We start from the raw sequence: 57,671 nt of genomic DNA on the forward strand, positions 1-57,671 counted from the left end.
CGAACGCGGAGGAACGCAAAGAGCGCACGGCCGGAGCGAACGCGGAGGAACGCAAAGAGCGCACGGCCGGAGCGAACGCGGAGGAACGCATACTCCACATATAGTTCGTCCCTCGCTCCCGTTACGGGAGGCGAGGGACGAACTGGGAGGTGGACTCGCTCAGCTGAGCGCGCGAACTCCGGTGGCCTGGGGGCCCTTGGTGCCCTGGCCAACCTCGAACTCGACCTTCTGATTTTCTTCGAGGGTACGGAAGCCCGAACCCTGGATCTCGGAATAGTGGACGAAGACGTCCGCAGAGCCGTCTTCGGGCGCGATGAAGCCGAAGCCCTTCTCCGCGTTGAACCACTTCACAGTTCCCTGTGCCATTCTGTTCCTTCTCTTTTCTTACTGGGAACGGCGGACAACTGGGTTTCGTCCACCGGGCCTGTTGCGGTCGGCGTTACTCTGGACTCCTATGGGGGGCCAACGTATGCCGTTCGCAACATCGATCCTGCCAGGGTTAGGACTTTGCATCCGTCCCTCGAACACAGAAGCTTGCGACCGAGAACCAGTGAACCATGTCTTTGGGAAATTCAACAGCGGAGTTACCGACAATTTGCAAAAAAAATGATCTCGCGAATGCGGGGGTAAGGGTTAGTCCGTCCGAATCTGAACCTCCGGTATGTTTGCCTTCCGATAACCAGCGCCCGGACCGCGTACCCGGTTGTGACCCAGATCGCTATTGGGTATCGAACTCGCAGGTGACACGAGGCGGACGGCGGTGTTTCACATTGTTCGAAGACCCGGAAGGCGCCCAGGCATGACCCGAGAGATCCGGCGCGATCCGTCCTATGGGCGATCGTTGCTGAATCGTGTCCTCGACGGCGTTCCGGCCACTGATTCGCGTCTGACCCATATCGCCGAGATACCCGGCCGGGCCGCCACACCGGCCGATTGGCCGGCCTGGTCGGCACCGGAAGTTGTGAACGCGCTGCGTGCGGAAGGTATCGAAGCACCGTGGAGCCACCAGGCGACCACCGCCGACCAGGCCGCCGGTGGACAGCACGTAGTGGTGGCGACCGGGACGGCGTCCGGAAAATCGCTCGGATACCAGCTCCCCGTTCTCACCGCACTGCACGAGGACCAGCGGGCGACCGCGCTGTATCTGGCCCCGACCAAGGCGCTGGGCGCCGATCAGCTCCGAATGGTCGGCGAACTCACCCGGCACGGATCCCTGCGCCGGATCCCCGTCGCCGCCTACGACGGCGACACCCCCACCGAGATCCGGCAGTGGGTGCGCGCCGAGGCCCGCTGGCTCTTCACCAACCCGGACATGCTGCACCTGAGCCTGCTGCGCTCGCATCGCAGCTGGTCACGCTTTTTCCGCCGGCTGCGCTACGTAGTGGTCGACGAGTGCCACGCCTACCGGGGACTGTTCGGTTCCCATGTGGCGCTGGTCCTGCGCCGCCTGCGCCGGCTGGCGGCCCACTACGGCGCCGATCCGGTATTCGTCCTCTGCTCCGCGACGGCGGCCGATCCGGCCGCGGCAGCGTCCAGGCTGGTCGGCGCCGACTGCGTGGCGGTGACCGAGGACGGGTCGCCGCGCGGGCCGCGCACCGTCGCGTTCTGGGAACCGCCGCTGCTCACCGCGGTGACCGGGGAGAACGGTGCGCCCGTGCGGCTCGGCGCCACCACGGAGGCGGCACGTATCACCGCCGACCTGGTCCTGGAGGGAGCGCGGACGCTGACCTTCGCGCGGTCGCGCCGGGCGGCCGAGCTGATCGCCGTCCACACCCGGCAGCGCCTCACCGAAATCGACCCCGAACTGGCAGAACGTGTCGCCGCCTACCGCGGTGGATATCTGCCCGAGGACCGGCGCGCCCTGGAGGCCGGGCTTTCGAACGGGTCCCTGCTGGCCGCGGCGACCACGAATGCCCTGGAACTCGGGGTGGACATCGCCGGCCTGGACGCCGTGGTCCTGGCCGGATTTCCCGGCACGGTCGCCTCGTTCCGCCAGCAGATCGGCCGGGCCGGGCGCCGGACGCAGGGCGCACTGGCCCTGCTGGTGGCCCGCGACGACCCCCTGGACACCTATCTCGTGCACCATCCCGAAGCCCTGCTGGACCGCCCGGTCGAAGCGAGCATCATCGATCCCTCGAACCCGTATGTACTCGGTCCGCAACTGCTCTGCGCGGCCATGGAACTGCCCATCGCCGACGAGGAGGCCCGAGCGTTCGGCGCCCCTGGAGTACTTACAGAATTAGCAGGTCAGGGGCTTGTCCGGCGACGAGAAGCCGCAGGCGGCAGCCGGTGGTTCTATACGGGCGCCGAACCGCCGCACGCTGAGGTCGACGTCCGCGGTGGCATCGGTACCCAGGTCGCGATCGTGGTGGCCGAGACGGGACGCCTCCTCGGCACGGCGGACGCCGGAAGGGCCCCGGCCACCCTGCACGAAGGTGCCGTCCACCTGCACCAGGGCGAAAGTTATGTGGTCGAGGAACTGGACCTCGAAGGCGGTGTCGCCCTGGTCCGCGCCGATACCCCGGGCTGGACCACCAGTGCCCGCCGGATCACCTCGCTCACGCTGGACGCGATGCGCGAGAGCACGACCTTCGGCGAGGTCACCGCGGCTTTCGCGGACGTGACGGTACGCAGCCAGGTGGTGGGCTACCTGCGCACCCTGGTCACCGGGGAGGTCCTCGACCTGGTGGAACTCGACCTGCCCGAGCAGACACTGCCCACCACCGCCGTGCTATACACCGTGACGCCGGAACTGCTGGGCCGAGCCGGGATCGATGCCGCGGCGGTACCGGGCGCCCTGCATGCCGCCGAACACGCGGCGATCGGCTTGTTGCCGCTGGTGGCGACCTGTGACCGATGGGATATCGGCGGGGTTTCCACAGCTCAGCACGCCGATACCGGTCTGCCCACAGTTTTCGTGTACGACGGGCAGCCCGGCGGGGCGGGGTTCGCCGAGCGCGGCTACACGATGCTGCGGCACTGGCTCTCCGCCACCCTGGCGGCGGTCGAGGCGTGCTCCTGCCGTAGCGGGTGCCCATCCTGCGTACAGTCGCCCAAATGCGGGAACGGCAATGATCCCCTCGAAAAAGCGGGGGCGATCCGGTTGTTGACCGCGATTCTCGCTGAGCTGACGGGCGGAGAGCGTCGATGCACCGCGACTATGGGGCAACCTGGTGGTCAGGGCGTTGCCGGGTGAGCCGGAGCGTGCACAGTACGCCCGCCGGGCCATCGAATTAAGAGGATAAGCATCATATTAACTGCATTGTTGCTAAAGAACCGGTCGGTAGCTACACAGGCCCCTTTCGTATCAATTCCGGAACAAATGATGAATGCGGATAACGGGCCATTAATTGCCGTCGCTAAGTGAATAGAGTATTCGCCGTTAACAAAATTCGGCATAGCGCGATCACGTCGCTTCTCCGACCGGCCCGGCTCTCGCAACCGCTCGTATACTCCGCGTCCCGAACGGACCCAACGGTACTTTTTCTTCGACCGTGATCACAGCATCCCAGCCGTCTATCTCGCACCGTGCGAGATGAGCCGCCATACGCCGGCCGAGTGATTCCGCCGCCGCACATCCGGCTTCCGCGCCGTTCCACAGTTCCGCCGCGGCGGCCAAGGCGGCGAGATCCGCCGCGGCCTGCGCCCGGTGCCGCGCCACGACCACCCCGCCGAACTGGACGACGAGCACGGTCACCACGATCAAGCCCGCGAGCGCCAGACATGCCGTGACCGTCGCCGAGCCTTCCTCTCCTTCCGGATGCCGTGTCCGATACCCGATCGGACCGGGGGGCCGAGCCGCCCGGACCGCACGCACGCAGCGCGCACCCCGATCCGGCGGCATTCGGCTTCGTTGGCTCACGGGCCCGGATCCGGCTCGGTCGCGGCCACCGACTCGGCGCGCAGCCGGAGAACCGGTAACAGCGGAGTATCGGACGCTACGACAGCGATCACCCGACCGCCCTCGTAGCGCACCGAGATATCCGCCCCCTCCGGTGCCACCCCGCGCGCGGCGACCTCCGCGGCACCGCGATCGCCACGGGCGGCCAGCCGGGCCGCCTCACGCGCGGCATCCACGCACCGCACCTGGGTCACCGCCGCGAGCACCGCTCCCACACACAACGTGGCGGTAGCGGCGATCGCGGCGAGTGCGATCGCCGCTTCGACGGTCACCGACCCGGTCTCGCCGGTGACCGGGCGCCGGAACGCACCGCCGGCCCCTTTGCCGTCGACGGCGCCGGCGTCCGGTGGGCCGACCGGATACCTCAGACGCTGGTGTTCAGCGCCTTCTCGATAATTCCGGTCAGCGCGTCGGGGATGCTCTCGCCGGTCACCACGGTGTACAACACCGCGCCGAAAGCGGCCGCGGCGATGGTCCCGATCGCGTACTCGACGGTGCTCATCCCCTCCTCCTCCGACAGCACGCGCAGCAGCCGAGCGTTCGCCCTTCGCCATGCTCCCCGCATCACATCCCGTGCGTTCCACATCGTCGTTCGGCTCATCAGCACCCCGACCCCCTCTCTCCTCGGCTCGCACAGCCGTTCCGTACGAGCACATCTCGATATCCGCCGTCGGCCGCGGAGTCACAGCAGGCCCCCGCCGAGCACCCCACCCGCCAGGCCGATGATCACCGGCACGATGCCGAGGCAGATGAACGCCGGTAGGAAGCACAGGCCCAAGGGTCCGCCGATCAGGACGCCGGCCCGTTCGGCCCGCGCGGTCGCCGCTTCCTCCACCTGGGTGCGGCGCTCCTCGGCGAGTTCGCCGATGGCCGCGGCCAGTGACGAGCCCGAGCGGGCCGAACGTCGCGCCAGCCGGGCGAGCGCGTCGAATTCGGGAGCGCTGGGGCCGCCGGTCTCGGTGGGAGCCCACGCCACGGCCGGGTCGGCACCGAGGGCGAGCAGATCGGCCACCCGCTGCAGCCGATCCGCCAGCGAATCGGCTGCGGCCGGCGCGACCGCGCGCAGCGCGGCGGCGGTCGGCAAACCGGCCCGTAGACAGGCGGCCAGCAGATCGAACAGCGTCGCGATCGCGACCGGGTCGGCGGCCGCGACGGGTTTCCGGGACCGCACCCACCGGGGAGCCGTGCCGGGGCTCAACCGGGCGACCGCGGGCGCCGGGGCCGGTATCAACAGTATTGCTGCCGACAGCAGGATGAACGGCCAGCCGTGAATCGGCATCGCATTCCTTTCGGTGTCGTTCGATGAGGCCGACCGGGCGGACATCGATCCGGCGCAGTCCGCATCCGCCGAATCGGATTCGGTGGATCTGCCCGAGGCGCCGCTTCGCATACCGGGTGTCCCCCGCCGGAAGAAGGTCCACGTGGCGGCGCGTCGGATGGAGTCGGCATGTCCGGGTTCACCGCGGGGCCACCCTCCAGGTGATTTCGTCCGCCCAGAGCACCCCGGCACAGGCCAGGCCGACGCCGAGCGGCAGGAGGAAGCGGCCCGCCGGAGAGATGAACAGCACCTGGAGCGGATGGGCCCCCATCAACTGCCCCAGACCGACACCCAGCACCGGTAGCGCCGCCAGAATCGCCGCGGTGGCGCGAGCCCCGGCCAGCGAAGCGTCGGTCCGGCTCCGGAATCCGATCCGGGCGGCGAGGTCGGCGCGGGCCGACGCCAGGAGTTCGGCCAGAGCCAGACCGTGCCGCTCGGCGACCTGCCAGGCATCGGCCACACGTCCCAGCTCGGCGGCGATCACCGAGTCGGGACGGAGCAATCCCTCCGCACCGGACCCGCCCAGCCTGCTGCGCGCCGAACCGACCGCGAAGGCCGCCGCCGCGATACCGCCGCTCTCCCGGGCGGCGACCGCGGCCGCGGCACTCGGGTGCGCGCCCACGCGAAGTTCGGAGACCACGGCCTCGAGCCCGTCGAGAAGGTGTCCGCACTCGATGCGGTGCAGACGAACTCGGCGGGAGCGGCGCAGCCGCACCGCGACAGTGCCCGCGACGAGCAGCGCGGCCATCAGGCTGCCGCTCCCCAGTGCGAACGCCAGCGCACATCCGATACCGCTCGCTCCGCGTATCACCCACCGCGTCGGAAAAGCGTGTGCTGTGCGGACTCCGAACACGCTGCCGAATCGCCGCCTGCCCACGGGACCCGGTGCGAGCAACAGCGCCAGAGCGGTACATCCCAAAGCCGCCGCGACCGGGCCGACCGCTATCACGACCGGGAACATCACCCGGTCCGTTCCGCGAGCACAGCCTGCAGCACCCCGGCGGCAGGTGCCGGGCCGGCCGCGCGCCATGCCGGGCGGATCTCCACCCAGCCGGCGTTGTCCCGCTGCACCACACCGATTTCCGCGAGATACCGGAACCCGTCGGCGCGCCGCCGGACATGCAGCACCACGTGCACGGCGGCGGCCAATTGACTGTGGAGCGCCGGCCGGTCCATTCCGCCCAGCCCGGCCAGCGCCTCGAGCCGCGCGGTCACCTCCCGGATCGAATTGGCGTGAACCGTCCCCGCGCCGCCGTCGTGCCCGGTGTTCAACGCGGTGAGCAGGTCGACAACCTCCGCACCGCGCACTTCGCCGACCACTATGCGATCGGGACGCATACGCAACGCCTGCCGAACCAGATCACGCAAAGTGATCTCCCCCGCCCCTTCGATATTGGGCGGCCGGGCCACCAGCCGGACCACATGCGGGTGCGGCGGTGCGAGTTCGGCCGCGTCCTCGACGCAGATGATGCGCTCCCCCCGGTCCACCTCGGCGAGCAGCGCGGAGAGCAAGGTGGTCTTCCCCGCACCGGTGCCCCCGACCACGAGGAAGGCCAGGCGAGCGCGCACAATCTGTTGCAGCAGAACTTTCGCGCCGGACGGCACTGCGCCGGATCGGAAAAGTGCGTCCAGACCCTGGGTCGCCGGACGCAGGATCCGGAGCGACAGGCAGGTGCCACCGCGCGCGATGGGGGCGAGCACGGCGTGCAGCCGTACACCGAAGCTCTGCCCCAGTACCAGTTCCCGGCCGGACAACTGCCCGTCGACCCATGGCTGGGCATCGTCGAGGCGACGGCCCGCCGAGAGGGCCAGGCGCTGTGCCAGCCGGCGCACGGCGGCTTCGTCGGGGAAGGTCGTCGAGGTCCGCTCGACCCCGCGGCCTCGATCGATCCACACCGCGTCCGGAGCGGTGACCAGCACATCGGCGACCGCGGGATCGTGCAGCAGCGGTTCGAGCACACCTGCTCCGGTGAGTTCGGTCTGCAGCAGCCGGAGGGCGCGCAGCAGGTCGGTATCCCCGAGCATGCCCCCGGCTTCGGCGCGGATGGCCGCCGCGACCCGTGCGGGTTCGGGTTCCGCGCGGTCTCCGGCCAGTCGTTCCCGAACCCGTTCCAGCAGTTCGGTCGTCACCACCCCGGGGTGTTCGGCGCCGGCGCTCATCCGGCCCGCCGCGTATCGGGTGGGCTCAGCACCGCCAGTACCGCATCGCAGGCGTCCCGCAGGGGCCCGCGGCGTAGCCGCAGACCCCGGCGTTCGAGCCGGGCGGCCAGGCCCGGTTGCGCCCGGACCGCCGCCAGCAGCGGCAGTTCCAGGACGGCGGCGATATCGTGGCCGCGCAGGTTGCCGGGCGCCGGACCGCGCACCACGAGGCCGCGGTTGGGGTTGCGCTGCGCGATCCATTCCGCCGCGGCACCGGCTGCCGCCACCGCGCGCAGCTGCGCGGGCACGACGAGCACCACGAGATCGGCGGCATCGAGTATCCGGTCCGTATGCGGACCGCGCTCGCTGGAGATATCGCACACCACGAGATCGCCCGCGCCCCGCGCGGCTTCGACCACCGCGTGCACGGCGGCCGCGCCGATGGGGCCGGTCCGGCCCCGGCCCCGGCCGCTGGACAGCACCGACAGCCCGCCGCCCGCGGCCGGGAGCGCATTGTGCAGTTCCGCCGCGGCAACCCGGCCGTCGTCCACGACCAGATCCGGCCAGCGCAGGCCCGGCGCGCCTTCGATGCCGAGCAGCAGATCGAGGCCTCCGCCGCGGGGCGCGCCGTCGACCAGCACCGTATGCGGCCGGAACCCGGCGGTGGCCGAGCGCAGCGCGGTCGCGGCGGCGAGGACTGATGCCCCGGCGCCGCCGCCCGCACCGGCCAGGGCGATCACGACTCCGCCGTCGGTGCGCTGTTCTCCGTATTCGGCGAATTTCTCGATGAGCCCGACCGCGGCGGCCGGGAGAGCGAGCACCTGTTCTGCTCCGATCACCGCGGCCGCCTGCCAATCGGCCAGCCCGGGTTCACCGTCGGTGACGGTCACCACGCCACTGCGCCGTGGGGGCGCCGTACCCGCGGACACCACGGCGGCCTCGGTGTCGAGCACCACGAGTGGTGCCGCCGACCAGGGATGCCTGCCGACCGGCGCCTCGGCTTCGTCGATTCGCCGGCCGGCCGCGGCGGCGACCCGGCGAACTTCCTCGCGTAACCGGTCGTCCCGGATGAGCACCAGCACAGCGGGTGGCTCCCCGGTGGTGGGCGTCGCGTCGTGATCCATGGGCCCAGCTTCGCCCGTTCGGACCTGCTGGAACCGGTGGCCGCGGCGATTGTGGACAACTCGCGGGCTGTGGAGAACTTTTCGGAACCGGCGCCCGTCCCCTGAATAGAGGACGGCCCCAGCCGGGGGGGGAGGAGGCTGGGGCCGTCGGGGTTCAGCCCCGGGGGGTCGGGCTGAACACGCCTGGAACATGTCCAGGTGCCAGCAATACTACACCCAAGAACGGGCGGGAACGCAAGCCCGACAACAAAGAAGTTCCACAGGTCACCCTCACTCCCCTATGGATGGGAAAACCACTGGTCAGCACACGTGTGGGCGCATAGCGGGCACGACACGCGACACGCTGATGCCTATCCTGGAGCGGTGACGGGCTCCGGTAAAACGACACCATCTCCCGGCGATCGGCACCACCAGAACGGCCGCATCGCCGCCTTCTTCGATCTGGACAAGACGGTGATAGCCAGATCGAGTACCTACGTGTTCAGCAAACCGTTCTTCGATCAGGGTCTGATCAATCGACGGGCCGTCCTGGAGAGCAGTTACGCCCACTTCATGTTCCTGCTCTCCGGCGCCGACCACGATCAGATGGAGCGGATGCGGGCACACCTCACCGATATGGTCGCCGGCTGGGATGTCGCCCAGATCCGGTCGATCGTGGCGGAGACCCTGCACGAGCTGGTGGACCCGCTGATCTACGCGGAGGCCGTCGACCTCATCGCCGACCACCGCATTCGCGGACACGATGTGGTGATCGTCTCCGCCTCGGGCGAGGAAGTGGTGGCCCCGATCGCCGAAGCACTGGGCGCCACCCATACCGCCGCGACCCGGATGGAGGTCGTGGACGGCAAGTACACCGGCGCGGTCGACTTCTATTGCTACGGCGAAGGAAAGGTCACCGCGATCGAGAAGCTCGCCGCGGCAGAGGGTTACGACCTCGCGCGCTGCTATGCGTATTCCGATTCGATCACCGATCTGCCGATGCTGACCGCGGTCGGCCACCCCACCGCGGTCAACCCCGACCGCGGTCTGCGCCGCGAGGCAACGAACCGGGGTTGGCCCGTGCTCGGCTTCTCCAACCCGGTCTCACTGTGGTCACGCTTTCAGGCGCCGTCGAAGACAGTGACCACGGGACTCGCCGTCGCGGTCAGTGCGCTTGTCGCGGGAGCAGTGACCTACCGACTGCTGCGACGGCGATGAACACCCATGCGACCTGGACTTATAGCATAATGCTCCGACCGATGTGTCCGATTTCCATTTGTTCCACGAAGTTGCGTCAGCCCTTGATGTGAGTGCAATCACAGTGTAGAAATGGAGGTACGGAAGGAAGGAAGGCCAAGGCGGAGCCGGAAGAGAAGGCTCAGTCTCCCGACCTCTCCTTCCCAGCACGGACACCGGCACCCACGCGGAGCTCGCCGCGACAAGGGCAGAAGCGTTGTGGGCCTGCGAAATCTGGTCCGTTGCCGGCGATGGCCTCGCATAGCTGCGGGGATGAGCTGCTGCGGAGCCCGGAGGAACGCCGAGGCCGGAGAACACAACCCATACCAGCACGCATGGTAACCAGGTAGTCCGTGCTCGCGGGCGGTGAGGTCTGACGACCACACCGCCCGCTTTGACGTTCCGGGGGAGATCTGCCCGCGGGTACGCGCCCTGATCAGCCGGCAGCGGCGTCCGCTATCGATGTCGCTTCCCGCGCGCCGTCCTCGAGCGCACCGCAGCAGAACAGCACCCAGCCGCCGACACCCTCGGCGGTCCCCGACCCGAAGCCGGCCGCCGCGTCCAGGTAGGCCTGCCGCCGACGCAGCCAGAAAACCTCGGGCACGCCGAGCGAGCGAGGGTCGAGCCCGCTGGCCACTGTCACCAGCCGGGAGGCGGCCCGCGCGACCAGTCCGTCGGCGGAACCGAACGGTTTCAGGGTCAGCAGCTCACCGTGTACCACGGCCGCGGTGACCGGTGCGGGCGCAGAGGTGGTGAGCAGCGTCTGCGCCAGCACATCCAGGCGTTCCGCGACGCCGCCGTCGGCGCGCGGACGACCCAATTCGTTCTCCTCGGCGACCAGATCGGCGGCCGCCAGCAGGTGTAACCGGGCCAGTGCCTGCAGCGGCGCGCGCTCCCAGATGCCGACCAGGTTGCGCAGCGCGTCGCCGTCGAGTGCCTGCCCCACCCGCAACGCACCGGCCAGGATCGGGTCGCTGATCGCGCCGTCGGCCGGCAACTCCGTACTACCGCCCGCCAGCGCCGCCGACGAGCGGGCGGCGCGCACGGAGGCTTCGGCGGCGGTGGTGGCCCAGCCGCGGCGGTTCGCGCGGTGCCGGTGGACCTCGGCCAGCGCATCGCGGGCCTTGTCGGCGGCGGCCCGGACCCCGGGCAGTTCGATGAGCGGCGCGAGCGGATCGGTCACGGATGAGCACGCTACCGCCGCCGGATCCCGGCCCGAGCGCCAGCCCCGCAGGCGAGAACCGCCTCGCCGCCGGCGACGGTAGCGGCCGGGTTCAGCCGGTGAGCAGTTCGCGGCCGGGGATGGCCTCGAGCAGGCGGCGGGTGTACTCCTCGCGTGGGGATTCGAAGATTTCCCCGACCGGCGCCGCTTCGACGATCCGGCCCTGGTGCATCACCAGGACCTCGTCGGCGAGCTGACGGACCACCGCCAGATCGTGGGTGATGAACAGATAGGTCAGGCCCAGTTCGTCCTGGAGCCGGGTGAGCAGATCCAGGATGTTCTGCTGGACCAGGACGTCGAGCGCCGAGACCGCTTCGTCGCAGACCAGCAGTTCGGGTTCCAGGGCCAGGGCGCGCGCGATGGCGACGCGCTGCCGCTGGCCGCCGGAGAGCTCGTCGGGATAGCGGTCCAGCACGCTACTGGGCAGCGCGACGTGTTCCAGCAGTTCGCGGACCCGGCTCTCCCGTTCGGCGCGGGTGCCGATCCCATGGGTTCGCAACGGTTCGTCGATACAACGATGGATCGAGTACAGGGGGTCCAGCGAGGCGTACGGGTTCTGGAAGATCGGTTGCACCCGGCGGCGGAACCGGGTCTGCTCGCGCCCCTTCAGGCGACCGATATCCCCGCCGTCGAAGACGACCGATCCGGAACTGGGTTCCAGCAGACCGAGCACCAGTTGCGCGACCGTGGACTTGCCGGACCCCGACTCCCCGACCAGCGCGGTGGTACGCCCACGGTGCAGGGTGAACGAAACATCCTCCACGGCAACGGATTCTCCGGATCGCCACGGCACCGAACCGCGGGTCCGATATCTCTTGGTGAGCCGGTCGGCCACCAGGACGGCATCCCGGGTGGTGAGTTCGCGAAATCGCTCCGACCGCCGGGCGGCCGCCAGGGACGGCGCCGATTCGACCAGTTTGCGGGTGTACTCGTGCCGCGGATCGCGCAACAGTTCCAGCGCGGGCCCCGATTCCACCACCCGGCCGCGATACATCACCACCAGGTGTTCGGCGCGTTCGGCGGCCAGGCCGAGATCATGGGTGATGAGCAGCATCGCCGTCCCGAATTGACCGGTGAGGCTGTCGATATGGTCGAGGATCCGGCGCTGCACGGTGACATCGAGAGCGGAGGTCGGTTCGTCGGCGATCAGGAGCCCGGGACGTCCCGACAACGCCATCGCGATCAACGCGCGCTGCCGTAGGCCGCCGGACAACTCGTGCGGGTGCTGGTCGACCCGCTGCTCCGGATCCGGTATCCCCGCGGAGCGCAGCAGCTCCACCGCCCGATCCCGAGCGGCGCGGCCGTGGGCGATACCGTTGGCCGCGAGGGTTTCCCGGATCTGGAATCCGATCTTGTGCACCGGATCGAGGTTCGACATCGGGTCCTGCGGAACGAAACCGATTCTCGTGCCCCGCAGCTCCACCAGGCGTGATTCGGCCGCGCCGGTCAGTTCCGTGCCGTCGAATTCGATACTGCCCCCGAGGATCCGACCGGCGCGCGGGAGCAGGCCGATGATCGCGTGCGCGGTGGTCGATTTTCCGGAACCGCTCTCGCCGACGATGGCCACCGTCTCCCCGGGGTACACCGTGAGGTCGACACCGCGTACCGCGTCCACCCGGTTGTCCCCGGCTCCGAACGCGATCCGCAGATCCCGGATCCGCAGCAGCGGACGCTCTGCCCGGGCATCGTCGGTCATATCTGCTCCCCGCCTCGAATCCGCTCGCCCACAGTGATCACCTCGACGCCCGGCCCTTCGGATCCAGGGCGTCGCCGAGTGCGTCACCGAGCATGATGAAACCGAGAACCGTCAGCGCCAGCGCGGTGGCCGGATAGAACAGGATCAGCGAACCGCCGCGCAACTGCTGCTGACCGGTGGCGATATCGGCGCCCCAGGAGACCTCGGTGGGCGGCAGGCCGACACCCAGAAACGACAGTGTGGCCTCGGTGACGATGAAGACCCCGAGCCAGATCGCGGTCACCACGATCACCGGGCCCAGCGAGTTCGGCAGCACGTGCCGGACCAGGATGCCGAAGCGGGAGACGCCGAGCGCCCGGGCCGCCAGTACGTATTCACTGTTCTTCGCGGCGATCACCGCACCGCGGGCGATCCGGGCCGCCTGCGGCCAGGTGAAACCGGCGAGGGTGACGATCACCAGCCCGACCGTGCGCGTGGTCGACAGCTGCATCAGCACGATGGCGGCGAGCATCAGCGGGACGGCGTACACGATCTCGGAGACCCGGGATATCACCGAATCGAGCAGGCCACCGTAATAACCGGCCAGCGCGCCGAGCGTCGCGCCGATCAACACGAACAGCAGCGCCGCGCCGACCCCGACGAGGACCGAGGCCCGCGCCCCGTAGACGGTACGGGCATAGATATCGCAGCCCTGCAGGTCGAATCCGAACCAGTGCGCCGAACTGGGCGGCAGCAGACTGTTGTCGACCACGCAGTAGCGCGGGTCCTGATCGGTGAACAGCCCCGGAAAGGCCGCGACCACCAGGACCAGGGCGATGAGCGCCATCGAGATCAGGAACAGCGGATTGCGACGCAGACCGCGCCAGGCCTGCCCCCAGAATCCCCGCGGGGCGCCCGCCACCCGCACCCGATCGGTGGTTTCGACGGTGACGGCGTCCGCCGCGGCGACCCAGCGTTGCCGGTCGGGCCTGATCGGACGGGCCGGCTTCTCATCGGACATGACCGCACTCCTGTTCAGGCATAGCGAATCCGCGGATCGAGCACGGCGTACAGCAGGTCCACCAGCAGGTTGGCGAGCAGGAACACCACGATCAGGACCGTGACGAACGAGACCACCGTCGGGGCTTCCCCCCGGACAACCGCCTGATAGAGGGTGCCGCCGACGCCCGGGATGTTGAAGATGCCCTCGGTCACGATCGCACCGCCCATCAGCGCGCCCAGATCGGCGCCCAGGAAGGTGACCACCGGGATGAGCGAATTGCGCAGGATGTGCACCCGGACCACCCGGCGTCGCGGCAGGCCCTTGGCGGTGGCGGTACGCACATAGTCGGCGTCCCGGTTCTCGGCCACGGCGTTGCGGGTCAGCCGCAGGACATAGGCGAAGGACAACGAGCCGAGCACCAGCGCCGGCACGATCAAGCGACCCCAGCTCGCATCGGCACCGACGGTGACCGGCGCGATCCCCCATTCGACGCCCAGCAGGTACTGCGCGAGGAAACCGAGGACGAACACCGGCACCGCGATCACCACCAGGCTCAGCACCAGCATGGTGGAGTCGAACAGCTTGCCCTTGCGCAGCCCGGCCAGCGTCCCGAACAGCACGCCGAACACCGCCTCGAACAACAGCGCCAGCAGCGTGAGCCGGATGGTGATCGGAAAGGCGCGGGCCAGTTCGTCTTTCACCGAACGCCCGGAGAACGTGGTGCCGAGATCGAAGGTGAAGATGCCCTTCAGATAGTAGAAGTACTGCACCAGGAAGGAGCGGTCGAGGTGGTAGCGCGCCTTCAGTTGTGCCTCCAGCGCGGGCGTGAGGGTGCGGTCACCGGCCAGCGCGGCGACCGAGCCGCCGGAGATCTTATAGATCAGGAAGTAGATGAGCAGGGTCGCGCCGAAGAACACCGGGATCATCTGCAGCAGACGCCGCACTACATACCACGCCATGGGCACTCCTGCGGTCGGGGCGAGGATTCGCCGGCGGCGGTCATATCAGCTCGATGTTCTCGAAATCGGCCAGGCCGTTCCAGCCGAAGACGACACCGCGCACCCGCTCGGAGTAGCCGGCCGAGTTGACGTAGTCGAAGATCGGGATCGTCGGCATATCCCGCAACAGCAGCGTCTGCGCGCGGCCCACCAGCGCCCACGATTCGGCCTCGGTGGACGCCGCCTCGGCGGCCGCTACGAGCGCGTCGAATTCCGGGTTGTGGTAGTCGAAATCGTTGGTCTCGGAGTTGCTCAGGAAACCCGGCTCCAGGAACTGGAGCATGGTCGGATAGTCGCCCTGCCAGCCCGACCGGAACGCTTTTCCGACGGTCCGGGTGGTGATCTGATCGCGCAGTTGTTTGAACGTCGGCAGGGCCGCGCCCACGGCCTCGATACCCAGGGTGTTCTTGATGCTGTTGGCGACCGCGTCCACCCACGCCTGATGGTCGCCGTCGGCGTTGTAGGCGATTTCGAAACGCCCGGACCACGGCGAGATCTCGTCGGCCTTCGCCCACAGCCGGCGTGCCTCGTCGGGGTTGTAGTCCAGCAGCTGCGCGCCCGGCAGATCGGCGTCGTAGCCCGGGAGCACCCGGGAGGTGTAGTCGCGGGCGGGGGCGCGGGTGCCCCGGAAGATCTTGTCGCCGATGGCCTGCCGCTGGATGGCCATGGAGATCGCGTGCCGGCGCAGCCGGCCCTCCTCACCGCCGAAATGCGGCAGGCCCGGCTGGGTGCCGATCCATTGGTTCTGCGCGGTCGGGGCCGAGACCGCCCGCTCCCCCAGATCGTCGTCCACCACGGTCAGCGCGCTGGAGGGGACCGTATCCAGCACGTCCAGGTTGCCGGCCAGCAGATCGGCGTAGGCGGCGTCGAAGTCCGAATAGAACACAAAGGTCAGGCCCTTGTTACGGGCCGGACGCCCGCCCCGGTAGCTCTCGTTGGGCACCAAGTCCAGTTTCACATCGTGCTGCCAGGCGTCGGCGGCCGCGAAGCGGTACGGCCCGTTACCGATCGGTCGCTGCCCGAACGCCTCCATATCCGTGTACGCGGCTGCGGGCAGCGGATAGAACGGGGCATAGGCCAGCCGGGTCCGGAAGTCGATGGTGGGCTCTTTCAGGGCGACGGTGAAGGTGAGATCGTCGAGCACCCGCAGCCCCGACATGGTTCGCGCCCGGGGCGGGTCGGCCTGTACATCCTCGAACCCGGCGATCGGCGCATAGGTGTAGCTCTGCAGCTGCGCGTTGGTGATCAGGGCGCCGTAGTTCCAGGCGTCGACGAACGAATGCGCGGTCACCGGAGAACCGTCGGAGAACGTCCAGCCGGGTTTCAGCCGGATCCGGTAGAACTGCTGATCGGTGGTCTCGATGGATTCGGCGACCTCGTCGTGCAGACTGCCGTCCGCCGCGATGCGGCGCAGTCCGGCGAACAATCGGTCCACGATGCGCCCGCCACCGTTCTCGTTGGTATTCGACGGGACCAGCGGGTTCTGTGGTTCGGAACCGTTGACCGCAATCGATTCACCCAGGGCCGGTGTCACCGTGCAGGCGGGCAGTACCGTCGCGCCGACCAGAACGAGTACCAGGGCGGCCGCCCGCAGCACCCACGACGATCCCCTCACACACCCTCCCGGCTCGTCACGACCACGGCCTCGGCACCCCGCAGAGTTGTCAGCAGACTATAGGGTCCGCTGCGCGATCCTGCCGGGTTCGTCAACTCTCGTATCGACGGCGCGACCGCCGCGACCGCGCGGCGAGGTGGCCGTTCGTCGGCTGCCGACTGCCGCTCACCGGTCACCGGCGACCATTCGTCCCGGGATCACCTCGGCGGGCCGGAGCGAGAGTCTAGGGTCACATATGGCCCTTATGGTGCAGGTAACGCGAAGGAAGTGACTCAGATGACCGAAACCGCCGATCACCCGGACGCCTACCCGCCGAGTGCGGAGTTCGCTGCCGCGGCGAATGTCGATGCCGGTATCTACGAGCGTGCCGCGCAGGACCGCGAAGCGTTCTGGGCCGAGCAGGCCGACTGCCTGCACTGGCACGAGCGGTGGAACCAGGTACTCGACTGGACCGACGCACCGGTCGCGAAATGGTTCGTCGGCGGCCGGCTCAATGTCGCCTACAACTGCGTGGACCGCCATGTACTGGAGGGGCGCGGCGACAAGGTCGCGCTGCACTGGGAGGGCGAGCCGGGCGATTCCCGCACCATCACCTATTCCGATCTGCTCGCCGAGGTGAGCCGGGCCGCCAACTACCTGACCGAACTCGGGCTGACGGCGGGCGACCGGGTCGCGATCTATATGCCGATGATCCCCGAGACCATTGTGGCGATGCTGGCCTGCGCCCGGCTCGGGCTGCCGCATTCGCTGGTCTTCGCCGGTTTCTCGCCGACCGCGCTGCGCCAGCGGATCGACGACGCCGAAGCGCGGCTGGTCATCACCGTCGACGGTCAGTGGCGACGCGGTACTCCCGCACCGCTGAAAGAAGCCGTCGACGAGGCGCTGCTCGCCAAGGGCGATGTGCCCTCCAGCGTCGAGCACGTCCTGGTGGTCCGCCGGGTCGGCACCGAGGTCGAGTGGACCGAAGGCCGCGACCTGTGGTGGCACGAGACGGTCGCGCAGGCCGATCCGGTCCACGAGGCGCAGGCCTTCGATGCCGAGCATCCCCTGTTCATCCTGTACACGTCGGGGACCACCGGTAAGCCCAAGGGGATCCTGCACACCAGCGGCGGCTACCTCACCCAGACCAGCTACACCCACCGGGTGGTCTTCGACCACAAACCCGAAACCGACGTGTACTGGTGCACCGCCGATGTGGGCTGGGTGACCGGGCACAGCTATATCGTCTACGGACCGCTGGCCAACGGCGCCACCCAGGTCCTCTACGAGGGCACGCCGAATTTCCCCGACGAGCACCGGCACTGGCAGACCATCGAGAAGTACGGCGTCACGATCTACTACACGGCGCCGACGCTGGTCCGTACCTTCATGAAATGGGGCCGCCAGATCCCCGACGCGCACGATCTGTCCAGTATCCGCGTGCTCGGTTCGGTCGGCGAACCCATCAACCCGGAGGCCTGGCGCTGGTACCGGGACGTAATCGGCTCCGGCACCGCCCCGATCGTGGACACCTGGTGGCAGACCGAGACCGGCGCCATCATGATCTCGCCGCTGCCCGGTATCACCGCGACCAAACCGGGCGCCGCCATGACCCCCGTGCCCGGCGTCTCGGCCGCGGTGGTCGACGAAGAGGGCAAGACCGTGCGGCGCGGCGAGACCGAGGCCAATGGCTATCTGGTACTGGACCAGCCGTGGCCGTCGATGCTGCGGGGTATCTGGGGCGATATGGAGCGGTACCGGGCCACCTACTGGGATCGTTTCGCCGACCAGGGCTGGTACTTCGCCGGCGACGGCGCCAAACTCGATGTCAACGGCGACCTCTGGGTGCTGGGCCGGGTCGACGATGTGATGAATGTTTCCGGTCACCGCATCTCCACCGCCGAAGTGGAATCGGCGCTGGTCGGGCACTCCGGCGTGGCGGAGGCGGCGGTGGTCGGCGCCAGCGACGAGACGACCGGTCAGGGCATCGTGGCCTTCGTGATCCTCACCGCCGAGGCCACCGATACCGGGGCCACGATGGTCGACGAACTCAAGGCCGAGGTGGCCCGCGAGATCAGTCCGATCGCCCGCCCGCGGGAGATCCATGTGGTGCCCGAACTGCCGAAGACCCGCAGCGGCAAGATCATGCGCCGGCTGCTGCGCGATGTGGCCGAGGGCCGGGAACTCGGTGATACCTCGACCCTGGTCGATCCGCAGGTCTTCGAATCCATCCGGGCCGGCCGGACCGACTGACCGAAACCGATCCGGGCGCCGCCCACGCGAACCTACGGCCTTCTCCGGCCGGTCGGCTTCCGTGGCCGGCGCCCGCTTCGGTTTCCGAACGCGTGCCGTCGACCGTTCACAGAACGGCGACCATCGAGCACCGGCAGGCCGCGAACCTCCTCGGGTTGATCGAAGTGCACATCCACATGCACCTCCCGTCTTCACCGGATGGTCGGCGTCCGTAACAGGGGTCCCGAGGGCCCCGATCCGTAGCGCCGGAGGCGACGCCAATACAATTGCCGAAGGTGTGCCGGGAAGTCTGGTCGGCGAGATGGGCGCGCGTCTACGGAAGAAACTTCCACGGCGGGCGCGGTAGACGTCCGTTCGACCGAGAGGTTTTCCTGTGCTCACCAACCCCCGGGCGGAACTCAACCGATATCTGCGGACCGAAACCGTTGGCGGCGCACTACTGCTCGTGGCGGCCGCCGTGGCGTTGCTGTGGGTGAACTCGCCGTGGGGTCAGAGCTACCTCACGTTGAGCGAAACGCACCTGACCATCCCGCCACTGCATCTCGATCTCACCCTGGCCGACTGGGTGAAAGACGGACTGCTCGCGGTCTTCTTCTTCGTGGCCGGTCTCGAACTCAAACGCGAACTCGTCGTGGGCGAACTCGCCGACCCCAAACGCGCCGCGCTCCCGATCATCGCGGCCGCCGGCGGGGTGGTGACTCCGGCGATCATCGCCTACACGGTGGGCTTCGGGGTCGACGGGATGGACCGCGGCTGGGCGATTCCGGTCGCCACGGATATCGCCTTCGCCCTCGCGGTGCTGGCCATGACCGGTTCCCGGATCCCGGCCAGCGCACGAGTCTTCCTACTGAGCCTGGCTGTTGTCGACGATCTGATGGCGATCGTGCTCATCGCGGTGCTGTTCACCACCGGCTTGGCTTTCACCTGGCTGGCGGCCGCGCTGGCCTGTTGCGCGGGCTGGTGGTTCGCGCAACACAAACGGTGGACCTCCCCGCTGATCTACATTCCGTTGGCCCTGGTCTGCTGGTATGCGCTGCACGAAGCGCATATCCATCCGACGCTGGCGGGCGTGGCCTGTGGGCTGCTCACCCGGGTCCGCCCGGACGAGGGCGAAGCCGAAGCCCCGGCCGCCCGCTGGGAGCACCGGTTCCAACCCATTTCGGCCGGGCTGTGCGTACCACTGTTCGCGCTCTTCGCGGCCGGGGTGCCGATCAACGCGGAAGTTTTCGGCGATCTGTTCACCGACCGGCTGTCGCTGGCGATCATTCTCGGTCTGCTCATCGGCAAGACCACCGGCATCTTCGGGATCAGTTGGTTGGCCGTCCGCACCGGAATCGCCGAACGGCCTGCACATCTGGGTTATCGGGACATGTTCGCCCTGTCGGTGCTGGGTGCGATCGGGTTCACCGTTAGCCTGCTGGTGGCGGAACTGGCACTGGAGGACCATCCCGATTCCGCCGAACTCGCCAAGGCCGCGGTCCTGGTGACGTCCATGGCCGCATCGCTGGCCGGTTCGGCGCTACTGTTGCGGCGTGGGCGTGTCCACCGAGCACGGCGCGACGCGGATGCGCTAGAACCAGAACAGTAAGACCGAGCAGGATCGGGACAGGGAGAGGGTCGACCACGTGAGTGTCACACAGGGCGGTAACGGAGACGGTGTACGAGGCGGCACGGTCACCTCGATTCCGCTGTCCCAGATCGACCCGCACGCATCGGCCAGTTTCGGCAGTCTGGTCCGCGACGCCTCCGAGCAGGTCTCGACCCTGGTCCGCGCCGAGGTGGCCCTGGCCAAGGCCGAGGTCACCGGTGAGATCAAGAAGGGCATGCAGGGCAGCGTCTTCTTCATCGGCGCACTGACCGTGCTGCTGTTCAGCAGTTTCTTCCTCTTCTTCGCCGTGGCCGAGACCCTGGACATCTGGCTCACCCGGTGGGCCGCGTTCTGGATCGTCTTCGCGCTCATGATCCTGGTGACCGCGCTGCTGGCGTTCCTCGGCTACCGCAAGGTGAAGAAGCTGCGCGCGCCGGAGAAGACCATCGATTCGCTCAAGCAGACCCGTACCGTCCTGCCCTCCGGGTTCGGCAGCCACGACGAGCCCAGCGCGCTGGAGAAGACCACGCAGCGGTAGTCGGGACCGGCACACCGCGGCGCCCCGGCGTTCACTACGCTCGGACGACGTGGCGTCGAACTTTCCACCGGACCCGTCCAGCGTGCGCTTCGGCGGCCCCTGGACGCACCGCGATGTGCACGCCAACGGGATACGCCTGCACATCGCGAGTGCCGGACCGGAGCATCCGGACGCGCCGCTGGTCGTCCTGCTGCACGGGTTCGCGGACTTCTGGTGGTCGTGGCGCCATCAGCTCACCGCACTCGCCGAACTCGGCAACCATGTGGTCGCGGTCGACCTGCGCGGCTACGGCGACAGCGACAAGCCGCCGCGCGGCTACGACGGCTGGACGCTGGCCGGTGATATCGCCGGGCTGATCCGCGCGCTCGGGCACACCGGCGCGACTCTGGTCGGGCATGCGGACGGTGGACTGGTCTGCTGGGCGACCGCGGTCCTGCACCCACGGCTGGTTCGGTCGATCGCGGTGGTGTCCTCGCCGCATCCGGCGGCCCTGAAGAGTTCGGTACTGCGGGACAACACCCAGCGGCGAGCGTGGTTACCGGAGTTCCTGCGCGACCAGCTTCCCCGCTACCCCGAACACCGGCTCACCCGCGACGACGGTGCGGGTGCGGTGCGAATCCTGGCCGACCGCGGCGCGCGGTCCTGGACGCGCACCGCGGAATTCGCCGACAGCGCGAACCGGATGCGTTCGGCCATCCAGATTCCCGGGGCCGCCCACTGCGGGCTGGAATACCGGCGCTGGGCATTCCGCAGCCAGTGGCGGGCCGACGGTCGCCGGTTCATGGCCGTGATGCGTCAGCCGATCGATATCCCGGTGGTCTCCATGCGCGGCGAATTCGACCGCTACATTCTGCCCGCCACCGTGCACCGCGGCCCGCAGCTGTCACCGCATCGCCGGGTGGTCACCATCCGGGACGCCGCGCATTTCGCGCATCTGGAAAACCCGGACGCGGTCACCGCGGAGATCGCGAAACTGCTCGCCGGGACGGACCGGCGAAGGCCGGGTCGTTACGCCTGACGGCTTTGCGGGACCGCCGCGCCTCCGGCGGGAGCCGGCCGACCCGGCCGGCTCCCGCCGTCAGCTCAGTACGCAGGGACCGGTGTCCACCGGCGAACTGGCCGAGGGTGCGATATCGATACGCTCCCGGACCTCGTCGAGAGTGAGCACGTAACCGGTGTCGTCGTCGGTGACGGCGGCGCCGAACACCACGCCCAGCACCTTGCCCTCGGTATCGACCAGTGGTCCACCCGAATTCCCGGCCCGCACCGAGCCGCGCACGGTGTACACCTCACGTTCCACCGTGCCGTCCCGGTAGATGGTGGGACCGGTCAGGTCCAGCGTCTCGCGCACCCGGGCCGCGCTCGCCGTGTACCGGCCACCGCCGGGGTAGCCGAGCACGATCGCGCTCTCACCCGATCCGGCCGGCTCCGGCGCCTGCGGAATGACCGGCGCGACCAACCCGGGCACCGACAGCACCGCGATATCCATGGACGGGTCGAATTCGACCACCGTGGCGTCCAGCGGTCCGGCCGCGGAATCCACCGTCACGCTGGTGGTTCCGGCCACCACGTGCGCATTGGTCATCACCCGCTCCGGCGCCACCACGAACCCGGAACCTTCCAGCGCCCGCTGGCAACTCGGTGCCACACCGCGGATACGCAGCACGCTCTGCTGCAGGGAACCGGCGACCGGGCTGGCCAGCACGCTCGGATCCGGCGGTTCCACCGCGGCGATGGGCGCGCGGCCGAACGGGCCGATCACATCCGGCAGGCCCGAGGTGTTGAGCAGTTTGGAGAACTCGTTGGGCAAGTGGCGCAACCAGTCCGGGGCGACCCGGTTGACGTCGGCGAGTACGCGGGAACTGTTGATGGCCGAGGCGATGGCGGGCTGCGAGGAGGTCGCCAGCGGGAGGGCCAGCAGCCAGGCCGTCACCAGCACAGCGCCGGTCTGCAGCACCGCGCCGACCGCGCTGTCCGCACCGCGCGCGAACGGATGGGTCATCCCGCTGCGCGCCGCCCGGCCCAGCACCATGCCGGCGACCTCGCCGACGATCACCAGCAGCACGATGAGCAGGACCCCGGCCAGTACCCGGCTGCGGCCCTCGTCGATATGCACGAGAATGTGCGGGGCGATCAGGATGCCGGCGACCGCGCCGAGCACCACCCCGAGAAAAGCCAGTGCGGACGCCACCGCGCCCTGCCGCCACCCGGAGGAGGCGGCCAGGAGAGCCAATATGACAACCGCTATATCGAGCCACGCCGACGAGCTCACAACACCATCCCCACCGCGGCCAACGCCTCTTCCAGATCACGCACGTCGGTTCGGTCCCATTCCGATTCCCAGCCCAGTGAAGTCATGAGTCCGGCCAGTATGCCGCCGGTGAGCCCCCAGACCAACATTCCGTCCACCTGGAAGGCCGGACTCCGGTACCCGAGCGCGCTGCGCACCATGAAGCGGTTGGCCGGGTCGAGGAGCTCCGCCATCGGAACCCGCACCACACGGTCGGTTTCCGCCCGGTCCACCACCCGCACCTCGCTCGGGGTGCGCCAGTAGGAGACGACCGGGGTGACGTCGAAGCGCGACGGCGGGACGAACAGTTTCGGCAGCGTGGTGATCGGCTGCACGCCGGTCCGCTCCAGACCGGTTTCCTCCCATGCCTCCCGCAGCGCGGTATCGACCGGGCCGTCGTCGCCGGGGTCCACGGCGCCACCGGGGAACGCCACCTGCCCGCGGTGCTGGCGCATGGTGGACGCGCGCTGGGTGAGCAGGACCTCGGCATCGGCGGGCAGCCCGCCGGGTGCGGCCGGGTCGCCGGCCGGATCACCCGCGAAGAGCACCAGGACCGCAGCCTCACGGGCCTTGCCCGCCATTGTGCGCCGCAGGACCCGCGTCCGGCCCAGAGTGTCGGAGAAATCGGGCCGGCCCGGCCCCGCCGCCCCACTCAGCCAGGGCGGCACTCGATCTTCGCTCACGGAGCCTCTCTCGCGGGGGTTACATGCGGTCCACGGAGGCCGAAGCGTTGGCGGAGGTATCGCCTCACTGTGCCTCCCACGGCAGGATTACATCCGGTCGGCGGAGCCCGAAGCGAAGGCGGAGGTATTGCCTCACGCGGTGACTCCCAGTGCGCCCGCCACACTGGCGGCGATATCGTCGGCGTCGCGGAACGGGCGGGCGACATAGTCCGCGATCGAACCGTCCGGGCGGACCAGAACGGTGATCGGCAGAGCCGTCGGGGCCTGCGCGGCGGCGCGGACCCGGGCATCGGAGTCCTGCACGCCCGGCAGGCGCAGCTCGGCGCGTCCCTGCGCCCGCAGGTCGTCGTTGAGGGCGGCGAGCAGCGCGAGCGCTTTCGCCTCGTCCGGGTCACTGTGCACCGTGACCACCTGCACCGCGGAACCCGCCCGGTCGGCGTACTCCTGGAAGTGCGGCAGTTCGGTCCGGCACGGCTGGCACCAGTACGCCCACAGGTTGAGCACGACGGGCCGGCCGGTGAGGCGGCCGGGGTACGCCGGCGAGGCATCGGCGAGGCAGCTCAGCACCACATCCGTCAGCGGACCCGGCCGCTCCGCCGGTGCCGAGGCGGTGGGGCATTGCGCGGCCCCGGAGACCGCCCGCAGCGCGGGATCGATGGTCCGGGTGGGCTGCGCGACGGGCCCGGCGTTTTCCGAACCACCGCGCGGCCAGAAAGCGATCGCGGCCGCCAATGCCACGATTACCGCCGTCAATGCCCATTTCCAGAAAACCGGTACGCGACTCAACGGCCCACCAGTTCGAGCAGATGCGGTGCCTCGGGTCCCTTCACGAGTTTGGCCGCCGCTTCCGGATCGGTGGGCCCGGCCCCGAACGACGGGCAGTCCTTGGCCAGCAGGCAGACCCCGCACGCCGGCTTCCGGGCATGGCAGACACGGCGCCCGTGGAAGATCACCCGGTGCGACAGCATCGTCCACTCCTTGCGCTCGATCAGCGCACCGATCGCGTGTTCGACTTTTACCGGGTCTTCCTCGGCAGTCCAACCCCAGCGACGCACCAACCGGCCGAAATGGGTATCGACGGTGATACCCGGAATTCCGAATGCGTTACCGAGAATCACATTGGCGGTTTTTCGGCCGATGCCCGGTAAACCGACCAGCTCCGCCATCGTGTGAGGTAATTCACCGTCGTAGTGTTCGAGGAGTGCCTGTCCGAGACCGATGAGTGAATTCGCCTTGTTGCGATAGAAACCGGTGGGACGGATGAGTTCTTCCAGCTCCGCACGGTTGGCCTCGGCATAGGCCCGCGCGTCGGGATAGGCGGCGAACAGAGCCGGAGTGGTCATATTCACTCGCACATCCGTGCATTGCGCCGACAGGATCGTGGCCACCGCGAGTTCCAGCGGAGTACCGAAATCCAACTCGCAATGAGCGTCGGGAAATGCCCGCGCCAGAAGCCGGTTCATCCGGCGGGCGCGACGCACCAGACCCAAACGTGTTTCCGCCGGTCGAGTACTGGATTTACGGGTGCGCGCCCCGCCGACGGCCGGGCGCACGACAGCCGCCTCGGCAGTGCCGGAAATGTCGCTTCCGACGGTTTCTGAGGGGGAGGTACGCACCCGTCCACCATACGGAACCGTCCGACAACGTTGTCTTCTCAGTTCTACTCCCGTATTCCATCTGAGACCTCGACCGTGTTAACTACCCGGCATGCAAGGACTCGCTGTGGTGCTCTTCCCAGTGGTGTTGATGCTGTTCGCACTCGGCATGGAACGAGTGGAGAACCGTCTGCGCAAACTTCTCGAGCCCGACGAGGAAGTCCAGGCCTACCTGGACAAGGCCAGCAACGCCGAGGTCAACGAGCTGACGAAGCTCGGACTACCGGCGGCGGTCGCGCGTATGCGCCGCCGCCGTAATCGCAGCGAGGAGGCGCGCGAGACCGTCGACATCGCCCGTGCGAGCTGATCGACCCGCCCGTGCGGGGCCGCTCGCGCGGGCGGCCGTACCGCCCGGACTCGCCCACGGTTAACCTTCCTTACGTGGTGTCTGTCACTGCGCGTCGATAAGGCCGCGTAGACTGCACTGTCGGCCGAACCGCATCGGTCCGCCCGACGACTACAGCCATTTCCCTAAGGAGCACATTCGTGGACGAGGCCCTCGCCAGAGCAGGCATCTTCCAAGGCGTTGAGCCCACCGCGGTGGCTGCGCTCGCCAAACAGCTGCAGCCCGTGGATTTCCCTCGCGGCCACGTCATCTTCAACGAGGGCGAACCGGGTGATCGGCTGTACATCATCACGTCCGGCAAGGTGAAGCTGGGCCGCCGGTCCCCGGACGGCCGGGAGAACCTGCTGACCATCATGGGTCCGTCGGATATGTTCGGCGAGCTGTCCATCTTCGATCCCGGGCCACGTACCTCCACGGCCACCACGGTGACCGAGGTCCGCGCCGTGACCATGGACCGGGACGCGCTCAAGGCATGGATCGATCAGCGTCCCGAGATCGCCGAACAGCTGCTGCGGGTGCTCGCCCGCCGGCTGCGCCGGACCAACAACAACCTCGCGGACCTGATCTTCACCGACGTCCCCGGCCGGGTCGCCAAGGCGCTGCTGCAGCTCGCACAGCGGTTCGGCACTCAGGAGGCCGGCGCGCTGCGGGTGACCCACGACCTGACCCAGGAGGAGATCGCCCAGCTCGTCGGCGCCTCCCGTGAGACGGTCAACAAGGCGCTCGCCGATTTCGCGCACCGCGGCTGGCTGCGCCTCGAGGGCAAGAGTGTGCTGATCTCCGATTCCGAGCGACTGGCCCGCCGGGCTCGCTGACGCCGCGGCACGAACTGCCCGGGGGTCCGCCCGATCGCGGCGGGTGGACCCGGCTCCGCCGTCACCGGCCGGTACCGGCGCGCTCAGTACTTCCGGCGCCACTACGTGGAACGGGCGGCGCTCCGAGGGTTTATCGTCCCCTCGGAGCGTCGCCCGCTGCCGAATACGCTCGACTCAGTTCTGCGTGTCCCGCTCCGACCGCAGATACGTGAGCTGCGATTCCACCGAACTGCGGGCGGCCGGCCACAGGCTCTCGTCGACATCGGAGTACACCGTGCGCACCACATCCATGGCGTCCGCGTCGGCACCGAGCTCTTCCAGCGCTGTACGGACCTGTGCGAGCCGCTCGTGCCGATGCGCGATGTAGTACCGCGCCACCGGCTCCACATCCGGATGATCCGGGCCGTGGGCGGGCAGCAGGGCCCGCCCGGCACCGGCTTCGAGCAACCGGTCCATCGACCCCAGATAATCCCGTAGCGTGCCGTCGCGGTCGAGCACCGTGGTGCCGCGGCCGAGAATGGTGTCGCCGCTCAGGACCGCGTCCGCCAGCAGGAAACTCATCGAATCGGCGGTATGCCCGGGAGTGTGCAGCACCGTGATCCGCAGACCCGCGGCCTCGACCACTTCGCCGTCGGTCAGCACCGCCACTTCGCCGCGCAGGAACTCCGGGTCCATGGCCCGTACCGGTGTCCCGGTCAGACGCACCAACTCGTCGATACCACCCGTGTGGTCGGGATGCCGATGGGTGATCAGCGTGAGCGCCACCGCACCGCCGGTCGCCTCGGCGATCGCCGCGATGTGCTCCGGGTCGTCGGGGCCCGGGTCCACCACCACACAGTCCGCGCGATCGGGGGATCGCAGGATCCAGGTGTTCGTACCGTCCAGAGTCATCGGTCCCGGATTGTTCGCGAGCAGTACCGACGCCGACGGCGTCACCACACGCAGTTGCCCGTAGGCCGGATGGGTGAGTGTCACCACAACACCTCCAATTCGAAAGTCGCCCGTTCGAATCTATGGGCAACCCGGCGGGCCTGCCGAACCAGGAGTGTCCGTCCTGCTCAGCGCACCTCGGCGATGAGTTCGACCTCCACCGGGGTGTTCTTCGGCAGTTCGAAGACCCCGACGGCCGAGCGCGCGTGGGCGCCCGCAGGGCCGAACACCTCACCGAGGAACTCCGAGGCACCGTTGATCACCAGCGGCTGATCGGTGAATCCCGGTGCCGAGGCGACGAACCCGACCAACTTCACGATCCGCACGACCTCGTCGAGGCCGACCAGGTCGTGGACGGCGGCCAGCGCGTTCACCGCGCACCAGCGGGCCGCGGTCACCGCCTCGTCGAGCGAGACCTCGGCCCCGACCTTCCCGATCGCCGACAGCTCACCCGCCACGAACGGCAACTGACCGGAGGTGTAGACGTGGTTGCCGGTGCGTATGGCGGGCACATACGCGGCCACCGGAGCCACCACGGGAGGCACCGTCAGGCCGAGCCGGTCGAGGTTGGCCCGCCACTCGGTCACGGGCCGATTCGCTTCGGATTCCGCCATGGCGCTTACTGCTTCGGCCGCTTGAGGTAGGCCACATGCTGCTCACCGGTCGGCCCGGGCAGCACGGTCACCAACTCCCAGCCGTCGGCGCCCCACTGATCCAGGATCTGTTTGGTCGCATGCGTCAGCAGCGGTACGGTCGCGTATTCCCACTGGGTCACATCGCTCATGCGCAGGGAGCCTACTGGGTGCCGTCCGCGAGCCCCACGGCGCGACCGTGGGTCCGGTGATAGAGGGGCGGTCCCGGTGTCTGGTACACCACATCCGCACAAACCACGGTATGCGGGCATCCGTCCAGTGCGAGTTATAGGCTCGCGACCGTGGCAGAACCAACGACGATGTCGGAATCGGCCGAACCGGGCCTGAAGACGGGGTGGCCCGACAGCGCGACGAACGCCCGCCTGCACTACGTATCCGGTAAGGGCGGCACCGGTAAGTCGACGGTGTCCGCGTCCCTGGCGCTGGCGTTGGCCGCCGGGGGGCGCCGGGTGCTGCTGGTCGAGGTGGAGAACCGCCAGTCGATCGCCCAGCTGTTCGATCTGCCCCCGTTGCCCCCCACCGAGACGAAGATCGCCACCGCCGACGGCGGCGGTGAAGTGGTGGCCCTGGCGCTCGATATCGAGCACGCGTTCCTCGAATACCTCGATATGTTCTACAACCTCGGTTTCGCCGGCCGGGCGATGCGCCGGATGGGCGCCATAGATTTCGTCACCACCATCGCGCCGGGCCTGCGCGATGTCATCCTGACCGGCAAGATCAAGGAATGCGTGGTCCGGTCCGACAAGACCGGGCGTCCCGTCTACGACGAGGTGGTCGTCGACGCGCCGCCGACCGGCCGGATCGCCAGTTTCCTCGACGTCACCCAGGCCATGGCCGAACTCGCCAAGGGCGGCCCGATCGCCGCCCAGGCCGACGGGGTGTCCAAACTGCTGCATTCGGACCAGACGGTGATCCACCTGGTGACGCTGCTCGAGGCGCTGCCGGTCCAGGAGACTTTGGACGCCATCGCCGAGCTGCGCGGAAACGATCTGCGTATCGGCAGCGTGATCGTCAACCGCGCCGCGCACAGTCCGCTCAGCGCACAGACGCGGGCGGCCGCGGCAGCCGGTGAACTCGACGCCGCCGCCGTGCGTGCCGGACTGGAATCCGCCGGGATCACCCTGTCCGCCGCCGACTTCGCGGGTCTGCTCACCGAGACAGTGGAGCATTCGGCCGTCCTCGGCGCCCAGGACACCAGCGCGGCCGAACTCCTCGATCTGGAGGTCGCCCGGCTGCTGCTGCCCGCCCTCCCCAACGGTATGGACCTGGGCGGTCTCTACGAACTGGCCGCCCATCTGAGCGAGCAGGGAGTCCGATGAGCACCCGACCGGCCGGTCCGGCCCCCCTCGACATCTCGACCATCCTCGGCGACCCGACGGCCCGCGTCGTGGTGTGCTGCGGTTCCGGCGGCGTCGGGAAGACCACCGCGGCGGCGGCGATCGCGTTGCGCGCGGCCGAGCAGGGGCGCAAGGTCGTCGTCCTCACCATCGACCCGGCTCGCCGACTGGCCCAGTCGCTGGGCGTCGCGGACCTGGACAACAGTCCGCAGCGGGTCGAACTGGGGCCGGAGGCCAAGGGCGAGTTGCACGCCATGATGTTGAACATGCGGCGCACCTTCGACGAGATGGTGCTGGAGCACACCACCGCCGACAAGGCCGAGCAGATCTTCGCCAACCCCTTCTATCAGGCGGTGGCCTCCTCGTTCGGCGGCACCCAGGAATACATGGCGATGGAGAAACTCGGCCAGCTCGCCGGGCGCCGTGAGTGGGATCTGATCGTCGTGGACACCCCGCCTTCGCGCAACGCCCTGGACTTCCTCGACGCCCCCAAACGGCTGGGCAACTTCCTGAACGGCCGGATGATCCGGGTGATCATGGCGCCGGGGCGGGGCGTCGGACGGTTCGTCACGGGTGCGATGAGCCTGGCCGTACGCGGGGTGTCGACCATCGTGGGCGGCCAGATGCTCAAGGACGCCTCGAATTTCCTGCAATCGCTGGAATCGCTGTTCGGCGGCTTCCAGGAGCGGGCCAATCGCACGTTCGCCATGCTGGCCAAGCCAGGTACCCATTTCCTGGTGGTCGCCGCGCCGGAACCCGATGCGCTGCGCGAGGCGTCGTTCTTCGTGGACCGGCTGTCCACCGAACAGATGCCGCTGGCCGGGCTGGTACTCAACCGGACCCATCCGGTGCTGTGCTCGCTGCCCTCGGATCACGCTCTCACGGCCGCCGACGGGCTCGATGATTCGGATCCGCTATCGGCGGGGGTGCTGCGCGTCCACGCGCAGCGGGTCGCGACCGCACGGCGCGAACAGCATCTACTGCACCGGTTCACAGGCGCGCATCCGCGGGTGCCGATCGTCTCGGTGACCGCGCTGCCGTTCGATGTGACCGATCTGGACGCACTGCGCGCGGTCGGGGCGCAATTGGCCGGTACGCAGACTGCCGGGGAAAGCTGAACCGTCCCGGTCGGCTCGCCCCGACCGGGCAAACCGCCGGGCACTCGAAATCTCGAGTGCCCGGCGGTCGGTAGTCCAATAGGGATTTGGTTTACATAGCCACCTGGTGCTGGCGCTGGGCGTGGAAGAAGTCCGACCAGGAGGTCACCTCGGGATGCTGTTTGAGCAGCGCCCGACGCTGTCGCTCGGTCATACCACCCCACACCCCGAACTCGACCCTGTTGTCCAGAGCGTCCGCCCCGCACTCCATCAGGACCGGGCAGTGCCGGCAGATCGTCGCCGCCTTGCGCTGGGCCGCGCCGCGTACGAACAGTTGATCGGGATCCACTTCCTTGCATCGGGCCTGGGCCACCCAGGCGATCCTTGCTTCGGCCTGCTCTACGTCCAATCGAGCGACGGGGGTTGTCATGTGCATTTGGTGTGCCCCTTTGCCAGTCCGAACACCGGGTCACGGCGCTCCGGAATCGCGTCCACTTCGCAGCAACCCGAACCCCGCTGCGAAGTGCACCACATTCCACATTGAGTGTTAGCTCTATCACACTGAGCTCTCAATCTAGGTAAAGGTATGCCGATTGCGCAAGACCGAGTGATGACTTTTTGGTACGTCCGTGCCTGCGACCGGGCGGGCGCCACCCGCCCTCCGGCCCGTAAACGCACGTCAAGCGCCCTGCGCGATACTGCCCGCTCAATACACTGATCAGCGAGGACAACACCCGGCGTCCACACTTCACGAACCCCGAACGGTGACCCTCTACGCTGGTGCTGTGCCGATCACACGTGCGCTCCTCAAGCTGGCGGGCAGCTGTGTACTCGCCTCCGTGCTCGTAGCCGGATTGTTGTTCCCGGTCGCCGGAGGTTTCGGATTCGTCTCGAACCGCGCCGCCGACGCCGTCGACAACGTGTCCGCGGAACTGGTCGAGGGAACCGTCCCCGCCGTGTCCACCATGGTGGACGCGGCCGGTAATCCGATCGCCTGGCTCTACGAGCAGCGCCGATTCGAAGTGCCCAGCGACCAGATCTCCAACGATATGAAGCTGGCCATCGTCTCCATCGAGGACAAGCGCTTCGCCGACCACCACGGCGTCGACTGGCAGGGCACCATCCGCGCCTTCCTGACCAACACCAGCAGCGGCGAGGTCCAGCAGGGCGCCTCGACCATCGACCAGCAGTACGTCAAGAACTTCAACCTGCTCGTGGTCGCCAAGACCGACGCCGAACGCCGCGCCGCCATCGAGACCACACCCGCGCGCAAGATCCGCGAGATCCGCATGGCGCTGACCCTGGACAAGGAACTCACCAAGGACGAGGTCCTCACCCGCTACCTGAATCTGGTCCCGTTCGGCAATTCCTCCTACGGGATCCAGGACGCCGCCCAGACCTACTTCGGTATCGACGCCAAGGACCTGAACATCGCCCAGTCGGCGATGCTGGCCGGAATGGTGCAGTCCAGCTCCAAGCTGAACCCATACACCAATCCCGAGGGGGTCACCGCCCGCCGCAATACCGTGCTGGACACCCTGATGCAGAACATCCCCAGCCGCGCCGCGGAGTTCCACGCGGCGAAATCGCAGCCGCTGGGTGTGCTGCCCGAACCGAAGGGCCTGCCCCGGGGTTGTATCGCCGCGGGCGACCGCGGGTTCTTCTGCGACTACGCCCTGCAGTACCTGGCCGAGGCCGGGCTCAGCAAGGAACAGATCGAAAAGGGCGGCTATCTGATCCGTACCACCCTGGACCCCGCCGTCCAGGATTCGGTGAAACGTTCGGTCAACGCGAACGCCGACCCCCATCTGGAGAACATCGCCTCGCTCATGTCGCTGATCGGGCCGGGCAAGGACAAACACCCGCTGCTGGCGATGGCGAGCAGCCGCACCTACGGCCTGAACCGGGATGCGCACGAAACCCTGCTCGGCCAGCCGTACACGATGGTCGGCGACGGCGCGGGTTCGGTGTTCAAGCTCTTCACCACCGCCGCGGCGATGGAGAAGGGTATGGGCACCAACGCCCAGCTCGATGTGCCGTCCCGGTTCGATGCCCGCGGCATGGGTAACGGCGGCGCCCCCGGTTGCCCGCCCGAGACGTACTGCGTCGAGAACGCGGGCAACTACCGGTCACCGATGTCGGTGACCGAGGCGCTGGCCACCTCGCCGAACACGGCCTTCGTGAAACTCATCCAGGCCGTCGGCGTGACCCCGACCGTGGATATGGCCGTCCGGCTGGGCCTGCGCTCCTACACCGATCCCGGCACATCCGGACACGACGACAACCAGAGCCTCGCCGACATGATCAAGGGCCAGAATCTCGGCTCGTTCACCCTCGGCCCACTCGCGATCAATCCTCTGGAACTGTCGAATGTGGCCGCGACCATCGCTTCCGGCGGAACCTGGTGCCCGCCCTCGCCCATCGCGGAAGTGATCGACCGCTACGGCAAGCCCGTTCCGCTCACCGAACAGGCTTGTGAACAGGTCGTCGAACCGGGTCTGGCGAACACCCTGGCCAATGCCATGGGCAAGGACTCCTCCGGCGGCGGCACCGCCTCGGCGGCGGCCGGGTCGACCGGATGGAACCTGCCGGTAGCGGCCAAGACGGGTACCACCGAAAGCCACCGGTCCTCGGCCTTCCTGGGCTTCACCAATTCGCTCGCGGGCGCGGTCTACGTCTACGGCGACAGCCCGACCCCCGGTGAGATCTGCTCCTTCCCGCTGCGCAACTGCCCGGCCAGCGACGCCAACGGCTTGTTCGGCGGCAACGAGCCCGCCCGGACCTGGTTCGGCGCAGTCAAGCCGGTGGTGGGCAACTTCCCGCCCCCGGCCCTGCCGCCGGTCGACGAGAAATACGTCCGTGGCGCGGAGAACGCACAGGTGCCCGATGTCGTCGGCATGACCGCCGGCGAGGCGACCGCAGCGCTCACCGGCGCCGGTTTCAAGGTCACGTCGGTGACCTCGCCCGGTTCGGCACCGAAGGGGACGGTTACCGGGTCGACACCGAACGGGTCGGCCATTCCCGGATCGCAGGTGACGATCTACCTCAGCGACGGCACCGTCCGCGAACCACCGCCGCCGGGACGGCCGGCCGCGACCACCCCGAACGCCCCCGGGTTGCCGCTGCCGCCGTTCCTGCCGCCGATCCCCATTCCGGTACCCATCCCTCGCTGATCCCGGCGGTGCGGGCTCGGTCTACAACCGCGCCTTCACCGCCGCCGAGATCCGGGAGCCGTCGGCCTTGCCGGCGGCCAGCCCGGAGGCCACCTTCATGACCTGGCCCATCTGCCGCATCCCGGGTCGTTCGCCGAGTTCCTCGGCGACCTGGGCGATCGCGGTATCGGCCAGGTCGGCGACCTCGGCGTCGGTCAATTGGGTGGGCAGATATTCATCGATGATCCGGGCCTCGGCGTGTTCGTTGGCCGCCAGCTCACCACGGCCCGCCTGGGTGTAGATCTCGGCCGATTCGTTGCGTTTCTTCGACTCCTTGGTGAGGACCGCCACCACCTCGGCGTCGGACAGTTCGCGGGCTTCCTTCCCCGCGACTTCACTCGTCTGGATGGCGGCCAGCAGCATCCGCAGGGTGTTCAGCCGCAGCGAATCCTTCGCCTTCATCGCAGCGGTCATATCGGCGCGCAGCCTCGATTTCAGTTCCGACATGGGCAGAACGGTAGCCGCTGCACCCCGCCACGCCCACCGGATAACCCGCTGGGCCGGGCGTGTTCGCTCCCGCGCCGATCGGTCGTTTCCCGAGGCCACAGGCCTGTCCTCGGCCGCGGTGGCATGTCATCTGCCCGCCATGTGGCCGAAACTGTGGCTCAACACGCTGCGCGCCCAGCGACCTGGTCACCTATGCTGGGCAAATGCCCGTGATCTCGACGTCGGTCCTTCGCCGAACCGTATTCGGCGCCGCCGGAGCCGCGGCGGCCGGAGTCGGCTATGCCTCATTGATCGAACGCAATGCCTTTGTTCTGCGCGAAGCCACGATGCCGGTACTGCGGCCGGGCTCGGCGCCACTGCGGGTATTGCACATCAGCGATCTGCACATGACGCCCGGGCAGAAGCTCAAACAGCAGTGGTTGCGCGAGCTCGACCGGCTCGAACCCGACCTGGTGATCAACACCGGCGACAATCTGTCGCATCAGAAGGCCGTGCCCGCGGTGGTCCAGTCGCTGGGTGGGTTGCTGTCCCGGCCGGGCCTGTTCGTGTTCGGCAGCAACGACTACTTCGCGCCGGTCCCCAAGAACCCGCTGAAGTACTTCGACAAGAACCACAAACGTGTGCACGGCGCCCCGCTGCCCTGGAAGGATCTGCGCGCGGCGTTCACCGAGCGTGGCTGGCTGGATTTGACGCACACCCGCCGCGATATCGAGGTCGGCGGTATCCGCATCGCCAGCGCGGGCGTGGACGATCCGCATCTGCAGCGTGATCGCTACGACACCATCGCCGGCGCCCCGAACCCGCTCGCCGATCTCCGCATCGGTCTGACGCACTCCCCGGAGCCCCGGGTCCTGGACCGCTTCGCCGATGACGGCTACGACCTCATCCTGGCCGGGCACACCCATGGTGGCCAGCTCTGTCTACCCGGGTACGGCGCCCTGGTCACCAACTGCGATATCGACCGGTCGCGGGTCAAGGGCCCGTCCAAATGGGGTGCGCACACCCGGCTGCACGTCTCGGCCGGAATCGGCACCTCCCCTTGGGCGCCGTACCGATTCTGCTGCCGGCCCGAGGCCACCTTGCTCACCCTCGTCGCCGTTCCGCCCAAACAGCCCGCCGCCGATTCCGGCCACGGGGTGTCGACATCGCAGGCAGTCGCCCGGTAGTGCGCGCCACTACCGGAAAATAGGCCCTGAACAGTCGGTTTCTTTTCCGGACCGGACCTGATGTAAGCTATCGCAGGTCCGCTTCACGGGGTGTGGCGCAGCTTGGTAGCGCGCTTCGTTCGGGACGAAGAGGTCGTGGGTTCAAATCCCGCCACCCCGACTCGTGTTGGTCGAGACACGACTAGGCCCCTGACCGATGGTCAGGGGCCTTTTTCGTATTCCGGGCCGAGCTACATGCCGACGAGTTCATACGAATCGATCCGGCCGGAAAACCGGATATCCGGATTCAGAATTCGAGGACGATCCGTCCGCGCACCCCGCCTCCCTCGAGCCTCCGATGGGCTTCGCTCGCCTGCTCGGCCGGTAGCAGATCCGCCACCCGCAGTGTCAGCACGCCCGAGGCGACCAGGTCCGAGAGGCGATCGAGCCGGTCCTTCTCCCGGATATCGGTCCCGACCATGATCTCGTGCACGGTGAGGCCGGGGCGGGGTGCGACTCCGCCGTTCAGCCGCTCGGGCCGCAAGGCGGCGTAGGCCCCGCCCGAGCGGACCACGGGGGTGATGTGGTCGCGCAGGAGGGCGCCGTCGACCACGCCGTCCACCCCCTCGGGGAAATGGGCCCGGATCTGCGCGACGGTCTCGGCGCCGCGGTCGACGACGATATCCGCGCCGAGGGCCCGGACGAGATCGCGGTCGGCGGGGGCGGCATCGGCGATCACCTGTAGCCCCGCGTGCTTCGCCAACTCGACCGCGTAGCCGCCGACGGCACCGGCCGCTCCGGTCACCACCAGCGACGCTCCCGGCTCCAGGGCCAGGCGGTCGAGAGCCTGCCAGGCCGTCAGCCCGTTCATCGGCAGGGTGGCGGCGGACGCGAAATCCCGGCCCGCCGGGAGCACGGCCACCGATTCCGCCGGGACGACGATCTTCTCGGCGTACGCACCACCGCCATCGAGCACCGGCAGCGTGATCGCGATCACCTCGTCACCGGTACGCCATCCCGTGTCCGGGTCGGCCTCGTCCACGGTTCCCGCCGCGTCCCAGCCGGGAATGTAGGGCGGTGTCACGCCGGCGTATCGGTCGTGCACCAGCCCGCTACGGGTCACGACGTCCGAGGGGTTCACCGCCGCGGCCCGCACCCGGATCCGCACCTGTCCGGGGCCGACGGCCGGCTCGGGGACTTCGAATGCGCGTAACACCTCGGGCCCTCCGGGCTCGTCGAAACCGATGACCCGCATAGTTCGCCCACCTTCCGGTTCGATAGCTATCGAACCGGGCCAACGTGGGAATCAGCGGTGATATTCCGCATCGGGTGCTCGCAGCCGGTGAACGCCAGAGGTTTCCGCCATCGCGGCCCCTCGCCCGGCCGCAGGATCGATACGAAGGCCGAAGTCATCGGCGCCCGTGCGTGGCGGCGCCGGCCGGAACTCAGCGTTCCCACGCCCTATCCCGGACGTTCGGTCGAGGTCAGAGCGCTTATCGCCTCCCCCAACCGAGCTCCGGTGGGTACTTCCGCGCCCGGACTGCTCATCCACTGCATCACCAAGCCGTTGAGGATGACGAAGTACAGCTCGGCGACGGCACGCGCCCGGGAACCGTCGAGACCGGGGTAGGACTCGGCGACCAGATCCGCGATCTCGGAGACCGCGATCTGGTGCATCTCCCCCATCCGCGACTGTTCGCTGGGGGTCCGGTAGATGCGGACCACGTTCTCCATACTCGCCACCAGCACGTCCCGGTTGCGGTCGAACAGCTCGGCGATGCCCTCCCAGACCTGAGGAAACGCCGCACCCGCCGATTGACCGGCGGTTGCTTTGATGCGTCTTTCGAGGTCGTCGCCGATCACCCGGCCCGTCTCGTCGGTGAAGGCCTCGGTGAGCAGGCGGTCCTTCGAACCGAAGTGGTAGCCGATGGCGGCCAGGCTGACTCCCGCGGTGGTGGCGATATCGCGGGCCGTGGTGGCGGCGAACCCACGTTCGTAGATGCAGGTACGCGCGGCCGCGAGGAGGTCCTCCTTGTTTCCCATGCTTCCACTCTAACCACCGTATTAGACATCCGTTCTAGACACTCGTTCTACATCTGTGTTAGACATACGTCTAAGACATTCGAGCAATTCTCTGAGCGAGGGACACCGATGACCACACGGACCACACCGGCCACACCGCGCGTACTCATCTCCGGCGGCGGTATCGCCGGTAACGCGGTCGCCCTGCAACTGCTGCGCGCCGGAATCCGGCCCACGGTGATCGAACGCGCGGCTGGGCCGCGGCCGGGTGGTCAGGCCGTCGACCTGCGAGGACCCAGTCGGATCGTGGCGGAGCGGATGGGTCTCATGCCGGGTATCCGCCGGTACCAGCTCGACGAACGGGGCATGGTGTACGTGGACTCCACCGGTCGCGAAGCAGCCCGGATGCCGGCCGAACTCTTCGAAGGCAAGGGGGCGGTGGCCGAGATCGAGATCACCCGCGGCGATCTGAACCAGGTGTTGCTGGACGCCCTCGCCGAGGAGACCGCGCGCCCCGGCGCGCCCGGTGTCGACTACCGGTACGGCGAACGGATCCACGCACTGCGCGAGCACGCTCATGGCGTCTCGGTGGAATTCGCTTCCGGAGCCACCGAGGAATTCGACGTGCTGGTCGGTGCCGATGGTCTGCACTCCACCACCCGGCGGCTGGCCTTCGGGCCCGAAGAGCAGTTCAGCACCTATCTCGGCGGATACACCTCGTACTTCACCATGCCGACCCCGGCTGAGGTCCGCCCGCACTGGATGACCGTGCAACTGCTCCCCGGCGGCGCCTTTCTCGCATTCCGGCCGGACGCCGACCCGGCGACCACCAAGGCGATGATCAGCGTCCGGCGCCCCGCCGATCCCGCGCTGCGGCGCGACACGGCGGCCCAGAAACGGTTGCTGCGCGAAGGGCTCGCGGTCGGTGGCTGGCTGGTCCCCGAAGTCGACGCCGCCATGGACCGGGCGGAGGACTTCTACTTCGACGAACTCGCGCGGATCACCATGCCGCGCTGGACGACCGAGCGGATCGCGCTGGTCGGGGATGCCGGGTACTGCGGGTCACCACTGAGCGGACAGGGCACGGCCATGGCTCTGGTCGGCGCCTACGTACTGGTCGGCGAGATCGTGCGCACACCGGACCGGCCCGCCGCCGCACTGGCCCGGTACGGTGAGATCCTGCGCCCGTTCGTGGAATCCGCGCAGCAGCTCCCGCCCGGTGGTGTGAAGGCCATGACCCCGCGCACCCGGGCGGGTATCCGGGCTTCGCTGGCCCTGGTCCGGCTCACCACCTCCACAATCATGCAGCCACTGATGACCCGCATGCTGTCCGGCACCGACGATTACACGCTGCCCGAATACTCCACCGACCTCCCCACGGCGGAACAGGGAACTCTGCCGCGGTAACCAGTGGAGAAGGATCGCCGCCGGCGGCCGGACCGACGCGGACTCCACCGTGAGCCCTCGGTCCGGAGAACCCGGAGCGGCCGGGCGGCCACCCGACGGCAGACCTACCTACTGCCGTCTCCACTTTCCGCACCACAACCACCATCGCCGATTCCTCGAACGGTTACCTTCCGCTGGCAGCGGACCGGATCGACCACACTCGTTGCCGTTTCCGATTCCGTTGCCGAGCATCCGGAAGAGCCGAACCATCGCTCGATGGCCGTCCGGGCCGGTCACCCCGCGAGACCAGCCCGGACGGACGTTGCCGCCGGCCGATGGGCCGGTCTGCCACCCCGCGGGACAGACCGACCCACCCACCGCGGTCCCCGGCTCCCCACCGGTTCCCGCGACCCCACCCTCCGAGGGGGTTCCGGTTCCTCCCGGGCCCGTAACCACCTCATCCCTCCCGGCGGACCCCTCCCCCGGATCCGCCCCATCCCCCACCGGGCACTTTCCGGTTCCTCCCCAGGCACCGGTCCGTACCCCGCCCCCATCGGCGGCGTATCCGGCCACCGGGGCGGCCGGCTACGCCGAGTTCGGTACGACCACCTGGGTCAGGCAGCCGGTCGCTTGCAAGCCGGCGCCCATCTCGCCCGATTCGGTGCCGCGCGCGCCACCGATCTCCAGCTCGTCGGCGCCGAACAGACCGGCTCGCGCGGCACAGACGGTCGCGGTGCGGCACCGGATCCGCCCGCCTTGTCGACGGCGACCTCGCGCCGCGGCGCGATCGTCGAATCGGCCGATGCCGACGACCTCGTCGCCACTGTGGCCCGGACGGCCGCAGGGGTGCCCAGCGCACTCTCGGTGGGCTCGGCAGCCGGCGCCACCGCGGCGGTGGCACCGCCCGGAGCGGGCGTGGCGGTCAGCTTCCTGATCATTGCGGATTCCTCTTCGCGGTGTCCTCGTTACCGGCTGGCCCGGCCTCGACACCAACAATGGGGCCCCGCGCTTGGCAGGCACTTAACGTGAACTTATAACGCTGCGACCACCATTCGTCACAGTGCAGACAAGGTCGGGGCACAGCCGGGGGACCTGCTCCGGGATCGGTGTATCTCGGGCATCATGGAGTTATCCGCTACGACGACAAGTGGGAGTGTGGATGGATACGTTGGTGTTATGGGCCCTGGCCTGTGCGGTCTACTGGTTCGGTCTGCTCTGATCGGGCCCCGCGCCGACAACCCGCCGGCACCGCGAGAACTGTGCCGGTAACTCGCCCCTGAACCGGTCTTCCGATCGGGCAGGGGCGTCGTGCTGTCCGGGCCCGAGATAACCGGCCCCGCGGTCGCCTGCCCATTAGGGTGATCCGCATGGTGCGTTTCGGTGGGCTCCTGGCGGGGGTCACAGCGGTAACACTGATGGCGGGACAGCTCTTCGCGGCGCAGGCACAGGCGATACCGGAAACCGATGGCACGACCGCCCGATGCGAGGTGTCCTCCGGCCGGGAACCGGCCCGCGCCACTCCGGAACAGGTGGGGCTGGACGCGGCCCGGCTGACCGACGCACTGGCCTTCGCCGCGGGCCGCAATCGGCTCAACATCCAGGTCTTCCGGCACAACTGCCTGGTCGGCGAGGGTCCGGGCAACGCGCGCACCGGAAATACCCCGTGGAATGTATGGAGCGTGACCAAGAGCGTGGTCTCGCTGCTCACCGGGATCGCGGCCGGAGAGGGACGTATCGATATCGAGGCGCCCATCGGCCGGTACCTGCCGCCGGGTCTCGGCGACGCGCAGCGCCGGGCGATCACGGTCGAGAATCTGCTCACCGAGACCTCGGGTATGCGCACCGGCGTGGTCACCGAGGGTCTCACCGGGGCGGTACCACTCGACCCCAACAGCGCGGTCCAGGCACTGGGCGTCCCGCTGGACCACGAACCGGGCACCGTCTTCACCTACAGCCAGCGGACCGTCGATCTGCTGTCGTATGTGCTGGAACTCGCGGTCGGTGAACCGCTACAGGACTTCGCGCAGCGGGAACTGTTCGGGCCGCTCGGCATCGAACGCGGCGACTGGTACTGGGCGCGGGACCGGTCCGGCCACACCTACGGGTACGCGCATCTGCTGATCCCGCCGAACGATCTGGCCAAACTCGGACTGCTGGTCGCGGGCAACGGCAACTGGAACGGCCACCAGATCGTGCCCGCCGCGTATCTGTCCCGCGCGACCGCCCCGTCGCCGACCAACCCCTGCTACGGATATCTGTTCTGGAGCGGTCCCGGCTGCGCGGAGAACGCGTCGTTCCTGCCGCCGGACACCTATGCGATGGCCGGAGTGGGCCTGCAGAACGTCTTCGTCGTGCCGAGCCTGGACCTGGTGGTGGTGTGGACCGGCGTGTTCGGGAACATGAGCGCCTACGGCCCGGCCGGCGTCGTCGCGCACACCGGCGAACTGCCGCACGAGTTCTTCCGGCGGCTCCTGTCCGCCTTCTACGAACCCCCGATCCCCGACCCCGGCCCGTACGTCGAACCGCCACTACGCACCGACCCGAACTCCTATATCGATACCGATATCCTGCTCGCGGTCTTCGGCATCGGTCGGTCCGCGTACCCGGGTTGCGATGTGTTCGCCTGCCTCGGGGAACCGCTCGCGGCGCCGTTCAGCGACGCGCCGCCCGGCTGTGTCCTCCTGGCGTGTCTCGGAAACGACCCGCGCACCCCGGGGATCCACTGAGCCGGGCGGCGTACCCGCCGTCAGCGATCGGCGAGCAGCACCTCGGCGATCTGGATGGTGTTGAGCGCCGCGCCCTTGCGCAGGTTGTCGCCGGAGATGAACAGCGCCAGCCCACGCCCGTCCGGGACACCCGGATCCTGGCGGATACGGCCGACCAGCGATTCGTCCTTACCTGCGGCGGCCAGCGGCGTCGGGACGTCGACCAGCTCCACCCCGGGCGCCTTGGCCAGGATCTCCTGGGCGCGCTGTACCGAGAGTGGATCGGCGAATTCGGCGTTCACCGACAGCGAGTGCCCGGTGAACACCGGCACCCGGACGCAGGTCCCGCTCACCAGCAGCTCCGGCAGGCCCAGGATCTTGCGGCTCTCGTTGCGCAGTTTCTGGTCCTCGTCGGTCTCCCCGGAACCGTCGTCCACCAGCGAACCCGCCAGGGCCAGCACATTGAACGCGATCGGGGCGACGTACTTGTTCGGCGCCGGGAAATCCACCGCACTGCCGTCGTGGGTCAGCTTCTCCGCGTCGTCGATGACCGCGCGGGTCTGCGAGGCGAGCTCTTCGACACCGGCCAGACCACTACCCGATACCGCCTGGTAGCTGGACACGATGAGGCGCTGCAACCCGGCCGCGTCGTGCAGCGGTTTGAGCACCGGCATCGCCGCCATGGTGGTGCAGTTGGGGTTGGCGATGATGCCCTTGACCAGATTGCGGGTCTGCTCCGGGTTGACCTCGCTGACCACCAGCGGGACCTCGGGATCCTTGCGCCAGGCCGAGGAGTTGTCGATCACGGTGACCCCCGCGGCGGCGAACCGCGGCGCCTGCACCCGTGACATGGTGGCGCCGGCGGAGAACAGCGCGATATCCAGGCCCGACGGGTCGGCGGTCTCGGTGTCCTCCACCACGATCTCCCCGCCGCGCCACGGCAACTTCTTACCGGCCGAACGCGCCGAGGCGAAGTAACGCACCTCGTCGGCGGGGAAATCGCGTTCCTCGAGCAGTTTGCGCATCACGGCGCCGACCTGACCGGTCGCGCCGACCACACCTACACGCACACCCATCGCTCTATCCTCTCGACTCGATCGGGAGCGCTACGTGATTACGCTGCGCTACCGCCTTCGCGCCTGACCCGATCAAGTCAGCGCCCCGTTCCGGCGTGCACGACGGCGACCTCGTCGCCGCCGAGATCGAACGCCCGATGCAACACCTGCACGGCATCGTCGAGTTCGGTGTCCTTGACCAGTACCGAGATCCGGATCTCGGAGGTGGAGATGAGGTCGATATTGATACCGGCCTCGGCCAGCGCCTCGCAGAAGGTGGCGGTGACGCCAGGATGACTCTTCATACCGGCTCCGACCAGCGACACCTTGCCGATGTGGTCGTCGTAGAGCACCTGGGAGAAGCCGATATCGCTCTGGTATTTGCTCAGCATCTCCACCGCCCGGACACCGTCGGCCTTGGGGAGGGTGAAGGTGATGTCGGTCTTGCCGGTCTCCACCTTGGAGATGTTCTGCAGGACCATATCGATGTTGAGCTCGGCTTCGGCCACATAACGGAACACCTTGGCGGCGTATCCGGGTTCGTCCGGCAGCCCGACCACGGTCACCTTGGCCTCGCTGCGGTCGTGCGCGACGCCCGTCAGGATTGCTTGTTCCAAGGGAATGTCCTCCATCGATCCGTATACATAGGTGCCCTGCTTGTCGGTATAGGACGAACGCACATGCACGGGCACGTTGTAGCGGCGCGCGTACTCCACGCAGCGCAGCATGAGTACCTTCGACCCGCAGGCCGCCATCTCGAGCATTTCCTCGTAGGAGACCTGCTCGAGCTTCTGCGCGTCACTCACGATGCGCGGATCGGCCGTGAAGACTCCGTCCACATCGGTGTAGATCTCACAGACGTCGGCCTCCAGCGCGGCGGCCAGCGCGACCGCGGTGGTGTCGGAACCACCCCGACCCAGCGTGGTGACGTCCTTGCTGTCCTGGCTGACGCCTTGGAAACCCGCGACCAGGACGATGGTGCCCTCGTCCAGGGCTTCGCGCAGACGGCCCGGCGTCACGTCGATGATCTTGGCCTTACCGTGCACCGACGTGGTGATGACACCGGCCTGGGAGCCGGTGAACGACCGCGCCTCGGCGCCGAGACTGTGAATGGCCATGGCCACCAGGGCGTTGGAAATGCGTTCACCGGAGGTGAGCAGCATGTCCATCTCCCGGGCCGGGGGCGCGGGAGAAACCTGCTCGGCCAGGTCGAGCAGTTCATCGGTGGTGTCGCCCATAGCTGAGCACACCACGACCACGTCGTGGCCCTGCTTCTTCGTCTCGACGATCCGTTCGGCGACGCGACGGATCCGGTCGGCAGAGGCTACCGAGGATCCTCCGTACTTCTGGACAACGAGTGCCACGCGGGGTCCTCCAATGTCAGCGAACAGGCGATCAGTGCAATAGCGTACCGATGCCGGCCACGCTGTTCCGGGAGTATCCGGCCTGGCTGTGGAATAACACACAGCCGCGTGACGTCACGTTTACCTGCTCGCGGACCCGCCGCACGCGCGGGCGGGCCCGGCGGGCAACCCAACAGCTCTCATACCCGATCGAACCAGGTCACCTGGGCTCCGTTGCCGAACTCCTGCCGCCGCACGGGAGTGAACCGCGTGGGCCGGAAAACTCCGCCCAGCACGGGGACGCCGGTTCCGGCCAGCACCGGGTAGCTCTTGAAGACGAGCTGGTCGATCTCCTCGATCAGCGCGCCGGCGAGGGTGCCACCGCCGCAGAGCCAGATGTCCTTGCCCTGTGGTCCCTCCTCCTTCTTGAGCCGCCGCACCAGTTCGACCGGATCGGTGCGCACCAGTTCGATCTCCGGGTCCCCGACGCTGTCCAAGGTGGTGGAGACGACGTACTGCTTCAAGTGGGGATAGGGGCTGGCGATGCCCGCCGACAGGGCGGGCTCGTAGGTGCCGCGGCCCATGATCAGCGTGTCCCAGTGCCGGTTCGGGACGTCGGGTGCGATACCCGCCTGTTCCCGGATATGCGTGGGGACGGATTCGGGATAGCGCTCGTTGATCCACTCGGCCATATCGGCGCCGAGGGGATAGAAGTCGACCTCTCCGCCGGGGCCGGCGATATAGCCGTCGAGGGAAACGGCCACGTAGTAGACGAGCTTTCGCATGAGGTACCGCCCTGTTCGTAGTACTCCAACTGAAGTGGTTAGAATGTAGTACTACAGATGGAGTGGTGTCAAGGCGAGCGGACGCTCGCGGACGTCGGGCGCATATCGAACCGGCCGTCGATCGAGCGAATGAACACGGACACCACTCGATAACCGGCGCCCGAATTGATTACGAGCCGCCACCAAAAGACCGATAGCAATCCGATCGGGGTTGTGATGCCTGCCATAGGCCTCGAATAATGGGCTGCATGATGGCAAACGTCGGAGACCGGTTGCACGTGCACGGGCACACCGTCGGCGAGGTCGACCACGAGGGAGAGATCGTAGAGGTTCACGGCCGCGACGGAACGCCGCCGTATCTGGTGCGTTTCGACGACGGACACGAGTCCCTGGTCTTCCCCGGCCCGGACGCGACAGTCGAACGAACACCCTGACCTGCCCACGCGGCAGGACAGCGGACCCCGGTTCAGGACCGGCCCCGCAAACCTCTGCGGCCGGTATGCCCGTCGGCGGAATAACCGCCGCGGCGAACGAGCGTGTTGACGATCACGCGACCCCCGAGGAAGAATCGTGGCCGATTCGTAATAACCGGGGGTGCGAGGGACAGCATGCGTACGAAGACCGATATCAGATTCGCCGTCGAGGCCGACCCGGGCCAGGTGATGGACGCGTTGATGGCGGTCGAGATGCTGTCCGAATGGTCACCCGATTTCGAGGACGCGCGCGTGGCGGGGCGCGACGAAGAGGGCCGGCCGCGCCGGGTCTTCATCCAGGTCTCGGTCTCCAATACCCCGGATATGCAGGTGTGGGAGTTCGACTGGTCGGAGAACCGGATGTCGTGGGAGGTCTCCGACAGCACCCGCGGTATCAGAGGCGGCGGGTCCTTCGAGGTCACCCCCGGTGAAACGGGTAGCGAAGTGCTGCTGCACGTCGAGCAGTACACGCCGCTGCCGGTGCCCGGATTCCTGGGCAAGCGGGCGGTCCGCAAATCCTACGAGGCCCTGGTGGAGAATTTCGTCGCCTACACCGAGCAGTTCCCCGAATCCGAGACCTACGACCTGGTCTGAGCCCGCCCGACGCGCCCGCGCCGTACGCGCGATCTCCGTTCGAACGGTCCCGGAGCTGCCACGATAGGGCCCATGCCAGGTCTCACGCGGCGCGGCCGGATCCAGCCGATGGGCGAGAACGCCTCGGTCACCCAGCTGGAACTGTTCTTCGACCTGGTCCTGGTCTTCGCCTTCACGATGGTCACCGATCTGGCGGCCGCGGAGCCCACAGCAGTCAATATGTTGCGCTCGCTGCTGGTGCTGGCGGTGCTGTGGTGGGTGTGGATCGACTACGCCTGGCTCGGCAATGTGGTGCGGGCCGACGAAGGGGTGACCCGGGTCGCCATGTTCGTCGCCATGGGCGGCGGTTTCCTGGCCGCCATCGCGATTCCCGAAGCGTTCGACGACCTGCCCGGCGGCTGGTACGGCCCGCTGGTCTTCGCCATGGCATACCTGCTGGTCCGGCTGGTCCATCTCGCGATGTTCTGGCTGGCCAGCGCCGCGGACGCCCAATTGCGGGGACAGGTGCTGCGCTGGGCGCTCGGGTCCATCACCGTGGGCACCACACTCCTGGTGATCGCCGCCGAGACCCGCGGCACCGTCCAGATCTGCCTGTGGATCGCGGCGATCGGCGGCGACTATTTGTGGACACATTTCGCGGGCAACAACTGGCGGCTGAATTCCCCCGCGCATTTCGCCGAACGGCACGGCTTGATCATCATCGTGGCGCTGGGCGAATCCATCGTCGCCATCGGTATCGGCGTCGCCGGGCTGCCCGTCTCCTGGCCGATCGTGGTCGCGGCCATGCTCGGGCTCATGGTGTCGGGTCTGCTGTGGTGGGCCTATTTCGACACCGACGCCCTCCGGGTCGAACACGCGCTGCGGGCGGCCACCGGCGCCCGGCAGATCGAGATCGCCCGGACCTGCTACACGTTCTGGCATTTCCCGATGATCGTCGGGATCATCGCCCTCTCGCTCGGCCTCAAGAAGGTGCTGTCCTACGTCGGTGACGAGAGCGAGCACACGCTCACCGACGCGCTGACCGGCATACCGCTGGTCGCACTGTACGGCGGAGTGGCGCTCTACCTGGTGGGACTGATCGGGTTCGGCCGGTTCGGTACGGGCCGGACCGGATGGCTCCGGCCGGCCACCGCGGTGGTGCTGTGCGCGCTCACCCCGCTCGCCGCGAAACTACCGGCCCTCGCGGCATTGGCGGTGCTGTGCGCCGTCCTGACCGCGCTCATCGGCTGGGAGACCCTGCGGTTCGCGGAGACCCGCGACCACATCAGACATCCCGCCGAGTGAGGTGCCGGACAGTGAGGTGATGCGCGGTCGGACCGTAGGCCGAGGGTGACACCTTGACCCCGTTGCGTACCGATTCGCGGATCTGGTCCACGTTCTCCCGGATCATGTCCGATACCAGTTCATCGGTGCGCGGGTCGGCCAGTACCTGGAACAGGATCCGGAACACGGTGTCGGCGACCAGGCGGATGATCTCGTCGTGGAAGGGGATGTAGCGGACGCGGCCGGTCTGCGGATCGTTCTTGATCATCTCGACGATCATCTCGTCGAGTTCGCTGCGGTTCTCCTCCAGCGCCGCCGCGATATTGCGGGTGTAGTGCCCGGTCCGCAGGACGGCGGTGACCTCCTCCATGATCGCGATGGTCATCGGGCGCTTGATGACCTCCACGATCGTGCCCACCGAATGGTTGATCACCGCGGCGGTGACGCGGTCACCGAACACCCGGTCGGCGACGCGGGCCAGCCGGACCAGGATCACCACGATCCGCAGCAACCGGAAAGCCCGGAAGAACGGACTGGCCACCGGGATCATGCCGAGGACTTCGTACCAGTAGACGAACGGGAAGGTCCACGGCCAGCCGGCCCGGCGCCAGCGCCAGAGGAACTCGATCGCGAACACGGCGCAGATGGCGTAGTCGACACCGACGATCACCCGGTAGGTCTCGGATGAGACCTCGAAGAACGTGATCCAGCACACCAGTACGACCGAGATCGCGGCCAGCGCCAGCATGACGAAATCGGTCCACAGGGCAGGCGGTTTCCGGGGAAAACTTTCGGGCTCGGGGGTTTCGGGTACGTACCCGGGACCGGACTCCGTGGACGACGGTATTGACACCTGCATTCCCTTCGACGCCGAAAGATCGCCGCCCAGTATTACCCGCCGCCCCGTCACGTCGCCCGCGTACGGCGCCGGTCAGCGGCGGGTGCACCACTGAGCAGGACTCGTCTCCGGCGAGCGGCCGGGTATTCCGGTAGCGCGGTCACCGCCGCCGTTTCCCCGGGGTCAGCGGCCCGCGCGGATGATCGCCTCGATATTGCGTTCGGCCAGCGCGGTAATGGTCAGCGACGGGTTCACGGTGCCGGTGCTGCCCGGGATCGCCGCGCCGTCCATGACGTACAGGCCCGGATGCCCGTGCACCCGGCCATAGGAGTCGGTCGCCCTGCCCAGCACCGCGCCGCCGAGTGGATGCGCCGTGAACTGGGCGTTGGCGTCGTATCCCAGGGCGCTGTACTCGGCCAGCGCACCGGCCCGCTCGGCGATACGCCGGTCCACCGCACGCGCCGCCGCCGTCACCTCGTCCTGTGCCCGCCGCGGCCAGCTCAACCCGACACCGCCGGAAACGGGGTCGTAGCCGAACCGCGCCCGGGTCGGATCGAGGACCATCGCCAGGGAGGCCAGCGCACCCGTCTCGAACGGGATCCCGGGGATGTACCAGTTCTCCAGGGACAGTGCCATACCGGTGTCGTCGAAGATCCGGCTGGCGCTGGGCACACCCTGCCCGTTGCCCGCGACCGAACTCGCCCCGCGAGCGAGCACCACATCGCCGTTGGTGCCCCAGCCGTCGCCGATATGCTCGTTGAGTCGCGGCAGCGCACCTGTCTCCCGGGCCCGGACCAGCAGTTCGGAGGTACCCACCGAACCCGCGCCCAGGAATAGTTTGTCGCAGGTGAGAGTCCGTTTTCCGCGGATCACGCCGGTCGGGGCGAGGTGGGTCACCGTGACCACGAACCGGCCGCCGGCTTCCTGGGCGATCGTATCGACGCGGTGGCCCGGGTAGATCTTCGCTTTCCCAGTGGCCTCGGCGTCTTTCAGATAATTCTGGTTGAGGTCGAATTTGGCGCCGTTGGAGTTTCCGAGATTGCTGCGCCCGGCGGTCGCCGAGGCCCGCACGGTCCCCGCCAGTTCGCCGCGCAGCACATCCCAGGTGAAGATCGAGTCGTTGGGCACCGGCCGGTAACCGGCCTTGCGCACCTGGTCGTCCCACGCCCGGGAATGGGTGAACGGCGCAGACCGGTAGATGTCCTCGGGCATCGGGTCCAGCCGCAGTTTCGCGCGCACTCGCGGGTAGTACACGGAGTCCAGTTCGCCGTAGTCGACCACACCGCCGAATACATGGTCGAAGAACCGGCGTTCGGGCGCGATCATCGCGCCGGTGAAAATCACCGAGCCGCCGCCCACCGCGGCGCCGCGCCAGACATCGATCCCCTGGAAACGCGTGCAGTCCAGCACGCCCCCGAAATCGGCGAAATGCATCGGTACCTTGGTCACGCCGGTGAAGCTGGTGGTATGCCAGAAACCGCGGCCGTCGGGCAGATCGTCGCCGGTGAAGATTTCCCGCCACGGATCGTTGGGCCAGCGGGAGCCGCGTTCCAGCACCGTGGTGGGGACACCGGCCTCGGCCAGCCGCAAGGCGCTGACCGCCGCGCCGAATCCGGAACCGATCACTATGGCCTCGGTGTGCTCGGGTGGCGCCGGCACCGGACCGAAGATCTCCGGAACCCACTGCGCGAACAGTTCGTGCCAGATCGGCTCCGCCGCGGCCCGCGGCAGACCCACCTCCGCTCTCGGGATCGCCGATCCCACCGCACCGATAAGAGCAGCCGCCCCCGCGGCCTTGAAAAGGGCACGCCTATCCACCCCAGGACACCTCTCTGGTAACGCAACAGCGGACGGATGGTACCGAGAATCGACCGGTGTGAACAGTCGTGGCGGGGAAGCCGATTCGGCTCGGGGGCCGCTAGCCGAAGATCAACCGGACAACCGCGAGGGTGCCCACGACCACGATCACCGCACGCAGCACATTCGGCGGCAGCCGCCGCCCGACCTTGGCTCCGAGCTGTCCCCCGATGATCGCGCCGGCCGCGATCAGTGCCACGACCGGCCAATCCACCTCGGCGACCACGATGAAAATGACAGCCGCGAGCCCATTGGTGAGCAGGGCCAGCACATTCTTCACCGCGTTGAGACGCTGAATGTCCTCGTGCACGAACACCCCGAGCAGCGCGAGCAGCAGCACACCCTGGGCCGCGCCGAAGTAACCCCCGTAGATACCGGTGCCGAAGATGGCGGCGAGCAGAATCGGTCCGCCGTGCGGGGGCACGTTCTCGGCCTCGCCCTGCCGCGCCCGCACCCACGCCGACAGCCGCGGCTGCACCACCACCAGCACCAGCGCCACGATGATCAGCACCGGCACGATGGCGGCGAACGCGCCGGCGGGCAGCGTCAGCAGCAGGACCGCGCCGACCGCGGCACCCAGCAGCGACGCCGAGCTGTAGCGCAGCACCCGGCCCCACTGCCCGGCCAGTTCCCGCCGGTAGCCGATCGCCCCGCTCAGCGAGCCGGGAACGAGTCCGACCGTATTGGACACATTCGCGGTCACCGGCGGCAGGCCGATGGCCAGTAGTACCGGGAAAGTGATCAGTGTCCCGGACCCGACGACAGTGTTGATGCCGCCCGCGGCGATACCCGCGCCGAATACGGCCAGCATCTCCAGCCAAGTCATGCTCGAACCCTCGACCTTTCCGGACCGGCGTCCGGTCACTCGCAACCCTGAGGGACGCTAGCGGTTGTCCGTCCCGGAGATCGCGACGGGTCCGGGCGACGCTGCCGTGCGGAAGTCGCGCCGGTCGCGCTCCGCACGGCGCGCCGATCGGGGCAGTGGGAGGTCGCGCGGCGTGCCCGCGCCCGGCGGACGAAACAGCCGCGACCCGCCCGGCGAACAACTTCACGAAGATCGCGATACCGCGCCGCGGGCACCCCACCACGGCACAACGACCGTCTCCGGCGGCAGCGTCGCGCCGCTCTGTGCAGTGCCGGGCCTGCGGACCGCCTCCGCAGGCCCGGCACCAGAGGAGGTAGACTCGCACGGGTCATGCAGCGGGCACTTCTTCTCAGCCGCCGCGACGGGGTCTGATCGGACCGGCTTCCCGTCGCGGGGTTCAGCCACGCCGGTCGACCCAATTCGGGAAACAATCTCACCCACGGAGAAATCGCATGTCACCCGCTGACGCCTTCGTATCCGGCACGCGCACCATCACCGCGCCCGCCAAGCCCGCGCCCGGCGACCAGCCCGCGTGGAACAAGCAGAAGAACTCGTCCCTGCCCGTCTTCCGCTATCGTCCGTTCGCCGAGGAAGTCGAGCCGGTCACGCTGCCGGACCGCACCTGGCCGGACAAGGTGATCGACCGAGCGCCCGCCTGGTGCGCCGTCGATCTGCGCGACGGCAATCAGGCGCTGATCGACCCGATGAGCCCCGCCCGCAAGCGCCGGATGTTCGATCTGCTGGTGCGGATGGGTTACAAGGAGATCGAGGTCGGATTCCCGTCTGCCAGCCAGACCGATTTCGATTTCGTCCGCGAGATCATCGAGGACGGCGCCATCCCCGACGACGTCACCATCCAGGTGCTCACCCAGTGCCGTCCCGAGCTGATCGAGCGCACCTTCGAGGCGTGCGCCGGCGCGGCGAACGTGATCGTGCACTTCTACAACTCCACCTCCGTCCTGCAGCGGCGGGTGGTGTTCCGTGCCGACCGCGACGCCGTGCAGAAGATCGCCACCGACGCCGCGCGGCTGTGCCTGGAGACCGAGCAGCGCTACCCGGACACCAACTGGCGTTACGAGTACAGCCCCGAGTCCTACACCGGCACCGAACTGGAGTACGCCAAGCAGGTCTGCGACGCGGTCTCGGAGATCATCGCCCCGACCCCGGACAAGCCGCTGATCATCAACCTGCCGGCCACCGTCGAGATGGCGACGCCCAATGTGTACGCCGATTCCATCGAATGGATGCACCGCAACCTGGCCCGGCGCGATTCGATCGTGCTGTCGCTGCACCCGCACAACGACCGGGGCACCGCGGTCGCGGCCGCGGAGCTGGGCTACCAGGCCGGTGCGGACCGTATCGAGGGCTGCCTGTTCGGCAACGGTGAGCGCACCGGCAATGTCTGCCTGGTGACCCTGGGCATGAACATGTTCTCCCAGGGTGTGGACCCGCAGATCAACTTCTCCGATATCGACGAGATCCGGCGCACGGTGGAGTACTGCAACCAGCTGCCGGTCCACGAGCGCCATCCCTACGGCGGCGACCTGGTCTACACCGCCTTCTCCGGTAGCCACCAGGACGCGATCAACAAGGGCCTGGACGCCATGAAGGCGTCCGCCGACGCGGCCGGCGCCGATGTGGACGATATCTCCTGGGAGGTGCCCTATCTGCCGATCGACCCGAAGGATGTGGGCCGCACCTACGAGGCGGTCATCCGGGTCAATTCGCAGTCCGGCAAGGGCGGCGTGGCCTACATCATGAAGACCGATCACGGGCTGGTCCTGCCGCGTCGGCTGCAGATCGAGTTCTCGCAGGCCATCCAGCAGATCACCGACGGCGAAGGCGGTGAGATCACCCCCAAGGAGATGTGGGATGCCTTCGCCGACGAGTACCTGACCCCGATCCGGCCGCTGGAGCGGATGCGCCAGAAGGTCACCGCCGCCGAGACCGACGGCGGAACCGACCGCATCACCGCGGTGGTCAAGGTGGACGGCGTCGAGCAGGAGGTCACCGGCAGCGGCAACGGACCGCTCGCGGCCTTCGTCGACGCCATCGCCGCGGTCGGCTATCAGGTGGAGGTGCTCGACTACTCCGAGCACGCACTGTCCGCCGGAGACGACGCCCAGGCCGCAGCCTATGTGGAATGCGCGATCGGTGACCGGATCGTCTGGGGCGTGGGTATCGCCACCTCCATCACGACGGCTTCGCTGCGTGCCGTGGTTTCGGCCGTGAACCGGGCCGCCCAGAAGCAGTAACCCGCGATCGCTGTTCAGGCCGCCGTCACCTGTACCGGTGACGGCGGCCTCATCGGTGGTAAACCGTCCGACATGCGAACCTTCGCGCACCTGCTAGCGTTGGTCCGGACTCCACGCCGCCGAGCTCTCTGCTCGAAAATCCCGAGCAGATGGGGGAACTGTGACTACTGACGAACACGATCCGACTTCCCAGCCCTGGCCCTCGAGTCAACCGGTGGATACCGCCGGCCGCGGCGGCGACTCGGAGGCCGTGCCGCCCGAGGCTCCGGCGCGAAACGAACCGGAGCCGCTCACCGAGCCGGGCGAGCCCGCCGAGCAAGTGCCTGCCGAGCAGGTGACTGCCGAAGCGCCGCCCACGGAAACCGGCCCCGGCGAAACCGATTCGGTCACGGAAACCGAGACCCCGGACAAGTCCCCGGAACCAGAAGTTTCCGGCGACCCGGAAGCTGCCCGCGCCACCGATTCCGCGAGCCCGGCGCCGGCCGACAGCGGCGACGAAGACAGCCACCCGACGGCGGGCCCGGCCGAACCGGACACCCCGCCCTGGCCGGACGGCAACGGGTTCGCGCCCCCACCGCAGGTACCCGCCGACGGCGGCGCCCTCTACGGAAACGCCCCGTTCGACCAGTTCGCCCCGCCGGTACCCGGCGCGGCGTTCAGTGCGCCTGTCCCGGAGCAGTTCCCGGCGCCGGGGAGCGCACAGTTCCCGCAACCGGATCCGAACCAGTTCCAGCCGGCGAACTTCGGGCCCGGCGCGGACGCCGCACAGGCCGGCCCCGGCCAGTTCCAGGCCCCGAACACCGAACACGGCAGCGGACAGTTCCCGCAACCCGACGCCGGCCAGTTCCAGGCCCCGAACACCGAATACAGCAGCGGACAGTTCCCGCAACCCGACGCCGGCCAGTTCCAGGCCCCGAACACCGAATACAGCAGCGGACAGTTCCCGCAACCCGACGCCGGCCAGTTCCAGGCCCCGAACACCGAATACAGCAGCGGACAGTTCCCGCAACCGGCCCCGGGCCAGTTCCAGCCCGGTGGACCCGGACAGAATCCGCCCGACCCTTTCGCGGTTTCCGGTCCGCCGACCGGGCAGTATCCGCAACAGGACCCGAACCTTTTTCCGGGCCACGCGGTTCCCGGACAACCACCGTACGCACCACCGGCCCCTCAACCGACCGGTGGCTACGCACCGCCGCCCACGCCCGCGCCGGACAGCGAACCGGGCGGCCCGATCTACAGCTGGGCCCCGCCGCCGATGCCGGCAGCGCCGCCTCCGGTACCGCAGCCGCAGTACCAGTCGGCACCGCCTCCGGCCGCGCACAATCCGCCGACCGGGCAGTTCCAGCCTCCCGCCTGGGGCGATTCCGGTCGGCCGGCCCAGCAGCAGCAGTACCAGCAGCCCGGCCAACCGGGTCAGCCCGGGCAGCAGCAGTTTTCACCTCGTCCGATGCCCGAACCGGGCCAGCTCGGTAATTCGGTCAACGACCTGAATCTGCTGAAACGAGCTCGTAAGGCGCCGCGCAGCGGTTGGCGGCGGGCGGTGCACAAGGTCTCGCGCGGGGCGATCAACCCGGGCGAATCGGCCTCCGATGTCGTCCACCGGGATCTGGTTGGCCGGGTGAACGCACCGGTCTACGGGGATTTCCGGATCGCGATCCTCTCACTCAAGGGCGGGGTCGGCAAGACCACCACGACCGTCGGCCTCGGCGCCACTTTCGCGTCGTTGCGAGGTGACCGGGTGATCGCGATCGACGCCAACCCCGACCTGGGCACCCTCGCCCACCGGGTCCCGCGCCAGACCCGCTCCACCGTGCGCAACCTGCTGGAAGACCAGAACATCACCCGCTACTCGGATGTGCGCGCGCATACCTCGCAGTCGCCGAGCCGGCTGGAGGTGCTGGCCAGCGAGCAGGATCCGGCGGTATCGGAGGCGTTCAGCGAGGCCGACTACCGGCGTGCCATCGGAATCCTGCAGTCGTTCTACAACATCATCCTCACCGACTGCGGTACCGGACTGATGCATTCGGCGATGTCCGGGGTGCTGGACATGGCGAGTTCGCTGGTCCTGGTGACCTCCCCCGCCATCGACGGTGCCCGCAGCGCCTCGGCCACCCTGGACTGGCTGGATTACCACGGCTATTCGCATCTGGTGCAGCAGACCGTGGTGGTGGTCAACGCCTCCCGGCGCGGGTCCACCTCGGTGAATCTGGACCATCTGCGCCGGCTTTTCCTGGACCGCACGCGGGCCGTCCAGGTGGTGCCCTTCGACGATCATCTCGCCGAGGGCGCCGAAATCGATCTGGAACTGGTGAGCAAACCGACCCGGCAGGCCCTGCTGGAGCTCGCCGCGATGGTCGCCGACGATTTCGCCAATGTGGACGGTTATCCGTACGGCAACCGCTACTGATCGGTCTCGGGCGGCGGTTCGGCGGTGACCCGCCGGGCCGCCGCCGTGAACGAGTCCAGTACCGCGGCGATCGCGGGACGGTTCTCGGCGCGCGGCCTGGTGACCAGGTCGTAGAGGCGGGCCGCACGCACACCGGACAGTCGCAGCTGGGACAGCCCGGGGTGGGTGACGACGTAGCGGGGCATGAGCGCGACGCCGTACCCGGCGCCGACCAGCGTTTCGATCATCCGGAAATCGTTCAGTCGCTGCACGATCCGCGGTTCCACACCGGTTATCGTGGCGATCGATCGCAGCACATCGTCGACCGGAAAGCCGCCGCGCACGCTCAGCCAGGCCTCCTCGGCCAGTTCCTCGGCCGTGACCGCGTCCTGTCCGGCCAGCGGATGGTCGGGTGCCACCAGGACGTCGATGGGTTCGCGCATGAGTACCCGGGAGCTCACCCGGGGCCCCGCGACCGGTGCGGCGCGTTCGTCGCGATGGGTCAGCACGATGTCGTAGTCGGCGAGCAGACCGGGTGTCTCGTGCGGCGGCACGTCCTCGTCACCGGCCACGATGTCCACCCCGCTACCGGCCATCGCGGGCAGTACATGAGGCAGGAGCAGCGCACCGCCGGAAGGGAACACTCCCACCCGGACCTGTCCGTGCGGGGACCCGCGATAGTGCGCCATCTCCGCGACGGCGCGCTCGAGTGCGGCCAGGACCTCGTCGGCCCGCACCACGAGGGCGTGCCCGGCGTCGGTGAGGCGGACCCGGCGGCCGCTCGGTTCGAGCAGGGTGACGCCCGCCTCCCTGGTCAGCACTTTGAGTTGTTGTGACACCGCCGACGGTGTCATGGAGAGGGCGGCGGCGACCGCGCCGATCGTGCCGCGGTCGGCGAATTCGCGCAGGATGCGGAGCCGTTCCACCGACAGCGAGGAATGCGCGCCAACCATTAAGCGATACTAAATCATCAATCCATAACAATTCGATTGTGCTGATGAATTTATACATCCCATGATTAATCGGTGACGTCCCGTGACCGCATGATCGCCCTGACCGTCGTTCTCCTGTGGGGTCTCAACTTCCTCGCCATCCGCGTGGGACTGGACCATCTGCCACCGTTCTTCTTCGCCGCACTGCGGTTCGCGGTGATCGCGATACCGGCGCTGCTGTTCATCCCGCGCCCCGCCGTCCGGGCGCGCTGGCTCCTGCTGTACGGCACGGGCTTCGGAATGCTGCAGTTCGCGTTCCTGTTCACCGCCATGCGGGTGGGGATGCCCACCGGTTTGGCCTCACTGGTCCTGCAATCCTCGGCGCCGTTCACGGTATTGCTCGGGGCGGTGCTGCTGGGCGAGCGGTTGCGGCCGGTGCAGATCGCCGGACTCGCCGTCGCGGTCGCGGGAATGGCCGTCATCGGCTGGAACCAGTTCGCGCATGCCGCTCTGCTGCCGGTGCTCCTCACGCTGGCGGCCGGGTTCGGCTGGGCACTGGGCAATCTCGGCGCACGTCGGGCCGGTGTGGAAGCGCCGGGCACCAATCCACTGCACCTCACGCTGTGGATCACCGCGGTGCCGGTGCTGCCCCTGTTCGCGCTTTCACTGCTCTGGGAAGGCCCGACCACCGGCGTCCGGGCACTGGCCGGCACATTCTCGGCCGACGGCTGGCCCGCGCTCGCCGGCCTGGTCTACATCGTGGTGCTGGGCACGATCGTCGGTTCCGGCCTGTGGACATATCTGATGAGCCGGTACCCGGCGGGCAGTGTCGCGCCGCTGTCGCTGCTCGTCCCGGTGGTCGGATTCGCCGCCGCCTGGCTCTTCCTGGACGAGACACCTGCGCCCGCGAGTCTGATCGGCGGGGTGATCGTGATCGCCGGAGCGTTCGCCGCGACGGCCGGCGCCCGGAAGGCGACTCCCCCGGAGCCATCCGGAAAGGCAGACGGCCGATCCGCGACGGCGGATGTCGGCGCGAAGCGGACGCTGGAACCCGCCGTCAGATGAGGCGTAGCCGCATCGATCGCGCGGTCGGTGCACCGGCGCGGCCGGAACCCGTTTAAAGTTGGCGCGATCGAGACAGCTACCCCGGGTTAGGCAGCGGCAGACAAATGGCAGAGCATCGGTGGCCCGCGTCGGGTGCCACGAAGGTTCCAGGTCGATCTGCCCGGGTGGGCGCGTACACCCGGCGAACCGTGCTCCGCGCCACCGCGGCCGCGGGCATCGGAGCGGCGGCCGTAGCAGCGCTACCCGGCACGACCGCCCGCGCCCGGACCACCGCACGGGTCGCCGTACTCGGTGGCGGCGTCGCCGGGCTCACCGCGGCCCACGAACTCGCCGAACGCGGCTTCGAGGTGACCGTGTACGAACGCCGGGCACTCGGCGGCAAGGCACGCAGTATGCCGGTGCCGGGCACCGGGACCGAGGGCCGGCCGGATCTGCCCGGCGAACACGGATTCCGCTTCTTTCCCGGCTTCTACCAGCACATTCCCGATACCATGCGGCGAATCCCGTTCGAGGGGAACGCGAACGGAGTATGGGACAATCTGATCGGCGTCCCCGACGCCCGGTTCGCCCGGGCCGACGCCGACGATATCCGCGCGCCGCTCGGCTTCGGCCGCGTGGACGCCGCGTCGCCCGAGGGGATGCGGGAAAGCGTGGCCTCGGTCATCTCCA

52 protein-coding genes and 1 tRNA gene (1 of these 53 running past the window's edge) are annotated in these 57,671 nt (G+C 68.4%); 22 read left to right on the forward strand and 31 right to left on the reverse strand.

All coding sequences use genetic code 11. The features are described from left to right. Window positions 1-159: 159 nt before the first annotated feature. Complete coding sequence (locus tag NF4_RS01545; RefSeq protein ID WP_011206895.1) at window positions 160-366, reverse strand: cold-shock protein; 207 nt, start codon at window positions 364-366, stop codon at window positions 160-162. A 433-nt stretch (window positions 367-799) separates the two neighbouring features. On the opposite strand from NF4_RS01545, the gene NF4_RS01550 reads away from it, so the two are divergent. Next, entirely contained in the window at window positions 800-3,196 is a 2,397-nt protein-coding gene (locus tag NF4_RS01550; protein ID WP_063125513.1) for a DEAD/DEAH box helicase, read from the forward strand. A 210-nt stretch (window positions 3,197-3,406) separates the two neighbouring features. On the opposite strand, the gene NF4_RS01555 is transcribed toward NF4_RS01550, so the two are convergent. From NF4_RS01555 to ssd, 7 genes are all read right to left on the reverse strand, one after another. After that, window positions 3,407-3,817 (reverse strand): Rv3654c family TadE-like protein, encoded by a 411-nt coding sequence (locus NF4_RS01555; protein ID WP_439956716.1) that lies wholly within the window; start codon window positions 3,815-3,817, stop codon window positions 3,407-3,409. Between the two features lie 41 nt (window positions 3,818-3,858). After that, complete coding sequence (locus tag NF4_RS01560) at window positions 3,859-4,173, reverse strand: TadE family type IV pilus minor pilin (protein WP_063125514.1); 315 nt, start codon at window positions 4,171-4,173, stop codon at window positions 3,859-3,861. Between the two features lie 92 nt (window positions 4,174-4,265). Next, window positions 4,266-4,466: a DUF4244 domain-containing protein gene (locus tag NF4_RS01565; RefSeq protein WP_084532807.1), complete on the reverse strand. Its 201-nt coding sequence runs from the start codon at window positions 4,464-4,466 to the stop codon at window positions 4,266-4,268. Between the two features lie 117 nt (window positions 4,467-4,583). After that, the gene (locus tag NF4_RS01570) at window positions 4,584-5,180 is read right to left on the reverse strand and encodes a type II secretion system F family protein (RefSeq protein ID WP_063125720.1); all 597 of its coding nucleotides are present in this window, start codon (window positions 5,178-5,180) and stop codon (window positions 4,584-4,586) included. Between the two features lie 178 nt (window positions 5,181-5,358). After that, on the reverse strand, window positions 5,359-6,030 hold the full coding sequence (locus NF4_RS01575) for a type II secretion system F family protein (protein WP_232330266.1): 672 nt from the start codon (window positions 6,028-6,030) through the stop codon (window positions 5,359-5,361). A 149-nt stretch (window positions 6,031-6,179) separates the two neighbouring features. Beyond that, window positions 6,180-7,379 (reverse strand): TadA family conjugal transfer-associated ATPase, encoded by a 1,200-nt coding sequence (locus NF4_RS01580; RefSeq protein WP_063125517.1) that lies wholly within the window; start codon window positions 7,377-7,379, stop codon window positions 6,180-6,182. Continuing rightward, complete coding sequence (gene ssd / locus NF4_RS01585) at window positions 7,376-8,482, reverse strand: septum site-determining protein Ssd (protein ID WP_063125518.1); 1,107 nt, start codon at window positions 8,480-8,482, stop codon at window positions 7,376-7,378. Before ssd ends, NF4_RS01580 begins: the two co-directional genes overlap by 4 nt. 363 nt (window positions 8,483-8,845) lie before the next feature. Here ssd and NF4_RS01590 point away from each other — a divergent pair, with 363 nt between their 5' ends. Further along, window positions 8,846-9,679 carry an HAD family hydrolase gene (locus NF4_RS01590; RefSeq protein ID WP_063125519.1) on the forward strand — a complete coding sequence of 278 codons (834 nt, stop codon included), beginning with the start codon at window positions 8,846-8,848 and terminating at the stop codon, window positions 9,677-9,679. Window positions 9,680-10,133: 454 nt separating this feature from the next. On the opposite strand, the gene NF4_RS01595 is transcribed toward NF4_RS01590, so the two are convergent. The 5 genes from NF4_RS01595 to NF4_RS01615 all read right to left on the reverse strand — a co-directional run bounded on the left by NF4_RS01595 (window position 10,134) and on the right by NF4_RS01615 (window position 16,210). Beyond that, on the reverse strand, window positions 10,134-10,880 hold the full coding sequence (locus NF4_RS01595) for a Fic family protein (protein ID WP_063125520.1): 747 nt from the start codon (window positions 10,878-10,880) through the stop codon (window positions 10,134-10,136). Between the two features lie 91 nt (window positions 10,881-10,971). Then, entirely contained in the window at window positions 10,972-12,615 is a 1,644-nt protein-coding gene (locus NF4_RS01600; protein WP_063125521.1) for a dipeptide ABC transporter ATP-binding protein, read from the reverse strand. Between the two features lie 37 nt (window positions 12,616-12,652). Further along, on the reverse strand, window positions 12,653-13,615 hold the full coding sequence (locus NF4_RS01605) for an ABC transporter permease (RefSeq protein WP_063125522.1): 963 nt from the start codon (window positions 13,613-13,615) through the stop codon (window positions 12,653-12,655). Window positions 13,616-13,629: 14 nt separating this feature from the next. Beyond that, the gene (locus tag NF4_RS01610; RefSeq protein WP_063125523.1) at window positions 13,630-14,556 is read right to left on the reverse strand and encodes an ABC transporter permease; all 927 of its coding nucleotides are present in this window, start codon (window positions 14,554-14,556) and stop codon (window positions 13,630-13,632) included. 40 nt (window positions 14,557-14,596) lie between these two features. Continuing rightward, window positions 14,597-16,210: a peptide ABC transporter substrate-binding protein gene (locus NF4_RS01615; protein ID WP_063125524.1), complete on the reverse strand. Its 1,614-nt coding sequence runs from the start codon at window positions 16,208-16,210 to the stop codon at window positions 14,597-14,599. Between the two features lie 276 nt (window positions 16,211-16,486). On the opposite strand from NF4_RS01615, the gene acs reads away from it, so the two are divergent. The 4 genes from acs to NF4_RS01635 all read left to right on the forward strand — a co-directional run bounded on the left by acs (window position 16,487) and on the right by NF4_RS01635 (window position 21,586). Next, window positions 16,487-18,442 carry an acetate--CoA ligase gene (gene acs / locus NF4_RS01620; protein ID WP_063125525.1) on the forward strand — a complete coding sequence of 652 codons (1,956 nt, stop codon included), beginning with the start codon at window positions 16,487-16,489 and terminating at the stop codon, window positions 18,440-18,442. A 373-nt stretch (window positions 18,443-18,815) separates the two neighbouring features. Next, window positions 18,816-20,030 (forward strand): Na+/H+ antiporter NhaA, encoded by a 1,215-nt coding sequence (gene nhaA / locus NF4_RS01625; protein ID WP_063125526.1) that lies wholly within the window; start codon window positions 18,816-18,818, stop codon window positions 20,028-20,030. A 37-nt stretch (window positions 20,031-20,067) separates the two neighbouring features. Continuing rightward, the gene (locus tag NF4_RS01630) at window positions 20,068-20,568 is read left to right on the forward strand and encodes a phage holin family protein (protein WP_063125527.1); all 501 of its coding nucleotides are present in this window, start codon (window positions 20,068-20,070) and stop codon (window positions 20,566-20,568) included. Window positions 20,569-20,617: 49 nt separating this feature from the next. Continuing rightward, window positions 20,618-21,586: an alpha/beta fold hydrolase gene (locus NF4_RS01635; RefSeq protein WP_063125528.1), complete on the forward strand. Its 969-nt coding sequence runs from the start codon at window positions 20,618-20,620 to the stop codon at window positions 21,584-21,586. Window positions 21,587-21,646: 60 nt separating this feature from the next. Here NF4_RS01635 and NF4_RS01640 read toward each other — a convergent pair whose 3' ends face one another. From NF4_RS01640 to nth, 4 genes are all read right to left on the reverse strand, one after another. Continuing rightward, on the reverse strand, window positions 21,647-22,840 hold the full coding sequence (locus tag NF4_RS01640; protein ID WP_030524207.1) for a MarP family serine protease: 1,194 nt from the start codon (window positions 22,838-22,840) through the stop codon (window positions 21,647-21,649). Next, on the reverse strand, window positions 22,837-23,541 hold the full coding sequence (locus NF4_RS01645) for an NUDIX hydrolase (RefSeq protein ID WP_232330267.1): 705 nt from the start codon (window positions 23,539-23,541) through the stop codon (window positions 22,837-22,839). Before NF4_RS01645 ends, NF4_RS01640 begins: the two co-directional genes overlap by 4 nt. A 132-nt stretch (window positions 23,542-23,673) precedes the next feature. Then, window positions 23,674-24,327 carry a TlpA family protein disulfide reductase gene (locus NF4_RS01650; protein ID WP_063814473.1) on the reverse strand — a complete coding sequence of 218 codons (654 nt, stop codon included), beginning with the start codon at window positions 24,325-24,327 and terminating at the stop codon, window positions 23,674-23,676. Further along, window positions 24,324-25,094: an endonuclease III gene (gene nth, locus NF4_RS01655; protein ID WP_063125530.1), complete on the reverse strand. Its 771-nt coding sequence runs from the start codon at window positions 25,092-25,094 to the stop codon at window positions 24,324-24,326. The genes NF4_RS01650 and nth overlap by 4 nt, the downstream gene beginning before the upstream one ends. 169 nt (window positions 25,095-25,263) lie before the next feature. Between nth and NF4_RS01660 the strand changes: the two genes are divergently transcribed. After that, the gene (locus tag NF4_RS01660) at window positions 25,264-25,503 is read left to right on the forward strand and encodes a hypothetical protein (RefSeq protein ID WP_081877169.1); all 240 of its coding nucleotides are present in this window, start codon (window positions 25,264-25,266) and stop codon (window positions 25,501-25,503) included. A gap of 179 nt (window positions 25,504-25,682) precedes the next feature. After that, entirely contained in the window at window positions 25,683-26,357 is a 675-nt protein-coding gene (locus NF4_RS01665) for a Crp/Fnr family transcriptional regulator (protein WP_039821685.1), read from the forward strand. Between the two features lie 174 nt (window positions 26,358-26,531). Here the strand turns inward: NF4_RS01665 and NF4_RS01670 are convergent, their stop codons facing one another. From NF4_RS01670 to sp36, 3 genes are all read right to left on the reverse strand, one after another. Further along, entirely contained in the window at window positions 26,532-27,347 is an 816-nt protein-coding gene (locus tag NF4_RS01670) for an MBL fold metallo-hydrolase (protein ID WP_439956723.1), read from the reverse strand. A 68-nt stretch (window positions 27,348-27,415) separates the two neighbouring features. Beyond that, window positions 27,416-27,901: a RidA family protein gene (locus tag NF4_RS01675; RefSeq protein ID WP_063125531.1), complete on the reverse strand. Its 486-nt coding sequence runs from the start codon at window positions 27,899-27,901 to the stop codon at window positions 27,416-27,418. Window positions 27,902-27,906: 5 nt separating this feature from the next. Beyond that, on the reverse strand, window positions 27,907-28,071 hold the full coding sequence (sp36, locus tag NF4_RS37425; RefSeq protein WP_085995322.1) for a Sp36 family protein: 165 nt from the start codon (window positions 28,069-28,071) through the stop codon (window positions 27,907-27,909). Window positions 28,072-28,239: 168 nt separating this feature from the next. Between sp36 and bagA the strand changes: the two genes are divergently transcribed. Continuing rightward, window positions 28,240-29,259 carry an ATPase BagA gene (gene bagA, locus NF4_RS01680; protein WP_063125532.1) on the forward strand — a complete coding sequence of 340 codons (1,020 nt, stop codon included), beginning with the start codon at window positions 28,240-28,242 and terminating at the stop codon, window positions 29,257-29,259. Continuing rightward, window positions 29,256-30,395, forward strand: coding sequence for an ATPase BagB (gene bagB, locus NF4_RS01685; RefSeq protein ID WP_063125533.1), 1,140 nt, complete (start codon window positions 29,256-29,258; stop codon window positions 30,393-30,395). The genes bagA and bagB overlap by 4 nt, the downstream gene beginning before the upstream one ends. 91 nt (window positions 30,396-30,486) lie before the next feature. Here bagB and NF4_RS01690 read toward each other — a convergent pair whose 3' ends face one another. Next, window positions 30,487-30,810 carry a WhiB family transcriptional regulator gene (locus NF4_RS01690; protein WP_030524217.1) on the reverse strand — a complete coding sequence of 108 codons (324 nt, stop codon included), beginning with the start codon at window positions 30,808-30,810 and terminating at the stop codon, window positions 30,487-30,489. Between the two features lie 349 nt (window positions 30,811-31,159). Here NF4_RS01690 and NF4_RS01695 point away from each other — a divergent pair, with 349 nt between their 5' ends. Continuing rightward, entirely contained in the window at window positions 31,160-33,547 is a 2,388-nt protein-coding gene (locus NF4_RS01695; RefSeq protein ID WP_063125534.1) for a penicillin-binding protein, read from the forward strand. 21 nt (window positions 33,548-33,568) lie between these two features. Here NF4_RS01695 and NF4_RS01700 read toward each other — a convergent pair whose 3' ends face one another. Continuing rightward, the gene (locus tag NF4_RS01700) at window positions 33,569-34,033 is read right to left on the reverse strand and encodes a GatB/YqeY domain-containing protein (protein ID WP_030524219.1); all 465 of its coding nucleotides are present in this window, start codon (window positions 34,031-34,033) and stop codon (window positions 33,569-33,571) included. Window positions 34,034-34,236: 203 nt separating this feature from the next. Between NF4_RS01700 and NF4_RS01705 the strand changes: the two genes are divergently transcribed. Together NF4_RS01705 and NF4_RS01710 are read left to right on the forward strand one after the other, a co-directional pair. Further along, window positions 34,237-35,199, forward strand: coding sequence for a metallophosphoesterase (locus NF4_RS01705; RefSeq protein WP_063125535.1), 963 nt, complete (start codon window positions 34,237-34,239; stop codon window positions 35,197-35,199). Window positions 35,200-35,285: 86 nt separating this feature from the next. Next, window positions 35,286-35,359: transfer RNA gene (locus NF4_RS01710), tRNA-Pro, on the forward strand. 126 nt (window positions 35,360-35,485) lie between these two features. On the opposite strand, the gene NF4_RS01715 is transcribed toward NF4_RS01710, so the two are convergent. Both NF4_RS01715 and NF4_RS01720 read right to left on the reverse strand, forming a co-directional pair. Continuing rightward, window positions 35,486-36,433 carry an NADP-dependent oxidoreductase gene (locus NF4_RS01715; protein WP_063125536.1) on the reverse strand — a complete coding sequence of 316 codons (948 nt, stop codon included), beginning with the start codon at window positions 36,431-36,433 and terminating at the stop codon, window positions 35,486-35,488. Window positions 36,434-36,639: 206 nt separating this feature from the next. Next, window positions 36,640-37,221 carry a TetR/AcrR family transcriptional regulator gene (locus tag NF4_RS01720; protein WP_063125537.1) on the reverse strand — a complete coding sequence of 194 codons (582 nt, stop codon included), beginning with the start codon at window positions 37,219-37,221 and terminating at the stop codon, window positions 36,640-36,642. Between the two features lie 108 nt (window positions 37,222-37,329). Between NF4_RS01720 and NF4_RS01725 the strand changes: the two genes are divergently transcribed. Further along, a complete protein-coding gene (locus NF4_RS01725; protein WP_063125538.1) occupies window positions 37,330-38,607 on the forward strand; it encodes an FAD-dependent monooxygenase in 1,278 nt (425 codons plus the stop codon). A 1,346-nt stretch (window positions 38,608-39,953) separates the two neighbouring features. Then, on the forward strand, window positions 39,954-41,312 hold the full coding sequence (locus NF4_RS01735; RefSeq protein ID WP_063125540.1) for a serine hydrolase domain-containing protein: 1,359 nt from the start codon (window positions 39,954-39,956) through the stop codon (window positions 41,310-41,312). 20 nt (window positions 41,313-41,332) lie between these two features. On the opposite strand, the gene NF4_RS01740 is transcribed toward NF4_RS01735, so the two are convergent. From NF4_RS01740 to NF4_RS01750, 3 genes are all read right to left on the reverse strand, one after another. Then, the gene (locus NF4_RS01740; RefSeq protein ID WP_063125541.1) at window positions 41,333-42,367 is read right to left on the reverse strand and encodes an aspartate-semialdehyde dehydrogenase; all 1,035 of its coding nucleotides are present in this window, start codon (window positions 42,365-42,367) and stop codon (window positions 41,333-41,335) included. Between the two features lie 77 nt (window positions 42,368-42,444). Continuing rightward, the gene (locus NF4_RS01745; RefSeq protein ID WP_063125542.1) at window positions 42,445-43,710 is read right to left on the reverse strand and encodes an aspartate kinase; all 1,266 of its coding nucleotides are present in this window, start codon (window positions 43,708-43,710) and stop codon (window positions 42,445-42,447) included. Window positions 43,711-43,889: 179 nt separating this feature from the next. Next, window positions 43,890-44,474 carry a dihydrofolate reductase family protein gene (locus NF4_RS01750; RefSeq protein WP_063125543.1) on the reverse strand — a complete coding sequence of 195 codons (585 nt, stop codon included), beginning with the start codon at window positions 44,472-44,474 and terminating at the stop codon, window positions 43,890-43,892. Between the two features lie 248 nt (window positions 44,475-44,722). Between NF4_RS01750 and NF4_RS01755 the strand changes: the two genes are divergently transcribed. From NF4_RS01755 to NF4_RS01765, 3 genes are all read left to right on the forward strand, one after another. Further along, window positions 44,723-44,908, forward strand: a complete 186-nt coding sequence (locus tag NF4_RS01755) for a DUF1918 domain-containing protein (RefSeq protein ID WP_030524229.1) — start codon at window positions 44,723-44,725, stop codon at window positions 44,906-44,908. A 174-nt stretch (window positions 44,909-45,082) separates the two neighbouring features. Next, window positions 45,083-45,541, forward strand: a complete 459-nt coding sequence (locus NF4_RS01760) for an SRPBCC family protein (protein ID WP_063125544.1) — start codon at window positions 45,083-45,085, stop codon at window positions 45,539-45,541. Between the two features lie 72 nt (window positions 45,542-45,613). Continuing rightward, a complete protein-coding gene (locus NF4_RS01765) occupies window positions 45,614-46,825 on the forward strand; it encodes a low temperature requirement protein A (protein ID WP_063125545.1) in 1,212 nt (403 codons plus the stop codon). Here NF4_RS01765 and NF4_RS01770 read toward each other — a convergent pair. From NF4_RS01770 to NF4_RS01780, 3 genes are all read right to left on the reverse strand, one after another. Next, window positions 46,806-47,657 (reverse strand): ion transporter, encoded by an 852-nt coding sequence (locus tag NF4_RS01770; protein ID WP_439956717.1) that lies wholly within the window; start codon window positions 47,655-47,657, stop codon window positions 46,806-46,808. The genes NF4_RS01765 and NF4_RS01770 overlap by 20 nt on opposite strands. Before the next feature lie 168 nt (window positions 47,658-47,825). After that, on the reverse strand, window positions 47,826-49,460 hold the full coding sequence (locus NF4_RS01775) for a GMC oxidoreductase (RefSeq protein ID WP_063125546.1): 1,635 nt from the start codon (window positions 49,458-49,460) through the stop codon (window positions 47,826-47,828). Window positions 49,461-49,560: 100 nt separating this feature from the next. After that, window positions 49,561-50,325 (reverse strand): sulfite exporter TauE/SafE family protein, encoded by a 765-nt coding sequence (locus tag NF4_RS01780; protein ID WP_063125547.1) that lies wholly within the window; start codon window positions 50,323-50,325, stop codon window positions 49,561-49,563. 491 nt (window positions 50,326-50,816) lie between these two features. Between NF4_RS01780 and leuA the strand changes: the two genes are divergently transcribed. Together leuA and NF4_RS36195 are read left to right on the forward strand one after the other, a co-directional pair. Continuing rightward, entirely contained in the window at window positions 50,817-52,619 is a 1,803-nt protein-coding gene (gene leuA / locus NF4_RS01785; protein WP_063125548.1) for a 2-isopropylmalate synthase, read from the forward strand. 160 nt (window positions 52,620-52,779) lie between these two features. Further along, entirely contained in the window at window positions 52,780-55,026 is a 2,247-nt protein-coding gene (locus tag NF4_RS36195) for a MinD/ParA family ATP-binding protein (RefSeq protein ID WP_232330268.1), read from the forward strand. On the opposite strand, the gene NF4_RS01795 is transcribed toward NF4_RS36195, so the two are convergent. Continuing rightward, a complete protein-coding gene (locus tag NF4_RS01795) occupies window positions 55,020-55,937 on the reverse strand; it encodes a LysR family transcriptional regulator (protein WP_063125724.1) in 918 nt (305 codons plus the stop codon). The genes NF4_RS36195 and NF4_RS01795 overlap by 7 nt on opposite strands. Before the next feature lie 93 nt (window positions 55,938-56,030). On the opposite strand from NF4_RS01795, the gene NF4_RS01800 reads away from it, so the two are divergent. After that, window positions 56,031-57,002, forward strand: coding sequence for an EamA family transporter (locus NF4_RS01800; protein ID WP_084532776.1), 972 nt, complete (start codon window positions 56,031-56,033; stop codon window positions 57,000-57,002). A 104-nt stretch (window positions 57,003-57,106) separates the two neighbouring features. Then, window positions 57,107-57,671: the beginning of a hydroxysqualene dehydroxylase gene (locus tag NF4_RS01805; protein WP_084532777.1), read on the forward strand. The gene runs 1,247 nt beyond the window's last position; 565 of the gene's 1,812 nt are visible here — the first part of the coding sequence; it begins with the start codon at window positions 57,107-57,109; the stop codon falls past the right edge of the window.

This window comes from Nocardia fusca NBRC 14340 (assembly GCF_001618425.1).
Taxonomy (GTDB): domain Bacteria; phylum Actinomycetota; class Actinomycetes; order Mycobacteriales; family Mycobacteriaceae; genus Nocardia; species Nocardia fusca.

Coding starts and splice junctions, on each gene's coding strand:
- NF4_RS01545 (WP_011206895.1), bottom strand. CDS start 366: ATGGCACAGGGAACTGTGAAGTGGTTCAACGCGGAGAAGGGCTTCGGC.
- NF4_RS01550 (WP_063125513.1), top strand. CDS start 800: ATGACCCGAGAGATCCGGCGCGATCCGTCCTATGGGCGATCGTTGCTG.
- NF4_RS01565 (WP_084532807.1), bottom strand. CDS start 4,466: ATGCGGGGAGCATGGCGAAGGGCGAACGCTCGGCTGCTGCGCGTGCTG.
- NF4_RS01570 (WP_063125720.1), bottom strand. CDS start 5,180: ATGCCGATTCACGGCTGGCCGTTCATCCTGCTGTCGGCAGCAATACTG.
- NF4_RS01580 (WP_063125517.1), bottom strand. CDS start 7,379: ATGAGCGCCGGCGCCGAACACCCCGGGGTGGTGACGACCGAACTGCTG.
- ssd (WP_063125518.1), bottom strand. CDS start 8,482: ATGGATCACGACGCGACGCCCACCACCGGGGAGCCACCCGCTGTGCTG.
- NF4_RS01600 (WP_063125521.1), bottom strand. CDS start 12,615: ATGACCGACGATGCCCGGGCAGAGCGTCCGCTGCTGCGGATCCGGGAT.
- NF4_RS01605 (WP_063125522.1), bottom strand. CDS start 13,615: ATGTCCGATGAGAAGCCGGCCCGTCCGATCAGGCCCGACCGGCAACGC.
- NF4_RS01610 (WP_063125523.1), bottom strand. CDS start 14,556: ATGGCGTGGTATGTAGTGCGGCGTCTGCTGCAGATGATCCCGGTGTTC.
- acs (WP_063125525.1), top strand. CDS start 16,487: ATGACCGAAACCGCCGATCACCCGGACGCCTACCCGCCGAGTGCGGAG.
- NF4_RS01675 (WP_063125531.1), bottom strand. CDS start 27,901: ATGGCGGAATCCGAAGCGAATCGGCCCGTGACCGAGTGGCGGGCCAAC.
- sp36 (WP_085995322.1), bottom strand. CDS start 28,071: ATGAGCGATGTGACCCAGTGGGAATACGCGACCGTACCGCTGCTGACG.
- bagA (WP_063125532.1), top strand. CDS start 28,240: ATGTCGGAATCGGCCGAACCGGGCCTGAAGACGGGGTGGCCCGACAGC.
- bagB (WP_063125533.1), top strand. CDS start 29,256: ATGAGCACCCGACCGGCCGGTCCGGCCCCCCTCGACATCTCGACCATC.
- NF4_RS01690 (WP_030524217.1), bottom strand. CDS start 30,810: ATGCACATGACAACCCCCGTCGCTCGATTGGACGTAGAGCAGGCCGAA.
- NF4_RS01700 (WP_030524219.1), bottom strand. CDS start 34,033: ATGTCGGAACTGAAATCGAGGCTGCGCGCCGATATGACCGCTGCGATG.
- NF4_RS01705 (WP_063125535.1), top strand. CDS start 34,237: ATGCCCGTGATCTCGACGTCGGTCCTTCGCCGAACCGTATTCGGCGCC.
- NF4_RS01715 (WP_063125536.1), bottom strand. CDS start 36,433: ATGCGGGTCATCGGTTTCGACGAGCCCGGAGGGCCCGAGGTGTTACGC.
- NF4_RS01720 (WP_063125537.1), bottom strand. CDS start 37,221: ATGGGAAACAAGGAGGACCTCCTCGCGGCCGCGCGTACCTGCATCTAC.
- NF4_RS01725 (WP_063125538.1), top strand. CDS start 37,330: ATGACCACACGGACCACACCGGCCACACCGCGCGTACTCATCTCCGGC.
- NF4_RS01735 (WP_063125540.1), top strand. CDS start 39,954: ATGGTGCGTTTCGGTGGGCTCCTGGCGGGGGTCACAGCGGTAACACTG.
- NF4_RS01740 (WP_063125541.1), bottom strand. CDS start 42,367: ATGGGTGTGCGTGTAGGTGTGGTCGGCGCGACCGGTCAGGTCGGCGCC.
- NF4_RS01750 (WP_063125543.1), bottom strand. CDS start 44,474: ATGCGAAAGCTCGTCTACTACGTGGCCGTTTCCCTCGACGGCTATATC.
- NF4_RS01755 (WP_030524229.1), top strand. CDS start 44,723: ATGATGGCAAACGTCGGAGACCGGTTGCACGTGCACGGGCACACCGTC.
- NF4_RS01760 (WP_063125544.1), top strand. CDS start 45,083: ATGCGTACGAAGACCGATATCAGATTCGCCGTCGAGGCCGACCCGGGC.
- NF4_RS01765 (WP_063125545.1), top strand. CDS start 45,614: ATGCCAGGTCTCACGCGGCGCGGCCGGATCCAGCCGATGGGCGAGAAC.
- NF4_RS01780 (WP_063125547.1), bottom strand. CDS start 50,325: ATGACTTGGCTGGAGATGCTGGCCGTATTCGGCGCGGGTATCGCCGCG.
- leuA (WP_063125548.1), top strand. CDS start 50,817: ATGTCACCCGCTGACGCCTTCGTATCCGGCACGCGCACCATCACCGCG.